General features: G+C 69.5%; 43 protein-coding genes (1 of these 43 cut by a window edge). 30 read left to right on the forward strand and 13 right to left on the reverse strand.

What is annotated here, in order from left to right:
* Together ppgS and AC5Y43_RS20935 are read right to left on the reverse strand one after the other, a co-directional pair.
* Nucleotides 1-669, reverse strand: partial view of a polyprenyl-phospho-N-acetylgalactosaminyl synthase PpgS gene (gene ppgS / locus AC5Y43_RS20930; RefSeq protein ID WP_499975579.1) — the 5' portion only. 39 nt of this gene lie to the left of the window's left edge; only the first 669 of its 708 coding nucleotides appear in the window; the start codon lies at nucleotides 667-669; its stop codon lies beyond the left edge, outside the window.
* Between the two features lie 24 nt (nucleotides 670-693).
* Nucleotides 694-1,971 carry a hypothetical protein gene (locus tag AC5Y43_RS20935; RefSeq protein ID WP_499975683.1) on the reverse strand — a complete coding sequence of 426 codons (1,278 nt, stop codon included), beginning with the start codon at nucleotides 1,969-1,971 and terminating at the stop codon, nucleotides 694-696.
* Between the two features lie 76 nt (nucleotides 1,972-2,047).
* Between AC5Y43_RS20935 and AC5Y43_RS20940 the strand changes: the two genes are divergently transcribed.
* Entirely contained in the window at nucleotides 2,048-3,133 is a 1,086-nt protein-coding gene (locus tag AC5Y43_RS20940) for a DUF475 domain-containing protein (RefSeq protein WP_499975582.1), read from the forward strand.
* 6 nt (nucleotides 3,134-3,139) lie between these two features.
* Here AC5Y43_RS20940 and AC5Y43_RS20945 read toward each other — a convergent pair whose 3' ends face one another.
* A complete protein-coding gene (locus AC5Y43_RS20945; protein WP_499975583.1) occupies nucleotides 3,140-3,628 on the reverse strand; it encodes an inorganic diphosphatase in 489 nt (162 codons plus the stop codon).
* 114 nt (nucleotides 3,629-3,742) lie between these two features.
* Here AC5Y43_RS20945 and dacB point away from each other — a divergent pair, with 114 nt between their 5' ends.
* From dacB to hpt, 4 genes are read left to right on the forward strand one after another with little or no spacing between them, the layout of a single operon-like run.
* Complete coding sequence (dacB, locus tag AC5Y43_RS20950; RefSeq protein WP_499975685.1) at nucleotides 3,743-5,128, forward strand: D-alanyl-D-alanine carboxypeptidase/D-alanyl-D-alanine endopeptidase; 1,386 nt, start codon at nucleotides 3,743-3,745, stop codon at nucleotides 5,126-5,128.
* Nucleotides 5,125-6,195 carry a zinc-dependent metalloprotease gene (locus AC5Y43_RS20955; protein ID WP_499975585.1) on the forward strand — a complete coding sequence of 357 codons (1,071 nt, stop codon included), beginning with the start codon at nucleotides 5,125-5,127 and terminating at the stop codon, nucleotides 6,193-6,195. The genes dacB and AC5Y43_RS20955 overlap by 4 nt, the downstream gene beginning before the upstream one ends.
* Nucleotides 6,174-7,136 (forward strand): tRNA lysidine(34) synthetase TilS, encoded by a 963-nt coding sequence (gene tilS / locus AC5Y43_RS20960; RefSeq protein ID WP_499975588.1) that lies wholly within the window; start codon nucleotides 6,174-6,176, stop codon nucleotides 7,134-7,136. Before AC5Y43_RS20955 ends, tilS begins: the two co-directional genes overlap by 22 nt.
* Nucleotides 7,137-7,163: 27 nt before the next feature.
* Nucleotides 7,164-7,742: a hypoxanthine phosphoribosyltransferase gene (gene hpt / locus AC5Y43_RS20965; protein ID WP_499975589.1), complete on the forward strand. Its 579-nt coding sequence runs from the start codon at nucleotides 7,164-7,166 to the stop codon at nucleotides 7,740-7,742.
* A 7-nt stretch (nucleotides 7,743-7,749) separates the two neighbouring features.
* On the opposite strand, the gene AC5Y43_RS20970 is transcribed toward hpt, so the two are convergent.
* The gene (locus tag AC5Y43_RS20970; protein ID WP_499975591.1) at nucleotides 7,750-8,493 is read right to left on the reverse strand and encodes an SIMPL domain-containing protein; all 744 of its coding nucleotides are present in this window, start codon (nucleotides 8,491-8,493) and stop codon (nucleotides 7,750-7,752) included.
* A 344-nt stretch (nucleotides 8,494-8,837) separates the two neighbouring features.
* Between AC5Y43_RS20970 and AC5Y43_RS20975 the strand changes: the two genes are divergently transcribed.
* On the forward strand, nucleotides 8,838-9,146 hold the full coding sequence (locus AC5Y43_RS20975; protein ID WP_499975592.1) for a hypothetical protein: 309 nt from the start codon (nucleotides 8,838-8,840) through the stop codon (nucleotides 9,144-9,146).
* A gap of 23 nt (nucleotides 9,147-9,169) precedes the next feature.
* A complete protein-coding gene (locus AC5Y43_RS20980) occupies nucleotides 9,170-9,886 on the forward strand; it encodes a hypothetical protein (RefSeq protein ID WP_499975593.1) in 717 nt (238 codons plus the stop codon).
* Between the two features lie 53 nt (nucleotides 9,887-9,939).
* On the opposite strand, the gene AC5Y43_RS20985 is transcribed toward AC5Y43_RS20980, so the two are convergent.
* Nucleotides 9,940-11,082, reverse strand: coding sequence for a PPE family protein (locus AC5Y43_RS20985; RefSeq protein WP_499975595.1), 1,143 nt, complete (start codon nucleotides 11,080-11,082; stop codon nucleotides 9,940-9,942).
* A 352-nt stretch (nucleotides 11,083-11,434) separates the two neighbouring features.
* On the opposite strand from AC5Y43_RS20985, the gene AC5Y43_RS20990 reads away from it, so the two are divergent.
* Both AC5Y43_RS20990 and AC5Y43_RS20995 read left to right on the forward strand, forming a co-directional pair.
* Nucleotides 11,435-11,734: a PE family protein gene (locus AC5Y43_RS20990; protein WP_499975597.1), complete on the forward strand. Its 300-nt coding sequence runs from the start codon at nucleotides 11,435-11,437 to the stop codon at nucleotides 11,732-11,734.
* A gap of 14 nt (nucleotides 11,735-11,748) precedes the next feature.
* The gene (locus AC5Y43_RS20995; protein ID WP_499975598.1) at nucleotides 11,749-12,921 is read left to right on the forward strand and encodes a PPE family protein; all 1,173 of its coding nucleotides are present in this window, start codon (nucleotides 11,749-11,751) and stop codon (nucleotides 12,919-12,921) included.
* Between the two features lie 123 nt (nucleotides 12,922-13,044).
* Here the strand turns inward: AC5Y43_RS20995 and AC5Y43_RS21000 are convergent, their stop codons facing one another.
* The 3 genes from AC5Y43_RS21000 to AC5Y43_RS21010 are packed head-to-tail and all read right to left on the reverse strand — an operon-like array spanning nucleotide 13,045 to nucleotide 16,210.
* Nucleotides 13,045-14,058 (reverse strand): zinc-binding dehydrogenase, encoded by a 1,014-nt coding sequence (locus AC5Y43_RS21000; RefSeq protein WP_499975600.1) that lies wholly within the window; start codon nucleotides 14,056-14,058, stop codon nucleotides 13,045-13,047.
* Nucleotides 14,058-15,245 carry an LLM class flavin-dependent oxidoreductase gene (locus AC5Y43_RS21005; RefSeq protein WP_499975602.1) on the reverse strand — a complete coding sequence of 396 codons (1,188 nt, stop codon included), beginning with the start codon at nucleotides 15,243-15,245 and terminating at the stop codon, nucleotides 14,058-14,060. The genes AC5Y43_RS21000 and AC5Y43_RS21005 overlap by 1 nt, the downstream gene beginning before the upstream one ends.
* Complete coding sequence (locus AC5Y43_RS21010) at nucleotides 15,242-16,210, reverse strand: alpha/beta fold hydrolase (protein WP_499975603.1); 969 nt, start codon at nucleotides 16,208-16,210, stop codon at nucleotides 15,242-15,244. The genes AC5Y43_RS21005 and AC5Y43_RS21010 overlap by 4 nt, the downstream gene beginning before the upstream one ends.
* A gap of 61 nt (nucleotides 16,211-16,271) precedes the next feature.
* Here AC5Y43_RS21010 and AC5Y43_RS21015 point away from each other — a divergent pair, with 61 nt between their 5' ends.
* The 18 genes from AC5Y43_RS21015 to AC5Y43_RS21100 all read left to right on the forward strand — a co-directional run bounded on the left by AC5Y43_RS21015 (nucleotide 16,272) and on the right by AC5Y43_RS21100 (nucleotide 33,228).
* Complete coding sequence (locus AC5Y43_RS21015) at nucleotides 16,272-16,685, forward strand: VOC family protein (protein WP_499975604.1); 414 nt, start codon at nucleotides 16,272-16,274, stop codon at nucleotides 16,683-16,685.
* A 157-nt stretch (nucleotides 16,686-16,842) separates the two neighbouring features.
* The gene (gene ftsH, locus AC5Y43_RS21020) at nucleotides 16,843-19,197 is read left to right on the forward strand and encodes an ATP-dependent zinc metalloprotease FtsH (RefSeq protein WP_499975607.1); all 2,355 of its coding nucleotides are present in this window, start codon (nucleotides 16,843-16,845) and stop codon (nucleotides 19,195-19,197) included.
* Between the two features lie 15 nt (nucleotides 19,198-19,212).
* Nucleotides 19,213-19,845: a GTP cyclohydrolase I FolE gene (gene folE / locus AC5Y43_RS21025; protein WP_499975609.1), complete on the forward strand. Its 633-nt coding sequence runs from the start codon at nucleotides 19,213-19,215 to the stop codon at nucleotides 19,843-19,845.
* 5 nt (nucleotides 19,846-19,850) lie between these two features.
* Nucleotides 19,851-20,684: a dihydropteroate synthase gene (gene folP, locus AC5Y43_RS21030; RefSeq protein ID WP_499975686.1), complete on the forward strand. Its 834-nt coding sequence runs from the start codon at nucleotides 19,851-19,853 to the stop codon at nucleotides 20,682-20,684.
* Nucleotides 20,677-21,078 carry a dihydroneopterin aldolase gene (gene folB, locus AC5Y43_RS21035; RefSeq protein WP_499975611.1) on the forward strand — a complete coding sequence of 134 codons (402 nt, stop codon included), beginning with the start codon at nucleotides 20,677-20,679 and terminating at the stop codon, nucleotides 21,076-21,078. The genes folP and folB overlap by 8 nt, the downstream gene beginning before the upstream one ends.
* The gene (folK, locus tag AC5Y43_RS21040; RefSeq protein WP_499975612.1) at nucleotides 21,075-21,593 is read left to right on the forward strand and encodes a 2-amino-4-hydroxy-6-hydroxymethyldihydropteridine diphosphokinase; all 519 of its coding nucleotides are present in this window, start codon (nucleotides 21,075-21,077) and stop codon (nucleotides 21,591-21,593) included. Before folB ends, folK begins: the two co-directional genes overlap by 4 nt.
* Entirely contained in the window at nucleotides 21,593-22,069 is a 477-nt protein-coding gene (locus tag AC5Y43_RS21045; protein ID WP_499975615.1) for a DUF3180 domain-containing protein, read from the forward strand. The genes folK and AC5Y43_RS21045 overlap by 1 nt, the downstream gene beginning before the upstream one ends.
* Before the next feature lie 86 nt (nucleotides 22,070-22,155).
* Nucleotides 22,156-23,322 carry a DUF6779 domain-containing protein gene (locus tag AC5Y43_RS21050; protein WP_499975617.1) on the forward strand — a complete coding sequence of 389 codons (1,167 nt, stop codon included), beginning with the start codon at nucleotides 22,156-22,158 and terminating at the stop codon, nucleotides 23,320-23,322.
* 132 nt (nucleotides 23,323-23,454) lie between these two features.
* The gene (locus AC5Y43_RS21055; protein WP_499975619.1) at nucleotides 23,455-24,366 is read left to right on the forward strand and encodes a Rossmann-like and DUF2520 domain-containing protein; all 912 of its coding nucleotides are present in this window, start codon (nucleotides 23,455-23,457) and stop codon (nucleotides 24,364-24,366) included.
* A complete protein-coding gene (gene panC / locus AC5Y43_RS21060; protein WP_499975624.1) occupies nucleotides 24,363-25,292 on the forward strand; it encodes a pantoate--beta-alanine ligase in 930 nt (309 codons plus the stop codon). The genes AC5Y43_RS21055 and panC overlap by 4 nt, the downstream gene beginning before the upstream one ends.
* Entirely contained in the window at nucleotides 25,292-25,723 is a 432-nt protein-coding gene (gene panD / locus AC5Y43_RS21065) for an aspartate 1-decarboxylase (protein WP_499975627.1), read from the forward strand. The genes panC and panD overlap by 1 nt, the downstream gene beginning before the upstream one ends.
* Before the next feature lie 2 nt (nucleotides 25,724-25,725).
* A complete protein-coding gene (locus AC5Y43_RS21070; protein ID WP_499975629.1) occupies nucleotides 25,726-26,544 on the forward strand; it encodes a type III pantothenate kinase in 819 nt (272 codons plus the stop codon).
* Nucleotides 26,545-26,662: 118 nt separating this feature from the next.
* The gene (lysS, locus tag AC5Y43_RS21075; protein WP_499975631.1) at nucleotides 26,663-28,171 is read left to right on the forward strand and encodes a lysine--tRNA ligase; all 1,509 of its coding nucleotides are present in this window, start codon (nucleotides 26,663-26,665) and stop codon (nucleotides 28,169-28,171) included.
* Nucleotides 28,172-28,340: 169 nt separating this feature from the next.
* Nucleotides 28,341-28,679: a histone-like nucleoid-structuring protein Lsr2 gene (gene lsr2, locus AC5Y43_RS21080; protein ID WP_297725261.1), complete on the forward strand. Its 339-nt coding sequence runs from the start codon at nucleotides 28,341-28,343 to the stop codon at nucleotides 28,677-28,679.
* Between the two features lie 299 nt (nucleotides 28,680-28,978).
* The gene (gene clpC1 / locus AC5Y43_RS21085) at nucleotides 28,979-31,513 is read left to right on the forward strand and encodes an ATP-dependent protease ATP-binding subunit ClpC (RefSeq protein WP_499975633.1); all 2,535 of its coding nucleotides are present in this window, start codon (nucleotides 28,979-28,981) and stop codon (nucleotides 31,511-31,513) included.
* A 176-nt stretch (nucleotides 31,514-31,689) separates the two neighbouring features.
* Nucleotides 31,690-31,899 carry a CbtB domain-containing protein gene (locus tag AC5Y43_RS21090; protein WP_499975635.1) on the forward strand — a complete coding sequence of 70 codons (210 nt, stop codon included), beginning with the start codon at nucleotides 31,690-31,692 and terminating at the stop codon, nucleotides 31,897-31,899.
* Between the two features lie 4 nt (nucleotides 31,900-31,903).
* The gene (locus AC5Y43_RS21095; RefSeq protein WP_499975637.1) at nucleotides 31,904-32,671 is read left to right on the forward strand and encodes a CbtA family protein; all 768 of its coding nucleotides are present in this window, start codon (nucleotides 31,904-31,906) and stop codon (nucleotides 32,669-32,671) included.
* On the forward strand, nucleotides 32,668-33,228 hold the full coding sequence (locus tag AC5Y43_RS21100) for a histidine phosphatase family protein (protein WP_499975639.1): 561 nt from the start codon (nucleotides 32,668-32,670) through the stop codon (nucleotides 33,226-33,228). Before AC5Y43_RS21095 ends, AC5Y43_RS21100 begins: the two co-directional genes overlap by 4 nt.
* 3 nt (nucleotides 33,229-33,231) lie before the next feature.
* Here the strand turns inward: AC5Y43_RS21100 and AC5Y43_RS21105 are convergent, their stop codons facing one another.
* Nucleotides 33,232-34,608 (reverse strand): serine hydrolase, encoded by a 1,377-nt coding sequence (locus AC5Y43_RS21105; protein ID WP_499975641.1) that lies wholly within the window; start codon nucleotides 34,606-34,608, stop codon nucleotides 33,232-33,234.
* A complete protein-coding gene (gene mhuD / locus AC5Y43_RS21110; RefSeq protein WP_499975643.1) occupies nucleotides 34,583-34,900 on the reverse strand; it encodes a mycobilin-forming heme oxygenase MhuD in 318 nt (105 codons plus the stop codon). The genes AC5Y43_RS21105 and mhuD overlap by 26 nt, the downstream gene beginning before the upstream one ends.
* 14 nt (nucleotides 34,901-34,914) lie before the next feature.
* Between mhuD and AC5Y43_RS21115 the strand changes: the two genes are divergently transcribed.
* On the forward strand, nucleotides 34,915-35,691 hold the full coding sequence (locus tag AC5Y43_RS21115; RefSeq protein WP_499975646.1) for an alpha/beta fold hydrolase: 777 nt from the start codon (nucleotides 34,915-34,917) through the stop codon (nucleotides 35,689-35,691).
* A 45-nt stretch (nucleotides 35,692-35,736) separates the two neighbouring features.
* Here the strand turns inward: AC5Y43_RS21115 and AC5Y43_RS21120 are convergent, their stop codons facing one another.
* Nucleotides 35,737-36,648, reverse strand: coding sequence for an iron-sulfur binding domain-containing protein (locus AC5Y43_RS21120; RefSeq protein ID WP_499975648.1), 912 nt, complete (start codon nucleotides 36,646-36,648; stop codon nucleotides 35,737-35,739).
* Here AC5Y43_RS21120 and AC5Y43_RS21125 point away from each other — a divergent pair.
* Complete coding sequence (locus AC5Y43_RS21125) at nucleotides 36,647-37,264, forward strand: carbonic anhydrase (protein WP_499975650.1); 618 nt, start codon at nucleotides 36,647-36,649, stop codon at nucleotides 37,262-37,264. The two genes, AC5Y43_RS21120 and AC5Y43_RS21125, sit on opposite strands and share 2 nt — an antisense overlap.
* 114 nt (nucleotides 37,265-37,378) lie before the next feature.
* Nucleotides 37,379-38,194 (forward strand): hypothetical protein, encoded by an 816-nt coding sequence (locus tag AC5Y43_RS21130; RefSeq protein ID WP_499975652.1) that lies wholly within the window; start codon nucleotides 37,379-37,381, stop codon nucleotides 38,192-38,194.
* 6 nt (nucleotides 38,195-38,200) lie between these two features.
* On the opposite strand, the gene disA is transcribed toward AC5Y43_RS21130, so the two are convergent.
* Together disA and radA are read right to left on the reverse strand one after the other, a co-directional pair.
* Nucleotides 38,201-39,274, reverse strand: a complete 1,074-nt coding sequence (disA, locus tag AC5Y43_RS21135; protein ID WP_499975655.1) for a DNA integrity scanning diadenylate cyclase DisA — start codon at nucleotides 39,272-39,274, stop codon at nucleotides 38,201-38,203.
* Between the two features lie 6 nt (nucleotides 39,275-39,280).
* Complete coding sequence (gene radA, locus AC5Y43_RS21140; protein ID WP_499975689.1) at nucleotides 39,281-40,714, reverse strand: DNA repair protein RadA; 1,434 nt, start codon at nucleotides 40,712-40,714, stop codon at nucleotides 39,281-39,283.
* Between the last annotated feature and the right edge of the window lie 23 nt (nucleotides 40,715-40,737).

A 40,737-nucleotide genomic window follows, 5' to 3' on the forward strand; every position in this document is an offset into this window, starting at 1 on the left:
GTTGACGCCGTTGAGCAGCGGCTGCCCCTTCGACTTCGAGTAGTCGGTGTAGAGCACCTCGACCGGTTGTTCCGTGACGCGCCAACGGTTTTCGGCGATCAGCATGATGATCTCGTTGGCGTGGCTCATCCCGCTCATGGTGATGTTCAGCGCGTCGGCGACTTTCTTGTTGAACACCCGCAGGCCATTGTTGGTGTCGGTCAAGCCAAGTCGGCGACCGCGCCGGCTCAGCCGCGCCGCGGTCCGGAGCACCACGCGCTTGACGAACGGCGGCCGGCCGGCCAGCGTGGTCTGGGCCCCCCCGAACCTCGTCCCGATCACCACGTCGACGTCGCCCGCGCCGAGCCGGTCGACCATGGCGGCCACGTCCTTGACGCGGTGCTGGCCGTCGGCGTCGAAGGTGGCGAAAACCCGTGCCCCGGGCTGCTTGCGGGCGTACTCGACGCCCGTCTGGATCGCCGCGCCCTGACCGAGGTTGATGGGGTGGCGCACCAGATGGGCCCCGGCCCGCCGCGCGATCTCGCCGGTGCCGTCGCTGCTGCCGTCGTCCACGCACACGACGTGGTCGAAGACCGCGCGCAGCTCGCCGACCACCTCGCCGATGACGGCGGCTTCGTTGAATGCGGGAACGACGATCCAGACGCCGGGGTAGTGCGATTCAGTAACCATCTAAGCCCACCAGGGTAGCCACGATCAGCCGGTTGGGCGCCCGGCACGCGCCAGCGCCGCCAGATGAACCCCGATGCCCACCAGCGGGCCACACAGCAGCCCGATGACGGTGCGGGTCTCCAGCGCAAGCGGCAGCAGCAGCAACAGGCCCGACGCCAGCGTCGCGCCGACCCAGCCCAGCGCGTAGGCGCGATGCAATGCGGCGGCCACCGCGGCGGCGCCGGTCAGCGTCAGCATCGCGATCGCGACGGCTGCCGCCGTCAGCCACGCGAGCAGCGCGCTGCTGGCCTGGTACTGCGGCCCGAACGCGCCGCGCAGCAGCCACGGCCCGACGACGCCGGCGGCCAGCACGCCGACCGCGCCGATGCCGCCGATCAGCGCCGCCGGCGCGACCAGGGCCCTGAGCCGGTCGCTGCGCTCGTCGACGAAATGCGCGATGAGGTTGCCCTGCATGGCGGTCAGCGGCACCAGCAGCGGCGCGCGCGTCAACGTCACGGCCAGGATGATCACGCCGCCCCGGGCCCCCAGCTCGGTGCTGGTCAGCTTCAGCAGCACCGGAAACCCCATCACCAGGATCGCGCTGGCGCCGGCCGCCGTGATGGAGTGCGCGGCGCCGCGCAGGAAGGTCCGGGCGCCGACCGGCGTGAGCAGCCGGGCCGCCGCGCGCGACGCCGGCGAGGCGGCCAGCATGATCAGCCAGGCCGTCGCGCCCGCCACCGTCGCCCACAAGAACCCCGTCAGGTCCCAGCCGATCACGAACGTGGCGGCCGCCACCGCCACCCGGATGACGGCGTCGGTCACCATCAGCGATCCGTACTGGGTCCAGTGATTGGTGCCCGCCAGCGTGCCCAGCAGGGTGGCGTGCACGCAGAACCCCGCCAGGCCGACGGACAGCAGCGCCACCGACAGCCAGCGCGCCTCGACGAACACCCGCCCGCCCCACAGCGGCGAGCTGGCGGCGATCGCGACCGCCGCGACCACGCCCATCAGCGCGGCGACCCGCAGCGGATGGGTCCGCCGGACCGGGGCCACGTCCAGGTACTGCGCCGAGCGGACCTCCCGGGTGGTTTCCTGCAGCAGGCCATTGGCGGCGCCGGTCACCAGCCCGAACGCGCCCCAGAACACCCCGAAGACGGAAAAGCCGCGCGGGGCCAGGTCACGGGCCGCCAGATAGATCACCGCGTACCCGCACAGGGCGGTCAGCGCGGTCGCGGCGCCGACGCGGACGACGCTGGCTCGGGTAACGGGCCCCGCAGAAGACACCGCGCCGACGGAGGCTTGGGTACCGCCGACTTCGGGCATCGCCACAAGACGAAAATACCGGGCGTGCCGGGCGTTCCCCGGCTTCGCTATCGTGTGCGGCTGTCAGGAAGGACTCATGGCCGCGTTCCGCATCTTCGGGATCTCGCTGCTTTTCACCGCGGCGGCCCTCGCGGCCGGATATCTCCACGGCGGCCTCAACGCCCTTTTCCTACTGGTGGCGCTGGCCGTCCTCGAGGTGTCGCTGTCGTTCGACAACGCGATCATCAACGCCACGATCCTCAAGCAGATGAGCAGGTTTTGGCGGCAGATGTTCCTGACGGTCGGGATCCTCGTCGCGGTGTTCGGCATGCGGTTGGTGTTCCCGCTACTCATCGTGTGGGTGACCGCGGGCCTCGACCCGCTGCGCGCGATGGAGCTGGCACTCAACCCGCCTGCGCATGGCGCGCTGGAATTCCCCGACGGCTCGCCGAGCTACGAGAAGCTGATCACCGCCGCGCACCCGCAGATCGCGGCCTTCGGCGGGATGTTCCTGTTGATGCTGTTCTTGGATTTTGTGTTCCATGACCGAGACATCAAGTGGCTCAAGTGGATTGAAGTCCCGTTCGCGCGCGTCGGGCGGCTCGGTCAGGTGTCGGTGGTGGTCGCCGGGATCGCGTTGGTCCTCGTCGGGACACAGCTGACGCACTCCGGCGGCGAGCGTGCCACCGTGCTGGTCGCCGGGCTGCTTGGCCTGATCGCCTATCTGCTCGTCAACGGTCTGAGCCGGGCGTTTCGGCCGTCGGGCCTGGACGCGGCGAGCGCGGGCGAGGCGGTCGGGAAGGCCGGCCTGACCCTGTTCTTTTACCTCGAGGTGCTCGACGCCGCCTTCTCTTTCGACGGGGTCACCGGGGCCTTCGCGATCACCTCGGACCCGATCGTCATCGCGCTGGGTCTGGGCCTGGTGGGCTCGATGTTCGTGCGGTCGATCACCATCTACCTCGTCCGGCAGGAGACGCTGGACCGCTACGTGTACCTCGAACACGGCGCGCACTGGGCGATCGGCGCGCTGGCCGTGATCATGTTGGTGTCCGTCGAGCCGCGGCTCGAAGTGCCCGAGGCGTTCACCGCGTCGGTGGGCGTGGTCGTCATCGCGGCGGCGCTGGCCCACAGCGTGGTGCGCAACCGGCGCAAAGCCGGCGCCGTGGCCCTTAATGGCCCTTAATGGCCCCTAATGGGATGACGCCTTGAACCGCTCCACCGAACGCTGCACCTCGGCCTCGGCCTGCGCGCGGTCGACCCAGTCGGCCGTCTTGACGAACTTGCCCGGCTCCAGGGCCTTGTACTGCGAGAAGAAGTGCTTGATCACGTCGAGTTCGAATTCCGGGACGTCGCCGATGTCCTGGATGTGGTCCCAGCGATGGTCGCCGGCCGGCACGCACAGCACCTTGTCGTCTCCGCCGGCCTCGTCGACCATCCGGAACATCCCCACCGGGCGCGCCTCGACCAGCACGCCGGGAAACAGCGGCTGCGGCAGCAGCACCATCGCGTCGAGCGGGTCGCCGTCCTCGCCGAGGGTGTCCTCGATGAAGCCGTAGTCGGTGGGGTAGGCCATCGAGGTATAGAGGTACCGATCCAGCCGCACCCGTCCGGTCTCGTGATCGACCTCGTACTTGTTGCGTTGGCCTTTCGGAATTTCGATCGTCACGTCGAATTGCACCGCGCCGGCTCCTTCACGAGGGTGGGTCTTGGTAGGTCGGTAACGCCGGGCATCACCCTAGTCGAGCGCATCGGGGCCGATTCGGCAGAATGGGTCCAAACAGTCAGGAGGGTGATGGGTCCGACTCGCTGGCGGAAATCCACCCAGGTGCTCATCGGGTTGGCCGTGCTGGCGTTCGTCGCCGCGGTGGTGGCGGCGGCAACGTTTTTCACGACGGGCGGGCACGGCGCCGGGGCCGCGCACGCCCCCGTGCCGCCGCCGCGCCCACCGACGGTCAAGCCGGGGATGGTCCCCGCCGCCGACACCGCCGAGACGCCGAGCCCCGGTGGGGTCGCCGCCGCGCTCGCGTCCGTGGCGGCCGATCCCAACCTGGGCCGGCTGGGCGGCCGGATCAGCGACGCGATCACCGGCAAGGAGCTGTGGCAGGTCGCCGACGACCTGCCGCTGGTGCCGGCGTCGACGAACAAGGTGCTGACCGCCGCCGCGGCGTTGCTGACGTTGGACCGGCAGGCCCGGATCAGCACCCGGGTGGTCGCGGGCAGCCCGAACGCGCAGGGACCGATCGTGCTGGTGGGCGCCGGGGACCCCGTGCTGTCGGCGGCGCCACCGGGAGTCGACACCTGGTACCGGGGCTCCGCGCGCATCAGCGACCTGGTCGAGCAGGTTCGCCGCAGCGGCGTGACCCCGACCGCGGTGCAGGTGGACACCTCGGCGTTCAGTGGGCCGACGATGGCGCAGGGCTGGGACCCCGCCGACGTCGACAACGGCGACATCGCGCCGATCGAGTCGGTGATGGTCGACGCCGGCCGCATCCAGCCGACGACGGTTAACTCGCGGCGGTCCAAGACTCCGGCGCTGGACGCCGGCCGTGAGCTGGCCAAGGGGCTCGGCCTGGATCCCAACGCCGTCACCGTCGCCACGGCGCCGTCCGGGGCGCGGCAGCTGGCCGTCGTTCAGTCCGCGCCGCTGGTCCAGCGGCTGTCGGAGATGATGGAGCACTCCGACAACGTGATGGCCGAATGCATCGGCCGCGAGGTCGCGGCCGCGATCAACCGGCCGGGCAGCTTCGCCGGGGCGGTCGACGCGGTGACCAACCGCCTGAGCACCGCGCACGTCGACACCGCCGGCGCGGCCCTGCAGGATTCCAGCGGCCTGTCGATCGACGACAAGTTGACTGCCAAGACGCTCGACGGCGTGGTGCAGGCGGCCGCCGGGCCCGACCAGCCGGCACTGCGGGCGCTGCTGGACCTGCTGCCCATCGCGGGCGGCAGCGGCACGCTGGGCGAGCGCTTCCTCGACCCGGCCACCGACCGGGGCCCGGCCGGCTGGCTGCGCGCCAAGACCGGCTCGCTGACCGACGTCAACTCGCTGGTCGGGGTGCTCACCGACCGTAGCGGCCGGGTGCTCACGTTCGCCTTCCTGTCCAACGCGGCGGGCCCCAACGGCCGCAACGCGATGGACGCCCTGGCCACCAAGCTCTGGTTCTGCGGGTGCGCATGAGTCCCTCGTCGAGCCTGACCCTCGGTACCGCCGTCGACTGGCGCTTCGCCGCGACCGTCGGGCAGCGGCTGGCCCGGCCGGGTCCCGCGGCCAGCGACTACACCCGCCGCCAGGCGATCGACGAGCTGGCTGTGGCGGCCGCCAAGGCCGAACCGCCGGTGCGCGACGTCACGGGTCTGGTGACCGACGACTTCGAGAAGGGCCACGTGCCGCCCGCCCGCATCGTCGACCGCGCGCAGTGGATCGGCGCGGCGGCCGAGTCGATGCGGGTGATGACCAACGGAAGCGAAAAGCCGCACGGCTTTCTCACCGGCCGGCTCACCGGCGCGCAGACGGGCGCCGTGCTCGCGTTCGTGTCGTCGGGGATCCTCGGCCAGTACGACCCGTTCGCCGGCCGCGGCCGGGACCCCGAAGAGGGGAGCCTGCTCCTGGTGTATCCCAACGTGATCGCCGTCGAGCGCCAGCTTCGGGTCGAGCCCTCCGACTTCCGGTTGTGGGTGTGCCTGCACGAGGTGACCCATCGCGTGCAGTTCACCGCCAACCCGTGGCTGGCCGATCACATGTCGCAGGCGTTGGGGACGCTGACCCAGGACGTCGGGGAAGACCTCGGCCAGGTGGCCGGCCGGCTCGCCGAGTTCGTCCGCAGCCGCGGCAACGGCGCGACCGATGCCAACGCCTCGGGCATCCTCGGGCTGGTGCGCGCCGTGCAATCCGAGCCGCAGCGCGACGCCCTCGACCAGTTGCTGGTGCTGGGCACGCTGCTGGAGGGCCACGCCGATCACGTGATGGATGCCGTCGGCCCGGTGGTGGTGCCGTCGGTGGCCACCATCCGGCGCCGATTCGACGAGCGTCGCCACCGCAAGCAACCGCCGCTGCAGCGCCTGCTGCGCGCGCTGTTGGGGCTCGACGCCAAGCTCAGCCAGTACACCCGGGGGAAGGCGTTCGTCGACCACGTGGTGGACAAGGTGGGGATGGCGCGCTTCAACACCGTGTGGAGGGGCCCCGAAACGCTGCCGCTGCCCGCCGAAATCGAAGACCCCCAGCGATGGATCGACAGGGTCCTGTAGGGCGGTTGCGCGCGGCTGTCGAGGCGTTCTCCCGCACCCACCTTGCTTCCGAAAAGCGTTGGTGCGTGGCACTTTCCGGCGGCCCCGACTCGCTGGCGCTCACGGCGGTCGCGGCCGCGCTCCGTCCCACCGCGGCGCTGATCGTCGACCACGGCCTGCAGGCCGAATCGGCCATCGTCGCCGAGACCGCCCGGACGCAGGCGCTGATGCTGGGATGCGTTGACTCCCAAGTGCTTTGCGTGCAGGTGGGCGCCGGCGGCGGCCCGGAAGCGGCCGCGCGCACCGCGCGGTATGCCGCGCTTCAGGAGGCGCGGCGCGGCGACCCGGTGCTGTTGGCGCACACGCTCGACGACCAGGCGGAGACTGTGTTGCTGGGCCTGGGCCGCGGCTCCGGGGCCCGTTCGATCGCCGGGATGCGCCCGCACGACCCGCCGTGGTGCCGCCCGCTGCTCGGGATGCGGCGGTCGGTGACCCACGCGGCGTGTACGGAGCTCGGCCTGACGCCGTGGCAGGACCCACACAACAGCGACCGCCGGTTCACCCGGACCCGGCTGCGCCTGGAGGTGCTGCCGCTGCTCGAGGACGTGCTGGGCGGCGGGGTGGCCGAGGCACTGGCGCGCACCGCGGCCGCGGTGCGCGAGGACACCGACATGATCGATGCGCTCGCCGCGGAGGCGCTGCCCGGGGCGCGGGTGGATTCGGGGCTGCGACCCGCGGCTCTGGCCGCGTTGCCGGACGCCGTTCGGCGCCGGGTGATCCGCGGCTGGCTACTGGCCGGGGGCGCGACCGGGTTGACCGACAAACAGATCCGCGGCGTGGACGCGCTGATCACCACGTGGCGCGGGCAGGGCGGGGTCGCGGTCGGGTCCTCGCTGCGCGGACAGCGGTTGATCGCCGGGCGCCGCGACGGCGTGCTCGCGCTGTGGCGGGAGCCCGTGTAGCGATCTCGTCCGGCGGCGTGGCACGCTGTGGTCGTGGCCGTGGAGCTGTACCCGGGGGACATCAAGTCGGTGCTGCTGACCGCCGAGCAGATCCAGGCCCGCATCGCCGAACTCGGCGAGGAGATCGGCGAGCACTATCGCGGCGGCGCCGCCGAGACGGGTCAGGACCTGCTGCTGATCACCGTGCTCAAGGGCGCGGTGATCTTCGTGACGGATCTGGCCCGCGCGATCCCGGTGCCCACGCAGTTCGAGTTCATGGCCGTCAGCTCCTACGGATCCTCGACGTCGTCGTCGGGCGTGGTGCGCATCCTCAAGGACCTCGACCGCGACATCAACGACCGCGACGTGCTGATCGTCGAGGACGTCGTCGACTCCGGCCTGACGCTGTCGTGGCTGCTGCGCAACCTGAAGAGCCGCCATCCGCGCTCGCTGCGGGTGTGCACGCTGCTGCGCAAGCCCGACGCCGTGCGCGCCAACGCCGATATCGCCTACGTCGGCTTCGACATCCCGAACGACTTCGTCGTGGGCTACGGCCTGGATTACGAGGAGCGCTACCGGGATCTGCCCTACATCGGCATGCTGGACCCGCGGGTGTACGCCGAGTAGACGCCGGTCAATTCAGCTCCCACACCGCGGTCACCGAGAAGCTCACGGTCTGCTGGCCGGGCTCCAGCGGCACCGCCGCCATGGCGCGCGGCGGCGCGGGCGGCCCACCCGTCGGCGCGGGGCCGGACGCCTCCGAAATGGACAGCACCCGGCCCAGCCGCAGGCCGGACAGTTGCGCGTACTGGTCCGCGCGGGCCTTGGCGTCGTTGAACGCCCGCGCCCGGGCGTCCTTGACCAGTTGCGAGTCGTCGGCGATCGAATAGCTGACCGAGCTGATCCGCGTGGCGTCGCCGCCGGTGCCGACGATGACGGCCAGCATTCGGGACGCCGCGTCGGCCGGGTGGATCCTGGCCCGGATCGAGTTCGTGGCGCGATAGCCGGTAATGCTCGCGGCGCCGGCGGGACCGGGATTGCCGTACTGCGGCTCCAGGGTGACCGTGGTGGTGCTGATGTCCTCACGGTCCAGGCCCGCGCCGACCAGTGCGTCGATCACCGCCTGCTGCCGTTCGTTCGTCTGGTTCATCGCGGCGGTGACGTCGGGCGCGGTGAACTCGATGCCGGCCTCGGCGGTCAACGTGTCCGGGACGCCCTGAACCTGCCCCGAACCGACGACGGTCACCTGGCGGGGATTCGCTCCCGGAGCCGGCGCGTCGTGTTTGTCGCAGGCAGCCACCGCGGCGACGGTCAACCCCGCGACGGCCACGGCAATTGATCGGCGGATAACCTTCGAGACGTTGGTTGCGTCCGGCATGTGTGGCACCTTATCCGCTTCAGGCACTTTGCCGCCCTGACAGCCGAATTGGATCGCAGGTGTGCCTACGCCCGAAAGTCGATGAGCCGCCATTCCTTTGAGAGGGGACACGTCAGTCGTGATCGCTGCGGCCGCACCTGAGGCTGCGCAAACGAAACAGCTCCGCGTGTCGATAGGAAGGTCCCGGGGTGGTACCTGAGGACCGTCGGATCAGGAGCAGGCGCACGGTTGCTGCAAAGGTGTTCGATCAACCGCGGGCCGCCGCGGGCACGTACGCGACGGCCGTTCGAGACGATCCCGCTTTCTTTTGCCGTGTCCGCCGAACGGCGCTATCGTCCATCATTGTGGACGACAGTGCCAAGGACCCGGCGGTGGTTCTGCCGTATTTGGTCGGTAGGCCGCTGGCGGCCACCGAGGTCTACGAAGCATTCGGCTACCGCAAGTCCGCCTACTACAAGGCGGCTCGCGAAGGCAGGCTGATCACCGCGGACAACCTGATCAGGGCGGCTAAGTATTTGGGGTTGAACCCGGTTGACCTGCAGGTCCGCTACGGGCTGATCGACCCCGACTCGGTCGCCGAATACCTGGAAGCCCAGGCCGCCCCGCCCAGACTGCGTGACCTTCGCCCCGATCCCAACAGTCCGCCCGTCTGAGCGGCACTGTCCGGACTCTATTGATGATCAAAACCGCACTTATCATCGCGACCTTGGCTGCCATCCTGTGCAGCCTGTGGATCCGGCGCAGCACCTGGCGTTCCCGATGGGAGGCCGGCGCAACCCGCAACATCGCACTGCACGGCTGCGCGGTGGTGCTGATGTCGCACTGGGCTGCGGCGGTGCTCGGACCGCCCCTGCACCGCGTCTTCGGGCTGTGGAACGTACAACATTTCCTCGGCCACATCTGCTGGATCTTCGCGGTGACGGCCATCATCCGGCACGGGCTCATCCGTCTCGTTGACGAGGCCCACGAGCGCGCTCTGTTGCGCAAATACGTGACGCGGCCGCTGAGGCTTGCGGTTCCGCTGCTGGCGGCGCTGTTCATCATCGCCGACGAAGGTCACCACCTCGACTTCTTCGCCGCCCCGGCCAGCGACGTCTGGCTAGCGGCTTACTGGCTGGTACTGGGCGGCCTGATGATCTACCTGCTCGGCTACGCCGGACGGCTCCTCCTGATACTGCGGACGGATCCCCGTTCGACGACGACCGTCGACCTCTACTTGATCTCGGCCGCATTCGGCGTGGCGGCTACCGCAATTCAGATGGGTACCGCCTGGGCGGGCTCCGACATCGTCTTGCCCGTCTGGTTGTGCGCCTGCCTGAGCGCCATTGGCTTCGCCTACGGATCCGCCCGATCGTGGCAGGCCAAGGTTGCCTGGTTCACCCCCGGCAAATAGCCCACCCACGGGCTTGGGCAGCCCCGATCAGCGCAGGTTGGCAATCTGGGGGCCTATCCGCCGACCACCGGGCGCGCCATCACTATTTGGCGAAACCCGTATTGTTGCCCGACGATCTTCCCCCCCTGACCGCGACCCGCGCCCGTCAGCGGTATCCCGCGCAACACGCTTGCTCCTGTAGCTTCGGGGCCGACGCCGGCGGTGCTCACGGCCGACAGCGTCGTCTCCCCGCTTGTCGCTGGAGCCGCTGCGGCCCAAGCCTGCGGGACTGACAAGTTGCCCACCGTGCCCGCCCTACCAAGGCCCGCCGAAACAGCCGACGACGCGCCCGAAGACATTGGGCCGCTCGCCTGGATTCCCGCCACACCAGGCAGCACCCCGGCAGCATCGGCACCTTTGCCGGCAGCCGCGGCCGGCATCACACCTCCCCAGACCTTCATCATGTTCTCCCAGTCGCCCAAATGGTTATAGGCGATCGAACTGTGGGTGGAGTACAGCGATACCCAGGTTTTCCAGGACTTCGACTCCGATGACTCAAGCCATCCGTTCAGCAGTGGGCCATAAAGCGCCCTGCCATTCGCTAGCCCGAGGACGGACGCAACGGGCTGTGTGGTGGTGCCGGCTGTGTCGGCGGCGTGGGCGACCGCGACGGCTTGACCGGCGTGCCCCCCAGGATTGGTGGTGGATGGCGGCTGGGCGAACGTGGTCAACGCTGAAGCGTCGGCCGACGCCGCGGCGTAGCCGTACATCGCGGCGGCGTCCTGAGCCCACATTTCTGCATAGTGAGCTTCGGTAGCCGCAATCGCCGGCAGGTTCTGACCGAAGAAGTTCGTCGCGATCAGCGTCATCAGTTGCGCGCGGTTGGCCGCGATCACCGGCGGCGGAATCGTCATCGCAAACGCCACCTCGTAGGCTCCTGCGGCGGCCTTCGCCTGGACGGCCGTCTGTTCGGCCTGCGCCGCAGTCGTGGTCAGCCACGCCGCATAGGGCGCCGAAGCGCTGACCATCGATGCAGACGCCGGACCCGACCAGGCGCCCGCAAGTTCGGTGATCAGCGAGCTGTAAGAGGCTGCCGTGATGTAGAGCTCGGTGGCCAGACCGTCCCACGCTGCGGCGGCCGCCAGCATCGGCCCCGAACCGGCGCCGGCGTACATCCGCCCGGAGTTGACCTCCGGCGGAAGTGCCCCGAAATCCACTACGTGGTCCCTTCGTCTGCTCGACCGCTTTCCCATTCGGGCCGGCGTGGCCCGAAACTGCGGTCAGATGTTTCCGCCCGTTCACGGTCCGGCGCAGCCGACGCGGTCGGCGGCCTAGTCATGAACGCGAAAGCCCCTGTGCCCGCGGCGATTTTCCGTGTAAGTGGATCCCAGAGCACGAAGACGATCATAGGTAGTTTGGTGTGCGTAACAGTTCACTAAAGTGAACTACAGGTAGCTAAAAATGAATAGTTGTCTTTAAGAATGTACTGTTGGCCGCACGTTACTTAACCTTGCGGAAGGGCGGCCCCCGAAGGCCGTCGAAACCGGAACCAGCGAGGAGACAACCGCCGTGTCGTTCGTGACCACCCAGCCGCAAGCGTTATCCGCCGCAGCCCATAACTTGACTGCTATCGGTGCGGCGCTGGCCGCACAGAATGCAGCTGCATCGGCGCCGACGACGGGCGTGGTTCCCGCGGCGACCGACGAGGTCTCGGTGCTGATCGCGGCTCACTTCGCCACGCACGCGCAGATGTATCAGACGGTCAGCGCCCAAGCCACGGTGATGCACGAGATGTTTGTGAAAATGCTGGGCTGCAGTGCCGGTTCGTACGAGGCCACCGAGGCGATCAACGCCGCCGCGTCCAGCTGAGGGGGGACGGATAAATGCTGGATTACGGGGCTTTACCTCCGGAGATCAATTCTGCGCGCATGTATTCCGGCCCGGGGTCTGCATCGATGATGGCCGCGTCATGGGCCTGGAACATGCTGGCCGCCGAGCTGGATTCGGCAGCCACCGACTACGAGACGGTCATCACTCAATTGGCCAGCGAAGAGTGGATGGGCCCTGCATCCACGCAAATGGCCGACGCGGCCCGACCCTATCTGGCTTGGATGCGCGCCAGCGCCGTGCAAGCGGAGCAGGCCGCCATCTCGGCCAGGGCCGCCGCGGGGGCCTACGAGACCGCGTTCGCCGCCACGGTGCCTCCACCGCTGATAGCGGCCAACCGCGCCCAGCTGGCCCAGGCGATGTCCACGAATGTCCTCGGACAAAACACCCCGCTGATAACTCAGCTCGAGGCGCAATACGGTGAAATGTGGGCTCAAGACGCCGCCGCGATGTACGGCTACGCCGCCCAGACCGCACCGACTGCCCAAGTGACGCCGTTCACCGAGCCGGTGCAGAACACCAACCCCGCCGGAGAGGCCATGCAGGCTGCCGCGGTCACCCAAGCCGCTGGCACATCGGCCGGTACGGGGGCGCAGTCGATGCAGTCGCAGCTGCTGTCCTCCATGCCCTCCGCACTGCAAAACCTGGCTTCACCTGGTTCATTGAGTAACTACGTGTCAGCGGTCTCGGAGGAGTTGGCAGAGGATCCGGTGGTGGGGCTGTGGACGGAATATGCCAGTCCGATCCAGAACAGCCTCGCGATGCTTTATCGCTTTACCGGCATGTCGACCCACTTTTTATCGCTGTCGAAGGCTGCAGCGCCGGCCGCCAAGGCCGCCAGCGAGGGGGCCAAGGCAGCGGCGAGCCTACCCGCCATCGGGGGAGGCCTGGGCGGAGGAGGCGGCGCCATCTCGGCGGCTCTGGGTACCGCGGCGCCGCTCGGCGGCCTCTCCGTACCGTCCTCCTGGGCCTCCGCCGCAGGCCCGGCCGCGGCTCCCGGCGCTGCGCCACTGGCGATCAGCCGCCTGATCACCACCCCGGACATCTCAGGGCCGGGCAACGTGCTGGGCGGGATGCCCCTGGCGGGAGCTGATGGTGGCCGAATGGGCGCCGGACCGCGCTACGGGTTCCGTCCGACGGTGATGGCTCGCCCGCCGTTCGCCGGATAGCTGAACGACGACGGCCCGGGTATCCAGTTCGGGATCCGGCACGGGGCAACGCGATTCGATCGGCTGTCGCGCTCCAACCGGATAGGGCACAGTGCGCGCGAGCCGCGTCCCCGAAAACGAGGCTCAGGGCGTGACGAGAATCTTGCAGTGCCGCTCGGGGTCGGCCAGGTCGTCGAACGCCTGCCCGACGCCGTCCAGTCCGACCTCCCCGGTGATCAGCGGGGTGACGTCGATGTCGCCCTCGGCCAGCGCGCGCAGGGAGTCGCCGAACTCCTCCGGGTTGTAGGCCAGCACGAACTGCACGTTGATCTCTTTGGCGATCGCGAAGAACGGGTGCACGGTGTCGGGCTGCATGCACACCCCAGCGACCACCAGGCGGGTGCCCGGCCGCGCGCGCCGCAGCACATCGTCGATGATGCCGGGGACCCCGACGGCCTCGAACACGACCGCCGGTTTGACGGAGTCGAAGGGCGAGCCCTGGGCGGCGTCCAGCGTCTGGTGGGCGCCCATCGCGGTGGCCAGCTCGCGCCGCGTCGGTGAAAAGTCCGAAGCAACAACGGTTTCCACGCCGCGCGTCCGGAGCGCCGCGATGATGGCGATCCCGATCGGTCCGCAGCCGAGCACCAGCGCAGTCTCGCCGGGCGCGATGTTGGACTTGTTGACGGCGTGCAGTCCCACCGCCATCGGTTCGGTCAACGCGGCGTGCTTGAGGTCCAGGCCGTTGGGAATGGGCAACAGCAGCGGTGCCGAGAGCAGCATTCGCTCGGCGTAGCCGCCAATTGTGCTGTTGCTGTAGACGATCGGCTCGACACCCGTCGTGGAGAGCAGCACCGGAATCGACGTCACCATGGTCCCCGGCGGATGGGTCTCGGTGTCGGGCCCGGCCTCGAGCACCTCGGCGCTGAATTCGTGACCCATGAAGACATCGCTGCCCAGGTCGACGCTCATGGGCCCGCCGTCGCCGGCGACCGCGGCGGTCATCGCCACCACGTCATCGCCATGGGCGGCGAAATGCAGATCAGAACCGCAGATTCCGCACGCCCGCACCCCGACGAGAACCTGACCCGGCCCGGGCACCGGCTCGGGCACGTCGTCGCGCTGCACCATGCGGCCGTCGCGCAACACCGCGGCGCGCATCAGTTCGCCCGTCCTTGCTGCTCGCCGACGTGCTCGGTGATGGCTTTCACGACGGCCTCGCCTGCGCGGCCGATCAGTTGGTCGCGTTTGCCCTTGGCCCACTCGTGCGACGATCGCGGCGCGGCGAGCTGCCCCTTGAAGTGGGGAATCACTTTGCGCGCCACCAGGTCATAGCAATGGTAGGTCGCCTCGGGCGAGGCCCAGTCGTGGCCGAGCATCAGCAGGGTGCCGAAGCCGCCCGAGCGGTCGAGCAGGTCTTCGATATGCGCGATCGCGTCTTCGGGCGTGCCGATGCAGCAATTGCCCTTGGCTGCATAGTCGGCGACGAACTCGTGCGGCGTCTGGGCGCCCTCGACCTCGTTGGCCAGCGGCACGAACCCCGCTGCGCCGAAGTAGTTGGCGAAGTCCTGCAGCCCGTAGGTGCAGTCGTCGATCGCCTGTTCGCGGCTGTCGGCGATGTGCATGATGCTCAGCACCCGCCAGTCGGCCCGGTCCGGCTCGTCGCGGCCGACCTTGGCCGCTTGCTCGCGTACCACCTCCCAGGTGTTCTCCAGCGCCGCGTAGCCCCCCGGTACCGACATCGACAGCGACAGCAGCGACGTGCCCAGCGCGCCGGCCAGCCGCGGCCCCGACGGCGAAATCATTGCCGCCGTGGAGATCTCGGGGTAGGGCCAGGTATACGGGCGGATGTGCAACTGCGCGTCGCGCAGGGTGAACCAGTCGGAGTGGCGGTCGATGCGCTCCTCGGGCCCGGCGCGGAACAGGGCCAGGATCGCGTCGAGGGATTCCTGCATCATCCGCCGCTGCTCGACGGGATCGATGCCCATCATGTACGCGTCCGACGGCAGGGCGCCCGGTCCGGTGCCGAACATGACCCGACCGCGGGTCAAATGATCCAGCAGCACCCAGCGGTCGGCCACCATCAGCGGATGGTGGTAGGGAAGCGAGACCACCCCGGTGCCCAGCCGAATGTGCTTGGTCCGTTCGGCCGCGGCGGCGATGAACACCTCCGGGCAGGCGATCAGCTCGTAGCCACCGGAGTGGTGTTCGCCGAACCACGCCTCGTCGAAGCCCAGTCGATCCAGGGCAACGACGCGTTCCATGTCGTATTCCAGTGCCACCGTGGGTGATTGGCCGACGGGATGAAACGGCGTGATGAAGACGCCGAACCGCAGTGGCATGCTCATCGCAGCTCCAATCCGTTGAGGAACTCCAGCAGGTTTGTGTTGACCTCGTCGGGGCGTTCCTGTTGCAGCCAGTGGCCCGCGCCCTCGATCATCACCTCGCGGTACGGCGCGGAGACCACCTCCGACGCGCGGTCGGCGCGGGTGAATCCCAGGACCGGATCGCCCGTGCCGGCCATGAAAAGGCATGGCACAGCGATTTTGGCGTCCGCGAGCTCCGGCGTGATCTCCCAGTTCCGGTCGAAATTGCGGTACCAGTTCAGGCCGCCGGTGAAGCCGGTGCGGGAGAACTCGGCGACGTAGTGATCGAGCTCGTCCTGGCCGAGCCAGCCGGGCAATCCGCCCGGTTCGCCCAGGCGCTCGATGAAACCCTCCGGGCCGGGCGCCACCATCCGCAGCGCAGCGCCCCGGTCGTCGGAGGGCGCCAGCCCGCCCAGCATCCGGCGCATGGTGCGGGCCGGGTCGGCATCGAGTTCGGCGTCGGCGACGCCGGGCTCCTGGAAATACAGGATGTAGAAGAAGTTCTCGCCGAAGATCTTGCGCCACTTCGTGGTGGGCGCCGAGCGTGGCCGGGGCGTCGGCGGCACGCTGAGTGCGGCGACGGCCGCGACCCGGTCGGGGTGCAGCAGCGGAGCGTGCCACACCACGGCGGCGCCCCAGTCGTGGCCGACCCAGACGGCGCGCTCGGCGCCGACGTCGTCGAGCAGGCCGGCCAGGTCCGCGGTCAACTCGCGAACGTTGTAGGCGTCGACGGCATCCGGGCGCGACGAGCCGCCGTAGCCGCGCTGATCGGGTGCCAGCACGTGATAGCCGGCCTCGGCCAGGGCCGGTATCTGGTGTCGCCACGAGTAGGCGAGTTCGGGAAAGCCGTGGGCCAGGATCACCACGGGCGCGCCGCGGTCTCCCGCCTCGATGACGCGCAGCCGCACGCCGTTGGTGTCGACTAACCGTTCGGTTGACGAAAGCACCGTCTCACCAAATCACAAGGACCCCGGGCTGAGAAGGGCTCGGCCGATCCATAATTTGTGCATGCGATTGGACCACGTAGTGCTGTGGACGCGGGATGCCCCCGCAGCGATGGATTTCTACTCGCGGGTGGTCGGACTCGCGCCCGTGCGGTTCGCCGAGTTCGAGGCCGGCGGGGCGCCGTTCCCGAGCGTGCGGGTGGGTGAGGATTCCATCATCGACCTGATGCCGATCGAGATGGCCGCCGGCGCGGCGTCGTCCGGGGTGGCCGAGGGGAGCGCCGGTCAGCCGGTCAACCACGTCTGCCTGGCGATGTCGAAAGCCGAATACGACGCGCTGGATGCGCGTCTGCAGGAGGCGGGAGTGGACACCAGCGCCCGGCTGAACCACAGCTTCGGGGCGCAGGGGTGGTCGCCGCAGGCCTACTACTTCGCCGACCCCGACGGCAACGTCGTCGAGGCCCGCTACTACGAGTGAGCCCTCGTTGAGTCCCGCATCAGGATCGACTGCGGGAACTCTCGCTCGTTGCAATAGCGAGAAGACTGCCGGGGCTGGCGAACACCCATAGCGGTAGCCTGGACTTTTACCAACTTCGTGTAGCGCGGAAGGACCTGGCCGACGAGGCCGATGATTGATGAACCGGAAAAACGTGATTCGCATCGTCACGGCGATAGCCGTTGTGGTGGTGTTGGGTTGGTCGTTTTTTTACTTTAGCGACGACACCCGCGGCTACAAGCCCGTCGACACCTCGGTGGCGGTGGCCCAGATCAACAGCGACAACGTCAAGAGTGCGCAGATCGACGATCGCGAGCAGCAGTTGCGGTTGACCCTGAAGAAGGGCAATAAGGACACCGACAATTCCGACAAGGTCATCACCAAGTACCCCACCGGATACGGGGTTGACCTGTTCAATTCGCTGACGGCGAAAAACGCGAAAATCAGTACCGTCGTGAACCAGGGCAGCATCCTGGGCGAGCTGCTGGTCTACGTGCTGCCCCTGCTGTTGCTGGTGGGCCTGTTCGTGATGTTCTCCCGGATGCAGGGCGGCGCCCGGATGGGCTTCGGGTTCGGCAAGTCGCGGGCCAAGATGCTCAACAAAGACATGCCCAAGACCACCTTCGCCGACGTCGCGGGCGTCGACGAGGCGGTCGAGGAGCTCTACGAGATCAAGGACTTCCTGCAAAACCCCAGCCGCTACCAGGCCCTGGGCGCCAAGATCCCCAAGGGCGTGCTGCTCTACGGGCCGCCCGGCACCGGTAAGACGCTGCTGGCCCGCGCCGTAGCGGGAGAAGCCGGCGTTCCGTTCTTCACGATTTCGGGGTCGGACTTTGTCGAGATGTTCGTCGGCGTGGGCGCCTCCCGCGTACGGGACCTGTTCGAGCAGGCCAAGCAGAACAGCCCCTGCATCATCTTCGTCGACGAGATCGACGCCGTCGGCCGCCAGCGCGGCGCCGGCCTGGGCGGCGGCCACGACGAGCGCGAGCAGACCCTCAACCAGTTGCTCGTCGAGATGGACGGATTCGGCGACCGGGCCGGGGTCATCCTGATCGCCGCCACCAACCGGCCCGACATCCTCGACCCCGCGCTGCTGCGGCCCGGCCGCTTCGACCGGCAGATCCCGGTCAGCAACCCCGACCTGGCCGGGCGCCGCGCCGTGCTGCGTGTGCATTCCAAGGGCAAGCCGATCGCGCCGGACGCCGACCTCGACGGGCTGGCCAAGCGCACCGTCGGGATGACCGGCGCCGACCTCGCCAACGTCATCAACGAGGCGGCCCTGCTGACCGCGCGCGAGAACGGCACCGTCATCACCGGACCTGCCCTCGAGGAGGCGGTGGACCGGGTGATCGGGGGCCCGCGCCGCAAGGGCCGCATCATCAGCGAGCACGAAAAGAAGATCACCGCCTACCACGAGGGCGGGCACACCCTGGCCGCCTGGGCGATGCCCGACATCGACCCGGTCTACAAGGTGACGATTCTGGCCCGCGGACGCACCGGCGGGCACGCGGTCGCGGTGCCCGAGGAGGACAAGGGCCTGCGGACCCGGTCGGAGATGATCGCGCAGCTGGTGTTCGCGATGGGCGGGCGCGCCGCCGAGGAACTGGTGTTCCGCGAGCCGACGACGGGCGCGGTGTCCGACATCGAACAGGCCACCAAGGTGGCGCGCGCGATGGTCACCGAATTCGGGATGAGCTCCAAGCTGGGCGCGGTCAAGTACGGCACCGAGCACGGCGACCCGTTTCTGGGGCGCACCATGGGAACTCAGGCGGACTACTCCCACGAGGTCGCCCGCGACATCGACGACGAGGTGCGCAAGTTGATCGAGGCGGCGCACACCGAAGCCTGGGAGATCCTCACCGAATACCGCGACGTGCTCGACACGCTGGCGGGTGAGCTGCTGGAGAAGGAAACGCTGCACCGCGCCGAGCTGGAGGGCATCTTCGCCGACGTCCAAAAGCGGCCCAGGCTCACCATGTTCGACGATTTCGGCGGTCGCATCCCGTCGGACAAGCCACCGATCAAGACGCCCGGCGAACTGGCGATCGAGCGTGGCGAGCCCTGGCCGCCGCCGGTGGCCGAGCCGGCCTTCAAGGCCGCGATCGCGCGGGCCAGCGAGGAGGCGGCGCGGGTGGAGGCCGACAGAAACGCCCACGGCCCCAACGGTTCCCGCGGTGGCGACCACCCACAGCCGGTTCCGAACGGCCCGACCCAGCCGGACTACGGCGCCCCGGCCGGTTGGCACGCGCCCGGCTGGCCGCCGCCGCAGCAACAGCAGCAGCCGAACCATTGGTATCCGCCGTCCCCCAGCCCGACACCGCCACCGCCGCAGCCCTATTGGCCGCGCCCGGTCCCCAGCTATCCGGGTCAGGGCCACGCCGCCTACCCCTATCCGCCCTATCCGCCGCCGGGTCAGCCCACCCCGGACACCGGCCAATCGCCGGACCAACCGGACGACGACGCGCGCCGGTCCAACCCGCCGGCGCACGGCTGACGAACGGAGGAGTCGATGGCGTTACCGGGTTTGGGACCGGATTTGGGACCGGACACCCACACCGCGCCTGCCCGCATCCGGAGATTCGATCAGCAGCGTGCGGAGGCCGCCGTCCGCGAGCTGCTGTGCGCCATCGGCGAAGACCCGGATCGAAATGGCTTGCAGGACACCCCGGCCCGCGTCGCGCGCGCCTATCGCGAGATGTTCGCCGGGCTTTACACCGATCCGGACACCGTCTTGAACACCATGTTCGACGAGGATCACGACGAGATGGTGATCGTCAAGGAGATCCCGCTGTACTCCACCTGCGAGCACCACCTGGTGTCGTTCCATGGGGTGGCCCACGTCGGCTACATCCCCGGCAGCGACGGCAGGGTCACCGGGCTGTCGAAGATCGCCCGGCTGGTGGACCTGTACGCCAAGCGGCCGCAGGTTCAGGAGCGGCTCACCAGCCAGATCGCCGACGCCCTGGTGAACAAGCTCGATCCGCGCGGGGTGATCGTCGTCGTCGAGGCCGAGCACCTGTGCATGGCGATGCGCGGCGTGCGCAAGCCGGGCGCCGTCACGACGACGTCGGCGGTGCGCGGCCTGTTCAAAACCAGTGCAGCGTCCCGGGCCGAAGCGCTCGACCTCATCCTGCGTAAGTGAGTCCGTTGAGGTCTCTGCCCGTGCAGGTTATGGGAGTCCTGAACGTCACTGACGACTCGTTCTCCGACGGCGGACGGTATCTCGACGCCGACGGCGCCGTCGCGCATGGCCTCGCGATGGCCGCCGAGGGCGCGGGCATCGTCGACGTCGGGGGCGAGTCGACCCGGCCCGGTGCCGCGCGCATCGACCCGCGGGTGGAGGCGTCGCGCGTCGTCCCGGTCGTCAAAGAGCTTGCCGACCAAGGCATTACCGTCAGCATCGACACCATGCATGCCGACGTAGCGCGGGCAGCCCTGCAGAGCGGCGCGCAGATCGTCAACGACGTGTCGGGCGGACGGGCCGATCCCGCGATGGCGCCGCTGCTGGCCGAGGCCGGCGTGCCGTGGGTGTTGATGCATTGGCGATCGGTGTCCTCCGAGCGCCCGCACCGGGCCCCGCACTACCGCGACGTGGTCGCCGAGGTGCGCGCCGAATTGCTCGCCAGCGTCGACGACGCGGTGGCCGCGGGCGTGGACCCCGGCAAGCTGGTGATCGACCCCGGACTCGGGTTCGCCAAGACCGGACAACACAATTGGGCGCTGCTGAACGCCCTGCCGCAGCTGATCGCCACCGGGATCCCGGTGTTGCTGGGCGCGTCGCGCAAGCGGTTCCTCGGCACGTTGCTGGCCGGGCCCGACGGGTCGCCGCGACCGCCCGGCGGGCGCGAGACGGCGACCGCGGTGATCTCGGCGCTGGCGGCCCTGTACGGAGCGTGGGGGGTGCGCGTGCACGACGTGCGCGCATCGGTGGATGCCCTCAAGGTTGTGGCGGCTTGGAAACAAGGTGGGACGTATGGCTGACCGAATCGAGTTGCGCGGCTTGACTGTTCGTGGCCGGCATGGGGTCTTGGACCACGAGCGCGCAGTGGGGCAGGATTTCGTCGTCGACATCACCGTGTGGATCGACCTGGCCGACGCGGCCGAAAGCGACGAACTGACCCACACCTACGACTACGCCGCGCTGGCCCAGCTGGCCGCCGACGTCATCGCGGGGCCCCCGCGCAACCTGATCGAAGCGGTCGGCGGCGACATCGCCGACCGGGTGATGGACGACCATCGCGTGCACGCCGTCGAGGTCGTGGTGCACAAGCCCCAGGCCCCCATCGCGCATCAGTTCGCCGACGTCGCCGTGGTGGTGCGGCGGTCGCGCCGCGGCGGGCGCGGTTCGGTGATCCCCGCGGGCGGGGCCCTGTGAGTCGCGTAGTTCTGTCCGTCGGCTCCAATCTCGGCGACCGGCTGGCGCGGCTGCAGTCGGTCGTCGACGGGCTTGGCCACGCGATCGTCGCCGTGTCCCCCGTCTACGAGACCGATCCCTGGGGCCGGTTGGAGCAGGCGCCGTTCCTCAACGCGGTGCTCATCGCCGACGACGCGGCGTGCGACGGGCAGGGCTGGCTACGCCGGGCGCAGGAGTTCGAACGGGCGGCGGGCCGGGTGCGCGGCGAGCGGTGGGGTCCGCGCACCCTCGACGTCGACCTGATCGCCTGTTACGACGGCGCGGAGCTGATCGCCCGCGAGGCCAATCTGACGCTGCCGCACCCGCTGGCCCATCTGCGGGCCTTCGTGATGGTGCCTTGGCTGGCCATCGAGCCGGACGCCCGGCTGACGGTCGCCGAAGGGCCGCGCCCGGTCGCGGAGCTGCTGGCCGAGCTGGAGCCCGCCGACCGGGCCGCCGTCCGGCTGTCCGACCTGACGCTCGAGCTCACAGCCTGATGGGACCGACCCGCAAGCGTGACCTGACGGCCGCGGTGGTCGGCGCTGCCGTCGTCGGCTACCTGTTGGTCGTCACGCTGTACCGGTGGTTTCCGCCCATCACCGTGTGGACCGGCCTGTCGCTGCTGGCCGTGGCGATCGCCGAGGCGCTGTGGGCGCGCTACGTGCGGACCAAGATCGGCGCGGGCGAGATCGGTGCCGGACCCGGCCGGCTGCATCCGCTGGCGGTGGCGCACAGCGTGGTGGTGGCCAAGGCGTCGGCCTGGGTGGGCGCACTGGTGCTGGGCTGGTGGATCGGTGTGCTGGTGTATTTCCTGCCGCGCCGGTCGTGGCTGCGGTCCGTCGCCGAGGACACCACCGGGACGGTGGTGGCCGCCGTCAGCGCTTTGGCGTTGGTCGTCGCCGCGCTGTGGCTCCAGCATTGCTGCAAGTCCCCGCAGGACCCGTCCGAGCGCGGTGAGGGCGCCGAGACTTAGTCCGATGGTGGCGGCGCCGACAACCGGGCGAGAATCGCCGGAGTCGCCCGACACGCTGACTGACCTCGCGCAGGTACAGTCAGGCCATGACCGTTCTGTCCCGCGGCGCCCGGGTCCGGCGCGGCGGCCGCAGGCCGGGCTGGGTGCTCTTGACCGCGTTGCTGGTCCTCGCGATGGGGGCCAGTTCCGCACTGGTTTTCACCAACCGGGTGGAACTTCTCAAGCTCGCGGTCATCCTGGCGCTGTGGGCCGCCGTCGCCGGCGCGTTCGTCTCGGTGCTCTACCGCCGCCAAAGCGATGCGGACCAGTCCCGGGTCCGCGACCTCAAGCTCGTCTACGACCTGCAGTTGGACCGGGAGATCTCGGCCCGGCGCGAGTACGAGCTGACCGTGGAGTCCCAGCTGCGCCGCGAGCTGGCCTCCGAGTTGCGTGCCCAGGCCGCCGACGACCTGGCGGCGCTGCGGGCGGAACTGAGCTCGTTGCGCACCAGCCTGGAGATCTTGTTCGACACCGACCTGCAGCACCGCCCGGCGCTCGGGACGAACGAGACCGAGGCGCCGCGCGCCCGGGCGTACGGCGACTGGGAGCGCAACGGCGAGGGCAACCGGGATTGGGTGTCCAGCGACCGGGTGACGGCGGCCACCCCGGACGACCCGGCCGGCCGCGCCGACGCGCGCCCCGACGAATCCGCGATCATCGACGTGCCCGAGGAACCACTGCTGCCACCCCGGCAGCCACCACCGCCCCCGCGCGAGCCCGTGCCTTCGCAACAGTCCCCGTGGCAACCGCCACCGCCGCCTCCGCCGCCCCCGCCGCCGCAGGACTGGCAGCCCGCCGCCGTGCAGGGGCAGTGGCTGCCACCCGGGTCGCCGGGCAGCAACTGGGCCGGTGCCGATCCGGACGGTCGGCGCGCCCGGCACTACGAGCCGCGGGACGGCTCACCCACAGAGCACGCAGCGCCCCCGCAGCCGCCGCCATACGGCGAAACCGGTCGCCGGGCGCGGTCGCGCCACTCGGCCGAGTACCGCGACGACGTCGCGCCCGCCAATGAGCCCCCGGCCCCGCCGCAGATGGCCCCGCCGCCACACGCCGAGCCCGCACCCCGGCACCGCGGCGCGGACCCGCTGGCCCAGGGGGCCGACCCGGACGCGCCTCCGAGCGGTGGCCAGTCGGTTGCCGACCTGCTGGCGCGCCTGCAGGTCGAGCCCTCCGGCGGCCGCCGGCGGCTGCGGCGCGAGAGCGGCGACGGCTGAGCTGGGAGCTTCCTCACACCCGCTTTGATTGGGCCGGGCGTGCGGAATCGACTAAACTCTTCAGAGTCTTAGCGACCGTCCGGTACCCAGTGGGACTGGAACGAACCAAGAAAAGCTGTGAGGTCCTCTGCGATGGGGCAGTTCGACGGACTGCGCCCGGCGCGGCTCAAGGTGGGAATCATCTCCGCCGGCCGGGTGGGCTCCGCGCTCGGTGTCGCGCTGGAACGCGCCGACCACGTCGTCGTCGCGTGCAGCGGTGTCTCGCGCGCGTCGCGTCAGCGGGCGGAGCGCCGGATGCCCGACACCCCCGTGCTGCCGGCGCCCGAGGTGGCCGCCGGCGCCGAACTGTTGCTGCTGGCCGTCCCCGACAGTGAGCTCGCCGCCCTGGTGTCGGGGCTCGCGGCGACCTCCGCGGTCAAGCCCGGCACGATTGTGGCGCACACCTCCGGCGCCAACGGGATCGGCATCCTCGCGCCCCTGACCCGCGACGGCTGCGTGCCGTTGGCGATCCACCCCGCGATGACGTTCACCGGCTCCGACGAGGACATCAGCCGCCTGCCCGACACCTGCTTCGGCCTCACCGCCGCCGACGACGTCGGCTACGCGATCGGGCAGTCCCTGGTCCTCGAGATGGGCGGGGAACCGTTCTGCGTCCGCGAAGACGCCCGCCCCCTTTACCACGCCGCCCTCGCGCACGCGGGCAACCACATCGTGACGGTGCTCGCCGACGCGCTCGACGCGTTGCGGGCCGCGCTGCGCGGCAGCGAACTGCTCGGGCAACAAACCGTCGACGACCAGCCGGGCGGGCTGGCCGAACGCATCGCCGGTCCGCTGGCCCGCGCGGCGCTGGAGAACACCCTGAGCCGTGGCCAGGCCGCGCTCACCGGGCCGGTCGCGCGCGGTGACGCGGCAGCGGTCGCGCAGCATCTTTCCGCGCTGGCCGAGGCCGGGCCGGAACTGGCCCAGGCCTACCGGGTGAACGCTTTGCGGACCGCGCAGCGCGCGCATGCCCCCGACGACGTCCTCGAGGTGCTGGCGCGATGAAGACCACGTTCAAACCGGGCGAGCTCAACGTCTACTCGGCGCCGCGCGATGTCACCGACACCAGCCGGGCGCTGCGCCACACCGGCCGCCGGGTGATGCTGGTACCCACCATGGGCGCCCTGCACGACGGGCACTTGGCGCTGGTGCGCGCCGCCAAGCGGGTCCCCGGCTCGGTCGTCGTGGTGTCGATCTTCGTCAACCCGCTGCAGTTCGGGGCGGGCGAGGACCTCGACGCCTACCCCCGCACGCTCGACGACGACCTGGCGCTGCTGCGCGGCGAGGGCGTCGAGATCGTCTTCGCGCCGACCGCGGCGGCGATGTATCCCGACGGCCTGCGCACCACCGTGCAGCCCGGCCCGCTGGCCGCCGAACTCGAGGGCGCGGCGCGGCCGACCCATTTCTCCGGTGTGCTGACCGTGGTGTGCAAACTGCTGCAGATCGTGCGCCCCGACCGAATCTTCTTCGGCGAGAAGGACTATCAGCAACTGGTCCTCATCCGCCAGATGGTCGCCGACCTCAACATCGACGCCGCCGTGGTGGGCGTCCCGACGGTGCGCGAACACGACGGGCTGGCGATGTCGTCGCGCAACCGCTACCTGGACCCGGCGCAACGCGAATTGGCCGGCACGCTTTCGGCCGCGCTGACCGCGGCGGCGCATGCGGCGACGGCCGGCGCGGACGCCGCGGTGAACGCGGCGCGCGCCGTGCTCGACGCGGAGCCCGCGGTTTCCGTCGACTACCTGGAGTTGCGCGACGCGGGGCTGGGCCCGCTGCAATACGGGCGGCCCGCGCGGCTGCTGGTCGCCGCACGGCTGGGCGCCACCAGGCTCCTGGACAACGTCGCGATCGAAATCGAAGCTAGCGGAGCAATTTTGCCGGCACCCTCGGGGCCGGACACCTGTGTCGAATCATCTTGGAGGAACTGATGTTACGGACGATGCTGAAGTCAAAGATCCACCGCGCCACCGTCACGCAGGCCGACCTGCACTACGTCGGCTCGGTGACCATCGACGCCGACCTGATGGACGCCGCGGACCTGCTCGAGGGCGAACAGGTGACCATCGTGGACATCGACAACGGCGCCCGGCTGGTCACCTACGCGATCACCGGTGAGCGCGGCAGCGGAGTGATCGGGATCAACGGCGCCGCAGCCCATCTCGTACACCCCGGGGACCTGGTCATCCTGATCGCGTACGGGGCGATGGAGGACGCGGCGGCGCGCGCGTATCAGCCGCGCATCGTGTTCGTCGACGCGGACAACAAGCCGATCGACCTCGGGCACGACCCGGCGTTCGTCCCCGATGCTGTCCCGGCCAACGTGGGGGAGCTGCTTGACCCCCGGATCGGCGCGCGGTAGCCGTGCTGCTGGCGATCGACGTCCGCACCACCCACACCGTCGTCGGCTTGTTGTCCGGCGCCAAGGAGCACGCAAAGGTCGTGCAGCAGTGGCGGATTCGCACCGAATCCGAGATCACCGCCGACGAACTGGCGCTGACCATCGACGGCCTGATCGGTGACGATTCCGAGCGACTCACCGGCGCCGCGGCGCTGTCGACAGTTCCGTCGGTGCTGCACGAGGTGCGCGTCATGCTCGACCAGTACTGGCCGTCGGTGCCGCATGTGCTCATCGAGCCGGGCGTGCGCACCGGCATCCCGCTGCTCGTCGACAACCCGAAACAGGTGGGCGCCGATCGGATCACCAACTGCCTGGCGGCTTTTCACAAGTACGGCAAGGCGGCCATCGTCGTCGACTTCGGATCGTCGATCTGCGTGGACCTGGTCTCGGCCAGGGGTGAGTTCCTCGGCGGCGCCATCGCGCCCGGCGTGCAGATCTCCTCGGACGCCGCCGCGGCCCGTTCCGCCGCGCTGCTCCACGTCGAGCTGGCCCGCCCGCGGTCGGTCGTCGGCAAGAACACGGTCGAATGCATGCAGGCCGGCGCCGTGTTCGGGTTCGCCGGACTGGTCGACGGCCTGATCGCGCGCATCCGCGAAGACGTGGACGGCTTCTCCGACGACGACGATGTCGTCGTCGTGACGACCGGGCACACCGCGCCGCTGCTGCTCCCCGAACTGCACAGCGCCAACCACTACGACCAGCACCTGACGCTGCACGGCCTGCGGCTGGTCTTCGAACGCAACCAGGAATCCCAGCGCGGCCGGCTGAAGACGGCGCGCTAGGGCCGACCGCCCGCACCGAGACTGCGCACAGCGCGGCTTGCGGGGCAACTTTCGCGCTCTGTGCGCAGGCTCGACGGCACCGTCGGCGGCCCCGGCCCGTCCTTTAAGCTGGCAGGTCGTGAGCGCAGCCGAGCCCGACCTTCCCGAGCAGTTCCGGATCCGCCGGGACAAGCGCGCTCGCCTGCTGGAGGAGGGGACGGACCCCTACCCGGTCGCCATCGAACGCACCCACACCCTGGCCGAGGTACGCGCCGCCCACCCCGACCTGCCCGTCGACACCGCTACCGACGACGTCGTCGGCGTCGCGGGCCGGGTCATCTTTGCGCGCAACTCCGGAAAACTGTGCTTCGCGACGCTGCAGGACGGCGACGGCACCGCCCTGCAGGTGATGATCAGCCTCGACAAGGTCGGCCAACAGGCGCTCGACGCGTGGAAGGCCGACGTCGACCTCGGCGACATCGTCTACGTGCACGGCAACGTGATCAGTTCCCGGCGCGGCGAGTTGTCCGTTCTGGCCGATTCCTGGCGGATGGCGGCCAAGTCGCTGCGACCGCTACCGGTCGCGCACAAGGACATGAGCGAGGAGGCGCGGGTCCGGCGCCGCTACGTCGATCTGATCGTCCGTCCCCAGGCCCGCACGGTCGCCCGTCAGCGCATCGCCGTGATCCGCGCGCTACGCCACGCGCTGGAGCGGCGCGGGTTTCTGGAAGTCGAAACCCCTATGTTGCAGACGCTGGCCGGGGGCGCCGCGGCCCGGCCGTTCATCACGCATTCCAATGCGCTGGACATGGATCTGTACCTGCGGATCGCGCCCGAACTGTTCCTCAAGCGCTGCATCGTCGGCGGATTCGACAGGGTCTTCGAGTTAAATCGTGTGTTCCGAAACGAAGGTGCGGATTCGACGCATTCTCCGGAATTCGCCATGCTGGAGACCTACCAGACCTACGGCACCTATGACGATTCGGCGATCGTCACGCGTGAGCTTATTCAAGAAGTGGCCGACGAGGCGATCGGCACCCGAGAACTCCCGTTGCCGGATGGCAGCGTGTACGACATAGACGGAGAATGGGCGTCGATACAAATGTATCCGTCGCTGTCGGCGGCGCTCGGTGAGGAGATCACGCCGGAGACGACGGTCGACCGGCTGCGGGCCATCGCCGATCGGCTCGGTCTGGAGATCCCCGACAGCCCGGACAGACCCAGCTACGGGCACGGCAAACTCGTCGAGGAACTATGGGAACATCAGGTGGGCAACGCGCTGACCGCACCCACCTTCGTCAAGGATTTCCCTGTGGAGACAACACCTTTGACGCGTCAGCACCGCAGCATTGCAGGGGTGACCGAGAAGTGGGACCTCTACGTTCGCGGAGTCGAACTGGCCACCGGCTATTCCGAATTGAACGATCCGGTCGTGCAGCGCGAGAGGTTCGCCGAGCAAGCGCGCGCCGCGGCGGCCGGCGACGACGAGGCCATGGCGCTCGACGAAGATTTTCTCGCCGCGCTCGAGTACGGTATGCCGCCGTGCACCGGAACCGGAATGGGTATCGACCGGTTGCTGATGTCTTTGACCGGACTGTCAATTAGAGAGACAGTTTTGTTCCCGATTGTTCGGCCGCACACGGTCTGAAAGCAGCTGAAAGCAGCTGAAAGCAGCTGAAAGCAGCTGAAAGCTCTGAAACTCAACTGAGTGCGTTGTGCTCGGATTGAAGATCCTGTCAGGTTATGGCAGATTGGTGGCCGGGGAGTCTATCCAAACTGCTCTGCAACTGCTCAGGACGAAACGCGAGGGTAAGCTAATGGCAAAAAAAGTGACCGTCACCTTGGTCGATGATTTCGACGGTGCGGGCGCAGCCGACGAAACAGTGGAATTCGGGCTTGACGGGGTGACCTACGAGATTGATCTTTCGTCCAAGAATGCCACGAAACTGCGCAACGATTTGAAGCAATGGGTGGCCGCGGGCCGGCGCGTCGGCGGTCGCCGGCGCGGGCGTTCCGGCTCGGGACGCGGCCGCGGCGCGATCGACCGCGAGCAAAGCGCCGCGATCCGGGAATGGGCCCGCCGCAACGGGCACAACGTGTCGACGCGGGGCCGGATCCCGGCGGACGTGATCGACGCGTTCCACGCGGCGACCTGACCTACTGATTGCCGGCGTCCGGGTCCGTGTGGCCTGGGCGCCGGCAATTTTCGTTTTCGCTCGCGGCGAACCGATCGCGGGTCGCAGCGGGAAACGCTTTGGTGGTTTTCCTCGTTATCTGTGTTGTCTGCGTTTACTGCGGCGCTGTATCCGTTGCGCTGTGCCGGGCGCCGCGATAGTTAGGAACCCCGGCAGGCCGACCATTACAGTGGATGGCAGGTACGCAAGGGCCGGCCCCTGTGTCGACCCAGTGTCTGGCAAGACGAAGTACCGATGTGAGGGAGAGCAGGTAACCACCGATGTTCGAACGATTTACCGACCGTGCCCGCAGGGTCGTCGTCCTGGCGCAAGAAGAGGCCCGGATGCTCAACCACAACTACATCGGCACCGAGCACATCCTGTTGGGCCTGATCCACGAGGGGGAGGGCGTCGCGGCGAAGTCGCTGGAGTCGCTGGGCATTTCGCTGGAGGGGGTGCGCAGCCAGGTCGAGGAGATTATCGGCCAGGGCCAGCAAGCGCCGTCGGGGCACATCCCGTTCACGCCGCGCGCCAAGAAGGTCCTCGAGCTGAGCCTGCGCGAAGCGCTGCAGCTCGGCCACAACTACATCGGCACCGAGCACATCCTGTTGGGCCTGATCCGTGAGGGTGAGGGCGTGGCCGCTCAGGTGCTGGTCAAGCTGGGCGCCGAGCTGACCCGGGTGCGCCAGCAGGTCATCCAGCTGCTGAGCGGCTACCAGGGCAAGGAGGCCGCGGAGGCCGGCACCGGCGGTCGCGGCGGCGAGTCCGGCTCGCCCTCGACGTCGCTGGTGCTCGACCAGTTCGGACGCAACCTGACCGCCGCCGCGATGGAGGGCAAGCTCGACCCGGTCATCGGCCGCGAGAAGGAAATCGAGCGGGTGATGCAGGTGCTCTCCCGTCGCACCAAGAACAACCCGGTGCTGATCGGGGAGCCCGGCGTCGGCAAGACCGCCGTCGTCGAGGGCCTGGCGCAGGCCATCGTGCACGGCCAGGTCCCCGAGACGCTGAAGGACAAGCAGCTCTACACGTTGGACCTGGGCTCGCTGGTCGCCGGCAGCCGCTACCGCGGTGACTTCGAGGAACGCCTGAAGAAGGTGCTCAAGGAGATCAACACCCGCGGCGACATCATCCTGTTCATCGACGAGCTGCACACGCTGGTCGGGGCGGGTGCCGCCGAGGGCGCGATCGACGCCGCCAGCATCCTCAAGCCGAAGCTGGCCCGCGGCGAGCTGCAGACCATCGGCGCCACCACGCTCGACGAGTACCGCAAGTACATCGAGAAGGACGCCGCCTTGGAGCGTCGCTTCCAGCCCGTGCAGGTGGGTGAGCCGACGGTGGCCCACACCATCGAGATCCTCAAGGGCCTGCGGGACCGCTACGAGGCCCACCACCGGGTGTCGATCAGCGACTCGGCGATCGTGGCCGCGGCCACCCTGGCCGACCGCTACATCAACGACCGGTTCCTGCCGGACAAGGCCATCGACCTGATCGACGAGGCCGGCGCCCGGATGCGCATCCGCCGAATGACCGCGCCGCCGGACCTGCGCGAGTTCGACGAAAAGATCGCCGAGGCGCGCCGGGAGAAGGAATCGGCGATCGACGCCCAGGACTTCGAGAAGGCCGCGAGCCTGCGGGACCGGGAGAAGCAACTGGTCGCGCAGCGGGCCGAGCGTGAAAAGCAGTGGCGCTCAGGCGACATGGACGTCGTCGCCGAGGTGGACGACAACGAGATCGCCGAGGTGCTGGGCAACTGGACCGGTATCCCGGTGTTCAAGCTCACCGAGGCCGAGACGACCCGGTTGCTGCGTATGGAGGACGAGCTGCACAAGCGGATCATCGGCCAGGTCGATGCCGTCAAGGCGGTCTCCAAGGCGATCCGCCGCACCCGCGCGGGGCTGAAAGACCCCAAGCGGCCCTCCGGCTCGTTCATCTTCGCCGGCCCGTCGGGTGTCGGGAAGACCGAGCTGTCCAAGGCGCTGGCCAACTTCCTGTTCGGCGACGACGACGCGCTCATCCAGATCGACATGGGCGAGTTCCACGACCGCTTCACCGCGTCGCGGCTCTTCGGTGCCCCGCCGGGGTACGTCGGCTACGAGGAGGGTGGCCAGCTCACCGAGAAGGTGCGGCGCAAGCCGTTCTCCGTCGTGCTTTTCGACGAGATCGAGAAGGCACACCAGGAGATCTACAACAGCCTGTTGCAGGTCCTCGAGGACGGCCGGCTCACCGATGGGCAGGGCCGCACGGTCGACTTCAAGAACACCGTGCTGATCTTCACGTCCAACCTCGGCACCTCCGACATCTCCAAGCCGGTCGGGCTGGGCTTCACCCAGGGCGGGGGCGACAACAACTACGAGCGGATGAAGCAGAAGGTCAACGACGAGCTGAAGAAGCACTTCCGCCCGGAGTTCCTCAACCGCATCGACGACATCATCGTCTTCCACCAGTTGACCCGCGACGAGATCATCCGGATGGTCGACCTGATGATCGAACGTGTCGGCAAGCAACTCAAGGCCAAGGACATGTCGATGGAGCTGACCGACAAGGCCAAGGCTCTGCTGGCCAAGCGCGGCTTCGACCCGGTGCTGGGTGCGCGCCCGCTGCGGCGCACCATCCAGCGCGAGATCGAGGACCAGCTGTCGGAGAAGATCCTTTTCGACGAGATCGGGCCCGGACAGGTCGTCACGGTCGACGTCGACAACTGGGACGGCGAGAGCGCCGGGGAGGACGCGGTGTTCACGTTCACCGGAACCCACAAGCCGCCGGCCGAGCCGGATCTGGCCAAGGCCGGGGCGCACAGCGCTCCCGAGACGCAATAGCGATCGGTGAAAACGGGCGGGACTACCGCCCGTTTTCGCCGCGCCCTACACTGGCTCCTGTCCTGACGGGTAACGGAATCTGGTGAAATTCCAGAACGGTCGCGCCACTGTCAACAGTCAGACCCGTACCCGTCATCACCAAGTGGGGACGCGTTTATCCCCGAAAGGAGTCGACGGTGTCCAATACCCAGCTCACCCGCACCCGGTCGGTCGACCTGTCCGCGGCGCGCGCCGCGCTCTGGCTGGCGACGACCGCCTTCCTGGCGCTGCTGGCGCTGTATTTCCTCGGCGTGGACCAGGGTGCGGTGTCGCTGTTCGGCAGCGATTCGCACGTGCACGAGTTCGTGCACGACGCACGGCACCTGCTCGGCTTCCCCTGCCACTGATCGCGTGGAGACGCGGCTGATCGCACGTGGCCTGCTGGCCGGCGCTATCGGCGCCGTGCTGGCGTTCGTGTTCGCCCGCCTGTGCGCCGAGCCGGTGATCGGGCGCGCCATCGCCTTCGAGGATGGTCGCGCCGATGCCCTGGACGCCCACGGCGTGCACGAGCACGGTGCCGAACTGTTCACCCGCGGCGTGCAGGCCAACGCCGGGCTGGGCTTCGGGGTGCTCGTCTTCGGTGTCGCGATGGGTGCGCTGTTCAGCGTGTTGTTCTGCGTGGTTGCCACGCGCGCGACAGGCGTTGCGCCGCGGCCACTTTCGCTGCTGCTGGCAGCGGGCGCGTTCGGCGCGGTGTATTTCGTCCCCTCCGTGAAGTATCCGCCGAATCCGCCGGCGGTGGGGCAGGCGGACACGATCGGGGCGCGCACCGGCTGGTATCTGGTGATGGTGCTGGCCTCAGTCGCGCTGGCCATCGGCTCGGTGTGGCTGGCGCGGCGGCTGACGGCCCGGTTCGGCGCCTGGAACGGGCGGCTGCTCGCGGCGGGGGCCTACCTGGGGGCGGTCGTCGTGGTCGCGGTGCTGCTGCCTACGGTGGACGAGACACCGCAACCGTTGCGCGACGCGTCGGGCGCGATCGTCTATCCCGGCTTTCCCGCCGACGTACTCTACGAGTTCCGGCTGGTGGCCCTGGCCACTCAGCTGGTGTTGTGGTTGACGATCGGCGTGGTGTTCGCGGTGCTTGTCCGACGTCCGCTGGAGGAACGAATCCCCGCGTGACCGGGGTCGTCCGGCTGACGCTGGTGTCGCACGCGATGACCGACGCCATGGCGGCCGGGCGCTTTCCCGCCGACGAGCCGCTCAACGCCACCGGCCGGCGCCAGGCCGAAAAGGTTGGGCGGCTTGAGATCGGCAGCGGCGTACGTCAGTTCGCCGGGCCCGAACGGCGGGTCCGTGAGACCGCGCAACTGCTGGGCCTGCGCGCCGCCACCGAGCCCCGGTTGGCCGACTTGCATTGCGGAAAGTGGTGCGGGCATTCGCTGCGGTCCGTCACCCCCGCCGATCTCGAGACGTGGCTGACCGATCCCGCCCGGGCGCCGCACCATGGTGAGTCGATCGTCGACCTGGTTCACCGGGTGACCGGGTGGCTGGAGCGCCTGACCGACGCGGAACCCCATGCGGCGCCCGCGGTCGCGGTGACACATCCGGCGGTGATCCGGGCCGCCATCCTGTGCGGCCTCGACGCACCCCCGGAATCGTTCTGGCGCATAGACGTCGCGCCGGTGAGCCGCACCATCCTGCATTACCGTAACGGCCGCTGGACGCTGCGGCTCTGACGGCTATCGGGGCGCGATCAGCGCGAAGACCTGCTTGGCGACTTGCAACATCCAGCCCGTCACGGAGGGGCCGTGGTCGCGCGGCCAATTCAGCTGGAAGCTGACCACCCACGGCTGCCGGGTCTTGTCGACCGCGTACCAACTGAACGTCAGATCGCCGGGCAGGCCACCGGCTTTCGCGCCGATGTACGGCCAAACGCCGCGGTCCAGTTGGATGCCGGCCACCGCGGAAAGGATCTGTTTGACGGGCGCGGCGGGGCCGACGGCGTCGGCCTGCAGCGCCGCGTGGACCCGGCAGATGTCCTCGGCGTTGCCGTACCACTCGGCGCCGTAGGTCGAGGCGGGGGTGTGCGCTCGGGTCGGATCGGGTTGGTAGGGCGTCGAATTCGCCTGCGCCAGCAGCCGGGCGCGGACCTCCGGCGATCCGTGCTTCCACTGGTCGCGCAGATCCGGTTGGCCCCAGCCGACGGAGAACAGCTCATACATCGTGGGGAACGGCGTCATGCTGGCCGGATCGTGATGGCCGGCCGTGGCGAGCGCTTCCTCGATGGCGTGCGTGCCCAGCCTGTCGATCAGCAGGTCGGTGGCCATGTTGTCGCTGGTCGCGATCATCTTCTCGGCGGCCGTGCGAACCGAAACATGGTCTCCCACAGGCAATTCCAGGCCAGAGGAACCCACCGCGCGCCCCTTATCGGTGACGGTGAGCTGATCGTCCCAGGACACCGTGCCGGCGCTGATGGCGCCGGCCAGCGCGTGCAGCACGTACAGCTTGAAAATCGATGCCAGTGGCAGTGATTGGTCGGCGTTGGACCCCGCCACCGGCTCACAGTGACCGCCGTTGACCTTGGAAACCTGGTAGGAGTAGCGGGCGCCCGTCTTGCCCAGCACGGCGTCGACGTCGTGCCAGGAGCTGACCTTCGGCGCGAGCGTGTCGACATCGAAGCGGTCCACCCGGGCGTCGTCGTCCGTGTGGATCCGGATGTCTTGGCGCGCGCCGTACGACGTGAGCAGGTGCAGCGTGGCAGCCGCGGCGCTGATATCAACACCGCCCTCCAGGGTGAACGGGCGATCCCACCAGAGTCCCTCCATGGTGGCTTCGACGGACTTCACCTTCTCGGGCGCGGCGAGGGTGCCCACCCCGACGGGGCCGATGGGCCAGTCCGAGTTGAGCATGTCCAGGGTCTGCTGGGCCCGGATGCCGGGCGGCGTGCGGGTGTCGATCTGCCGGCCCGCGTTCGCCGCGTTCGCGTGCGGGGCGGGCGAAGGTGCGCAACCCGGCGCCAGGGTCACCACCAAAGCCGCGGCCAATCCCACGCTACCCAGCGCCGCCCTGCGGCGCGGAGCCGACCGCGCGCTAGCCAGCCTGGTCGCTTGCGGCAACGTCGAGCACGACCTCGAACTCCAGCAGCGATGCGCCGGTCGCCACGGGGTTCGCTCGGTGTCCGGCGTGGGCCTCGATGGCGGGGCCCTGTGCCCACGCCTGGAACGCTTCGTCGGACTCCCAGTGCGTCACCACGAAGTAGCGGTCCTCGCCCTTGATGGGGCGAAGGAGCTGGAAGCCGAGGAAACCGGGCTGGTTCTCCACCGCGTGCGCGCGATGGGCGAACCGCTTCTCGAGCTCGGGTCCGGCGTCGGCGGGCACCTCGATTGCGTTGATCTTCACCACGGGCATGTGGCTAGGCTACCGTGCCCCGCATGCCCAGCGATCTGCTGACCTGCCGCGGTGGGCACGGCGCACCCTTGGTGCTGGTGCACGGCCTGATGGGGCGTGGCTCCACCTGGTCGCGTCAGCTGCCCTGGCTGACCGCGCTGGGCACCGTGTACACCTACGACGCCCCGTGGCACCGGGGGCGCGACGTCGACGATCCCCACCCGATCAGCACCGAACGGTTCGTGGCCGACTTGGTCGACGCGGTGGGCGCCCTGGGGGAGCCGGCCCGGATGGTCGGGCACTCGATGGGCGCGCTGCACTCGTGGTGCCTCGCCGCGCGGCGCCCGGAGCTGGTCTCTGCGCTGGTGCTCGAGGACATGGCGCCGGACTTCCGCGGCCGCACCACGGGCCCCTGGGAGCCGTGGCTGCACGCGCTACCGGCCGAATTCGATTCCGCTGAGCAGGTATTCGGCGAATTCGGCCCGGTGGCCGGGCAATATTTCCTGGACGCCTTCGACCGGACCGAACGCGGCTGGCGGCTGCACGGGCACACCTCACGCTGGATCGAGATTGCCGCCGAGTGGGGCACCCGCGACTACTGGGCGCAGTGGGCGGCGGTGCGGGCACCGGCGCTGCTCATCGAGGCCGGCAACTCCGTCACCCCGCCGGGCCAGATGCGCAGAATGAGCCAACGCGATTCTCCGACAACCTATTTGCACGTGCCGAGTGCAGGTCACCTGGTGCACGAAGAGGCGCCGCAGGCCTACCGCGAAGCCGTCGAGTCCTTCCTCGGGGCCGCCGCCCGCCGGTGAGCCCGAGCGCGGTGCGCAGCGCCACCGCCAGCAGCGTGTTCGCTGCTAGTGCTCGCCGGCCAGCGCGAACCTGCCGTCGACGGTACGGGTCACCAGGCCGTCGGCGAGCAGCGATGCCAGCGCGCGGTCGCGCTGGGCCGTGTCGGTCAGCCACGCCACATCCAGCTCGGCCCGGGTGACCGCGGAATCGTTGGCGCGCAACACATCCAGCAGGCGTCCGCGGACCTGACGGTCGGTTCCGGCGTAGGTTTGCGTGCGGCGGGCGGGCTCGGGTGCGGCCGGATAACCGGCGCTCCGCCAGGCGCATTCGGTCAGCGGGCACAACCCGCACCGCGGGGCGCGCGCGGTGCACACGATCGCGCCCAGCTCCATCAACGCCACCGAAAACGTCGGCGCCCGTTCGTCTTCCGGCAGCCACGCCGCCACGTCGGCGTGGTCGCGCACGGCGGACGGCGTCGCGGCGTCGGCCCGGCCGTGCACCACGCGGGCCACCACCCGGCGCACGTTGGTGTCCACCACGGGCACCCGACGGCGGTAGGCGAAGCAGGCCACCGCCCGCGCGGTGTAGCCGCCGATGCCGGGCAACCTCAGCAGGGTCTCGACGTCGTCGGGCACCACGTCGCCGTGGTCGCGGGCGATCACCGTGGCGCACTCGTGCAGCCGCTTGGCCCGCCTGGGGTATCCCAGCTTGCCCCAGGCGCGCAGCAGGTCGGCCGCGCTGGCGGCCGCGGTGGCCGAGGGGGTGGGCCAGCGCCGTACCCACTGGGTCCAGACGGGAAGCACCCGGGCCACCGGCGTCTGCTGCAACATGAACTCGCTGACCAGGATCTGCCATGCGCTGACGCCGGGCTCGCGCCAGGGCAGATCGCGGCGCGATCGGTCATACCAGCGCAGAAGATTGGTGACTGATATGTGTTGCGGGCCTGTCGCCGGTGGTTCCGGCATGATGTGTGCCATGCCCACTACCAACCCGGCAACAGCATGGAAAGCACTCAAAGAGGGTAACGACCGATTCGTCGCGGGCAAGCCCGTGCACCCCAGCCAGAGCGTCGAGCACCGCGCCAGCCTGGCCACCGGCCAGCAGCCGATCGCGGTGATATTCGGCTGCTCGGACAGCCGGGTGGCCGCCGAGCTGATTTTCGATCTGGGGCTGGGCGACACGTTCGTCGTTCGCACCGCGGGGCAGGCCATCGATTCCGCGGTGCTGGGCTCGATCGAGTATGCGGTGGTAGTGCTCAACGTGCCGCTGATCGTGATCCTCGGGCACGACAGCTGCGGGGCGGTCAAGGCCGCATTGGGCGCGCTCGACGAGGGGGAGATCCCGGGCGGGTTCGTGCGCGACGTGGTGGAGCGCGTCGCGCCGTCGATCCTGATGGGCCGTCGCGACGGCCTGAGCCGGGTCGACGAGTTCGAGGCGCGGCACGTGCGCGAGACGGCCGCCCAGCTCATGGCGCGTTCGTCGGCCATCTCCGAGCGGGTCGCCGCGGGCACCCTGGGTATCGCCGGCGTCACGTATCACCTCGCCGACGGGAAGGCGGCGCTGGTCGACAGCGTCGGTGATATCGGCGAATAGCGGGTGTCTTCGGGCCGCCACTAACACGACTCGCGGCCTTTTGCGGCCAGCTAACCTCGCGACACGCCGAGGCGGGTCGGACAAATCCGTGTGACCTGGGCTTACGGTGAGATCGTGCTGGATCTGGAACCGCGTGGCCCGCTACCTACCGAGATCTATTGGCGGCGCAGGGGCCTGGCCCTGGGCGTCGCGGCCGTCGTGATCGGCGTGGTGGTCGCCGCGATCATCGCCTTCATGGGCCACAGCGCGGGCGCCAAACCCGCCACCGCGGACAAGCCCAACTCCGCTCAGAGCAAGCCGGCCGCGCCCCCACCCCAGGCGCCACCCGCCGCGGGACAGGAGGGCGTCACCCCGGTGATGCCGCCGCAGGGCCAAAACCCCGAATCGCCCACTCCTACCGCCGCTGTGCAGCCCCCGCCGGTGCTGAAGGAGGGCGACGACTGCCCCGATTCGACGCTGGCGGTCAAGGGCCTGACCAACGCGCCCCAGTACTTCATCGGCGACCAGCCGAAGTTCACCATGGTCGTCACCAACATCGGCCTGGTGTCCTGCAAGCGCGACGTCGGGGCCGCGGTCCTCGCCGCCTACGTGTACTCGCTGGACAACAAGCGGCTGTGGTCCAACCTGGACTGCGCGCCGTCCAACGAGACCCTGGTCAAGACGTTCACGCCGGGCGAGCAGGTGACGACGGCGGTGACCTGGACGGGCATGGGCTCGGCGCCGCACTGCCCGCTGCCGCGGCCGGCGATCGGGCCGGGCACCTACAACCTGGTCGTGCAGCTGGGGAACCTGCGCTCGATGCCGGTTCCGTTCATCCTGAACCAGCCGCCCCCGCCGCCCGGACCGGTACCGGGCCAGCCGGGGCAGCCGGCGCTCGCGCCGCCGCCAGAGGCCCCCGGGGCCGCCCCGGGGCCGTCTCCGGCGGGGTGACCCGGCTCAGCTGAGCGGGTCGGCGATCGTCGATTCCGCCAGTTGCGAGAGTCCCTCGCGCACGTGACGGGCCCACATCCCGCCGATGCCGTCCACCGACTCCAGGTCGTTGGCGCTGGCCGCCAGCAGGCCCTGCAGCGTCCCGAACGTCCGGACCAGCAGATCAACGTGGGCGAACTGCAGCCGCGGGATGCCGGCCATCGCGCGGTAGCCGCGCGGGCTCAGCGCCGAATCCTGCGCATCGGCGGTCGACGGGTACCCGAAAACCTTTGCCAGCGAGGTGAAGTCGAGCAGCTCGGTGTCCGACAGGGCGTCCAGTTCGTCGAGGGTGGCGCGCATCTGTTCCGCCGAGAGGGGCTCGGGGCTGGCGTGGTAGTCGCGCACGATCAGTTCCCTGGCGATGTCGTTGCCGCCCAGCAGCTCCTCGAGCTGCAGCCGCAGCTGGCGCCCGTCGGTGCCGAGCTCGACGCAGTCGTGGTCGATCGCCAGCCCGATGCGGCGGACCAGCTCGAGCCGCTGCACCACGGTCATCACGTCGCGCAGCGTGACGAAGTCCTCGATCTCCGCGCGCGACAGCTGCCGGCTGACCTCGTCGAGCCGCATCTTGTAGCGCTCCAGGGTGGCGATGGCCTGGTTCGCCCGGGACAGGATGGTCGCCGAATCGGCCACCACGTGGCGTTCGCCGCCGACGTAGACGGTGACGATGTTCATCGAGTGGCTCACCGAGATCACCGGGTAGCCGGTCTGGACGGCCGCCCGCTCCGCCGAGCGGTGACGGGTGCCCGATTCGTCGGTCGGTATCGACGGGTCCGGCACCAGCTGCACGTTGGCCCTCACGATGCGGCTGCCGTCGGTGGACAGCACGACGGCGCCGTCCATCTTCGCCAGCTCACGTAGCCGCGTCGGCGCGTAGCGGACGTCGAGGGCGAAGCCGCCGTCGCAGATGGCCTCGACGTTCTCGTCGTTGCCGAGCACGATCAACGCGCCGGTGCGGCCGCGCAGGATCCGCTCCAGCCCGTCGCGCAGCCCGGTGCCCGGCGCCAGGCGGGCGACGGTCTCACGCAGTGTCGGACGGCTCACAGCGTGTCATTCTGCGGTCCCATCGCCTCGTGCGTCCAGCCGTCGCGGCGCGGCGCTAGCGCTCGCGCGGTGATCGGCGATGTCGATCATGTGCTCCAGCGCCGCGACGATGGTGGGTGCGGCCAGCGCCCGCATGCCCGCCGGCACCCCGTCGCAGCCGGGCGGAATGAGCGCGAGGTTGAAGCCCTGCCGCGCGGCCTCGGCCAGCCGCCGCTCCATGCCGGCGACCCGGCGCAGGTCGCCGGCCAGCCCGACCTCGCCGATCATCACCGCCGTGGTGGGCAGCGGCAGGTTTGCGTACGCCGAGGCCAGCGCGATCGCGACGGCGAGGTCCGCGGACGGGTCGGTCAGCCGCATCCCGCCCACCGTCGACAGGTAGATGTCGTTGATCGCGATGTTCAGCCGGGCGTGCTTGTCCAGCACCGCGGTGATCATCGCGGCCCGGGAATGGTCGATGCCGCTGACCGCGCGCCGCGGTGAGCCGCCGGGCGGCGTGGCCAACAGCGCCTGCACCTCGCCGATCAGCGGCCGCTTTCCGTCCAGCGTCACCGTGATCGCGGTGCCGGCGACCGGCGCCGGCCGCTGGTCCAGGAACAGGTGCGAAGGGTCGGCGACGTCCTCGATGCCGTTGTCGTGCAGCATGAAACAGCCGACCTCGTCGGCCGCGCCGAAGCGGTTCTTGACGCCGCGGACCATCCGCACCGAGCCGTTGCGGTCGCCTTCGAAGTGCAGCACCACGTCGACGAGATGCTCGAGCGAACGCGGCCCGGCGATGGCCCCGTCCTTGGTGACGTGGCCGACCAGGACCAGCGCGACGCCGTCGGCCTTGGCGGCGGCGGTGAGCGCCGCGGTGACCGCACGCACCTGGGTGACGCCGCCGGCGACGCCGTCCGCCTCGGTGGTGGACATGGTTTGCACCGAGTCGACGATGACCAGGGCGGGCTTGACCGTCGCGATGTGGTCCAGGACGGTGTGCAGGTCGGACTCCGCGGCCAGGTAGACCTCGTCACCGCCGCAGCCGATCCGGTCGGCGCGCAGCCGGATCTGGCCGGCGGACTCCTCACCGGAGATGTACAGCGCCCGCCGGCCCGCCTGCGCCCAGCGATGGGCGGCCTTGAGCAGCAGCGTCGACTTGCCCACGCCCGGATCGCCCGCCAGCAGCGTGACCGAGCCGGGCACCACGCCGCCCCCCAGCACCCGGTCCAACTCGGGAATGCCGGTGGGGCAGTGCCGGGTGCGGTGCGCCTCTACGGAGCTGATCGGGACGGCCCGCGAAGCGCCGGCCGAAACCGCGACTCCCCGGCGGCCGGCGCCGACCGCGGCGAGCACCGGCGCCTCGTCGACGGTGCCCCAGGTGCCGCATTCCAGGCAGCGGCCCACCCACTTGGCGGTGACGTGTTGGCATTCCGAACATCGGTATTGCGAACGCGCATGTGCCACGTCATGACGGTATCGGGCGGGTG

It is taken from the genome of Mycobacterium sp. NGS57, from assembly GCF_059812405.1.

Excerpts from the sequence above, each read along its gene's own strand:
- folB (WP_499975611.1), top strand. The coding sequence starts at position 20,677 with ATGGCTGACCGAATCGAGTTGCGCGGCTTGACTGTTCGTGGCCGGCAT.
- panD (WP_499975627.1), top strand. The coding sequence starts at position 25,292 with ATGTTACGGACGATGCTGAAGTCAAAGATCCACCGCGCCACCGTCACG.
- tilS (WP_499975588.1), top strand. The coding sequence starts at position 6,174 with ATGGATCGACAGGGTCCTGTAGGGCGGTTGCGCGCGGCTGTCGAGGCG.
- AC5Y43_RS21050 (WP_499975617.1), top strand. The coding sequence starts at position 22,156 with ATGACCGTTCTGTCCCGCGGCGCCCGGGTCCGGCGCGGCGGCCGCAGG.
- panC (WP_499975624.1), top strand. The coding sequence starts at position 24,363 with ATGAAGACCACGTTCAAACCGGGCGAGCTCAACGTCTACTCGGCGCCG.
- AC5Y43_RS21000 (WP_499975600.1), bottom strand. The coding sequence starts at position 14,058 with ATGCGCGCCGCGGTGTTGCGCGACGGCCGCATGGTGCAGCGCGACGAC.
- AC5Y43_RS21120 (WP_499975648.1), bottom strand. The coding sequence starts at position 36,648 with ATGGCACACATCATGCCGGAACCACCGGCGACAGGCCCGCAACACATA.
- AC5Y43_RS21015 (WP_499975604.1), top strand. The coding sequence starts at position 16,272 with ATGCGATTGGACCACGTAGTGCTGTGGACGCGGGATGCCCCCGCAGCG.
- mhuD (WP_499975643.1), bottom strand. The coding sequence starts at position 34,900 with ATGCCCGTGGTGAAGATCAACGCAATCGAGGTGCCCGCCGACGCCGGA.
- AC5Y43_RS21045 (WP_499975615.1), top strand. The coding sequence starts at position 21,593 with ATGGGACCGACCCGCAAGCGTGACCTGACGGCCGCGGTGGTCGGCGCT.
- AC5Y43_RS20970 (WP_499975591.1), bottom strand. The coding sequence starts at position 8,493 with ATGCCGGACGCAACCAACGTCTCGAAGGTTATCCGCCGATCAATTGCC.
- clpC1 (WP_499975633.1), top strand. The coding sequence starts at position 28,979 with ATGTTCGAACGATTTACCGACCGTGCCCGCAGGGTCGTCGTCCTGGCG.
- AC5Y43_RS21125 (WP_499975650.1), top strand. The coding sequence starts at position 36,647 with ATGCCCACTACCAACCCGGCAACAGCATGGAAAGCACTCAAAGAGGGT.
- AC5Y43_RS21005 (WP_499975602.1), bottom strand. The coding sequence starts at position 15,245 with ATGAGCATGCCACTGCGGTTCGGCGTCTTCATCACGCCGTTTCATCCC.
- folE (WP_499975609.1), top strand. The coding sequence starts at position 19,213 with ATGGCGTTACCGGGTTTGGGACCGGATTTGGGACCGGACACCCACACC.
- AC5Y43_RS20955 (WP_499975585.1), top strand. The coding sequence starts at position 5,125 with ATGAGTCCCTCGTCGAGCCTGACCCTCGGTACCGCCGTCGACTGGCGC.
- AC5Y43_RS20995 (WP_499975598.1), top strand. The coding sequence starts at position 11,749 with ATGCTGGATTACGGGGCTTTACCTCCGGAGATCAATTCTGCGCGCATG.
- AC5Y43_RS20940 (WP_499975582.1), top strand. The coding sequence starts at position 2,048 with ATGGCCGCGTTCCGCATCTTCGGGATCTCGCTGCTTTTCACCGCGGCG.
- lsr2 (WP_297725261.1), top strand. The coding sequence starts at position 28,341 with ATGGCAAAAAAAGTGACCGTCACCTTGGTCGATGATTTCGACGGTGCG.
- ftsH (WP_499975607.1), top strand. The coding sequence starts at position 16,843 with ATGAACCGGAAAAACGTGATTCGCATCGTCACGGCGATAGCCGTTGTG.
- AC5Y43_RS21055 (WP_499975619.1), top strand. The coding sequence starts at position 23,455 with ATGGGGCAGTTCGACGGACTGCGCCCGGCGCGGCTCAAGGTGGGAATC.
- dacB (WP_499975685.1), top strand. The coding sequence starts at position 3,743 with ATGGGTCCGACTCGCTGGCGGAAATCCACCCAGGTGCTCATCGGGTTG.
- AC5Y43_RS20980 (WP_499975593.1), top strand. The coding sequence starts at position 9,170 with ATGATCAAAACCGCACTTATCATCGCGACCTTGGCTGCCATCCTGTGC.
- AC5Y43_RS20935 (WP_499975683.1), bottom strand. The coding sequence starts at position 1,971 with ATGCCCGAAGTCGGCGGTACCCAAGCCTCCGTCGGCGCGGTGTCTTCT.